57 protein-coding genes, 21 tRNA genes, 3 rRNA genes and 2 riboswitches (1 of these 83 running past the window's edge) are annotated in these 56,590 nt (G+C 42.6%); of the genes, 24 read left to right on the forward strand and 57 right to left on the reverse strand.

Going from position 1 to position 56,590, the window contains the following annotated elements; translation table 11 throughout:
- Positions 1-302: 302 nt before the first annotated feature.
- Both MHB67_RS13640 and MHB67_RS13645 read left to right on the forward strand, forming a co-directional pair.
- Positions 303-1,106 carry a PAS domain-containing protein gene (locus tag MHB67_RS13640; RefSeq protein ID WP_342492572.1) on the forward strand — a complete coding sequence of 268 codons (804 nt, stop codon included), beginning with the start codon at positions 303-305 and terminating at the stop codon, positions 1,104-1,106.
- 86 nt (positions 1,107-1,192) lie between these two features.
- On the forward strand, positions 1,193-1,891 hold the full coding sequence (locus MHB67_RS13645; RefSeq protein ID WP_024426209.1) for a hypothetical protein: 699 nt from the start codon (positions 1,193-1,195) through the stop codon (positions 1,889-1,891).
- Between the two features lie 65 nt (positions 1,892-1,956).
- Here the strand turns inward: MHB67_RS13645 and MHB67_RS13650 are convergent, their stop codons facing one another.
- The 7 genes from MHB67_RS13650 to MHB67_RS13680 form a co-directional block, all read right to left on the reverse strand.
- Positions 1,957-3,267 (reverse strand): ABC transporter permease, encoded by a 1,311-nt coding sequence (locus MHB67_RS13650; protein ID WP_024424896.1) that lies wholly within the window; start codon positions 3,265-3,267, stop codon positions 1,957-1,959.
- A complete protein-coding gene (locus MHB67_RS13655) occupies positions 3,257-3,955 on the reverse strand; it encodes an ABC transporter ATP-binding protein (protein WP_044332340.1) in 699 nt (232 codons plus the stop codon). Before MHB67_RS13655 ends, MHB67_RS13650 begins: the two co-directional genes overlap by 11 nt.
- Positions 3,956-3,976: 21 nt before the next feature.
- Complete coding sequence (locus MHB67_RS13660; protein WP_135032624.1) at positions 3,977-4,963, reverse strand: ABC transporter permease subunit; 987 nt, start codon at positions 4,961-4,963, stop codon at positions 3,977-3,979.
- Positions 4,957-5,835, reverse strand: a complete 879-nt coding sequence (locus MHB67_RS13665; RefSeq protein WP_024424899.1) for an ABC transporter ATP-binding protein — start codon at positions 5,833-5,835, stop codon at positions 4,957-4,959. The genes MHB67_RS13660 and MHB67_RS13665 overlap by 7 nt, the downstream gene beginning before the upstream one ends.
- The gene (locus MHB67_RS13670) at positions 5,828-6,220 is read right to left on the reverse strand and encodes a GntR family transcriptional regulator (RefSeq protein WP_024424900.1); all 393 of its coding nucleotides are present in this window, start codon (positions 6,218-6,220) and stop codon (positions 5,828-5,830) included. Before MHB67_RS13670 ends, MHB67_RS13665 begins: the two co-directional genes overlap by 8 nt.
- A gap of 17 nt (positions 6,221-6,237) precedes the next feature.
- Positions 6,238-6,417 (reverse strand): hypothetical protein, encoded by a 180-nt coding sequence (locus MHB67_RS13675; protein WP_024424901.1) that lies wholly within the window; start codon positions 6,415-6,417, stop codon positions 6,238-6,240.
- Between the two features lie 142 nt (positions 6,418-6,559).
- The gene (locus tag MHB67_RS13680) at positions 6,560-6,835 is read right to left on the reverse strand and encodes a YtzC family protein (protein WP_024424902.1); all 276 of its coding nucleotides are present in this window, start codon (positions 6,833-6,835) and stop codon (positions 6,560-6,562) included.
- A gap of 152 nt (positions 6,836-6,987) precedes the next feature.
- Here MHB67_RS13680 and MHB67_RS13685 point away from each other — a divergent pair, with 152 nt between their 5' ends.
- Together MHB67_RS13685 and MHB67_RS13690 are read left to right on the forward strand one after the other, a co-directional pair.
- Complete coding sequence (locus tag MHB67_RS13685; RefSeq protein ID WP_017358356.1) at positions 6,988-7,953, forward strand: TIGR01212 family radical SAM protein; 966 nt, start codon at positions 6,988-6,990, stop codon at positions 7,951-7,953.
- Entirely contained in the window at positions 7,950-8,525 is a 576-nt protein-coding gene (locus MHB67_RS13690; protein ID WP_151040454.1) for a class I SAM-dependent methyltransferase, read from the forward strand. The genes MHB67_RS13685 and MHB67_RS13690 overlap by 4 nt, the downstream gene beginning before the upstream one ends.
- 15 nt (positions 8,526-8,540) lie before the next feature.
- Here the strand turns inward: MHB67_RS13690 and MHB67_RS13695 are convergent, their stop codons facing one another.
- Entirely contained in the window at positions 8,541-9,620 is a 1,080-nt protein-coding gene (locus MHB67_RS13695; RefSeq protein WP_024424905.1) for a tetraprenyl-beta-curcumene synthase family protein, read from the reverse strand.
- Positions 9,621-9,650: 30 nt separating this feature from the next.
- Entirely contained in the window at positions 9,651-10,430 is a 780-nt protein-coding gene (locus MHB67_RS13700) for an alpha/beta hydrolase (RefSeq protein ID WP_024424906.1), read from the reverse strand.
- 45 nt (positions 10,431-10,475) lie between these two features.
- On the opposite strand from MHB67_RS13700, the gene MHB67_RS13705 reads away from it, so the two are divergent.
- A complete protein-coding gene (locus MHB67_RS13705) occupies positions 10,476-10,991 on the forward strand; it encodes a gamma carbonic anhydrase family protein (RefSeq protein ID WP_024426216.1) in 516 nt (171 codons plus the stop codon).
- Positions 10,992-11,133: 142 nt separating this feature from the next.
- Here MHB67_RS13705 and asnB read toward each other — a convergent pair whose 3' ends face one another.
- Together asnB and metK are read right to left on the reverse strand one after the other, a co-directional pair.
- Positions 11,134-13,032 carry an asparagine synthase (glutamine-hydrolyzing) gene (asnB, locus tag MHB67_RS13710; RefSeq protein ID WP_024424908.1) on the reverse strand — a complete coding sequence of 633 codons (1,899 nt, stop codon included), beginning with the start codon at positions 13,030-13,032 and terminating at the stop codon, positions 11,134-11,136.
- 138 nt (positions 13,033-13,170) lie between these two features.
- Positions 13,171-14,373 carry a methionine adenosyltransferase gene (metK, locus tag MHB67_RS13715; protein ID WP_024424909.1) on the reverse strand — a complete coding sequence of 401 codons (1,203 nt, stop codon included), beginning with the start codon at positions 14,371-14,373 and terminating at the stop codon, positions 13,171-13,173.
- A gap of 195 nt (positions 14,374-14,568) precedes the next feature.
- Positions 14,569-14,703, reverse strand: a riboswitch (SAM riboswitch).
- A gap of 226 nt (positions 14,704-14,929) precedes the next feature.
- Between metK and pckA the strand changes: the two genes are divergently transcribed.
- Positions 14,930-16,516, forward strand: a complete 1,587-nt coding sequence (pckA, locus tag MHB67_RS13720; protein ID WP_024424910.1) for a phosphoenolpyruvate carboxykinase (ATP) — start codon at positions 14,930-14,932, stop codon at positions 16,514-16,516.
- Positions 16,517-16,640: 124 nt separating this feature from the next.
- A protein-coding gene (locus MHB67_RS13725) for an IS3 family transposase (protein WP_342492573.1) occupies positions 16,641-17,791 on the forward strand; the annotation gives its coding sequence in 2 pieces (ribosomal slippage) (positions 16,641-16,914 and positions 16,914-17,791; 1,152 coding nt in all).
- A 57-nt stretch (positions 17,792-17,848) separates the two neighbouring features.
- Here MHB67_RS13725 and MHB67_RS13730 read toward each other — a convergent pair.
- From MHB67_RS13730 to MHB67_RS13755, 6 genes are read right to left on the reverse strand one after another with little or no spacing between them, the layout of a single operon-like run.
- A complete protein-coding gene (locus MHB67_RS13730) occupies positions 17,849-18,091 on the reverse strand; it encodes a DUF2584 domain-containing protein (RefSeq protein ID WP_025092385.1) in 243 nt (80 codons plus the stop codon).
- Positions 18,092-18,130: 39 nt separating this feature from the next.
- A complete protein-coding gene (locus tag MHB67_RS13735; RefSeq protein WP_044332311.1) occupies positions 18,131-18,925 on the reverse strand; it encodes a prolyl oligopeptidase family serine peptidase in 795 nt (264 codons plus the stop codon).
- 26 nt (positions 18,926-18,951) lie between these two features.
- Positions 18,952-20,433: a phytoene desaturase family protein gene (gene crtI / locus MHB67_RS13740; RefSeq protein WP_342492574.1), complete on the reverse strand. Its 1,482-nt coding sequence runs from the start codon at positions 20,431-20,433 to the stop codon at positions 18,952-18,954.
- Complete coding sequence (locus MHB67_RS13745) at positions 20,430-21,557, reverse strand: glycosyltransferase (RefSeq protein WP_151863316.1); 1,128 nt, start codon at positions 21,555-21,557, stop codon at positions 20,430-20,432. Before MHB67_RS13745 ends, crtI begins: the two co-directional genes overlap by 4 nt.
- Positions 21,542-22,288, reverse strand: a complete 747-nt coding sequence (locus MHB67_RS13750) for a lysophospholipid acyltransferase family protein (protein WP_342492575.1) — start codon at positions 22,286-22,288, stop codon at positions 21,542-21,544. Before MHB67_RS13750 ends, MHB67_RS13745 begins: the two co-directional genes overlap by 16 nt.
- Positions 22,257-22,985 carry a carotenoid biosynthesis protein gene (locus tag MHB67_RS13755; RefSeq protein WP_342492576.1) on the reverse strand — a complete coding sequence of 243 codons (729 nt, stop codon included), beginning with the start codon at positions 22,983-22,985 and terminating at the stop codon, positions 22,257-22,259. The genes MHB67_RS13750 and MHB67_RS13755 overlap by 32 nt, the downstream gene beginning before the upstream one ends.
- A 174-nt stretch (positions 22,986-23,159) precedes the next feature.
- On the opposite strand from MHB67_RS13755, the gene MHB67_RS13760 reads away from it, so the two are divergent.
- Genes MHB67_RS13760 through MHB67_RS13770 form a run of 3 tightly spaced genes read left to right on the forward strand, consistent with a single transcriptional unit; the run spans position 23,160 to position 25,728 of the window.
- Complete coding sequence (locus tag MHB67_RS13760; RefSeq protein ID WP_330545428.1) at positions 23,160-24,161, forward strand: ABC transporter substrate-binding protein; 1,002 nt, start codon at positions 23,160-23,162, stop codon at positions 24,159-24,161.
- Positions 24,162-24,176: 15 nt separating this feature from the next.
- Positions 24,177-24,947 carry an ABC transporter ATP-binding protein gene (locus MHB67_RS13765; RefSeq protein WP_342492577.1) on the forward strand — a complete coding sequence of 257 codons (771 nt, stop codon included), beginning with the start codon at positions 24,177-24,179 and terminating at the stop codon, positions 24,945-24,947.
- Positions 24,934-25,728, forward strand: a complete 795-nt coding sequence (locus MHB67_RS13770) for an ABC transporter permease (protein WP_039180873.1) — start codon at positions 24,934-24,936, stop codon at positions 25,726-25,728. Before MHB67_RS13765 ends, MHB67_RS13770 begins: the two co-directional genes overlap by 14 nt.
- A 33-nt stretch (positions 25,729-25,761) precedes the next feature.
- On the opposite strand, the gene ytkD is transcribed toward MHB67_RS13770, so the two are convergent.
- A complete protein-coding gene (gene ytkD, locus MHB67_RS13775) occupies positions 25,762-26,238 on the reverse strand; it encodes an RNA deprotection pyrophosphohydrolase (RefSeq protein ID WP_133744334.1) in 477 nt (158 codons plus the stop codon).
- A gap of 248 nt (positions 26,239-26,486) precedes the next feature.
- Between ytkD and MHB67_RS13780 the strand changes: the two genes are divergently transcribed.
- Positions 26,487-27,098 (forward strand): TerD family protein, encoded by a 612-nt coding sequence (locus tag MHB67_RS13780; protein WP_046312174.1) that lies wholly within the window; start codon positions 26,487-26,489, stop codon positions 27,096-27,098.
- Positions 27,099-27,120: 22 nt separating this feature from the next.
- Entirely contained in the window at positions 27,121-27,906 is a 786-nt protein-coding gene (locus MHB67_RS13785; protein WP_133744336.1) for an AIM24 family protein, read from the forward strand.
- A 28-nt stretch (positions 27,907-27,934) separates the two neighbouring features.
- Here the strand turns inward: MHB67_RS13785 and MHB67_RS13790 are convergent, their stop codons facing one another.
- From MHB67_RS13790 to MHB67_RS13805, 4 genes are all read right to left on the reverse strand, one after another.
- On the reverse strand, positions 27,935-28,243 hold the full coding sequence (locus MHB67_RS13790; protein ID WP_024425787.1) for a hypothetical protein: 309 nt from the start codon (positions 28,241-28,243) through the stop codon (positions 27,935-27,937).
- A 44-nt stretch (positions 28,244-28,287) separates the two neighbouring features.
- Complete coding sequence (locus MHB67_RS13795; protein ID WP_024424924.1) at positions 28,288-28,692, reverse strand: phage holin family protein; 405 nt, start codon at positions 28,690-28,692, stop codon at positions 28,288-28,290.
- Between the two features lie 153 nt (positions 28,693-28,845).
- Positions 28,846-29,037, reverse strand: coding sequence for a hypothetical protein (locus tag MHB67_RS13800; RefSeq protein WP_024424925.1), 192 nt, complete (start codon positions 29,035-29,037; stop codon positions 28,846-28,848).
- Between the two features lie 127 nt (positions 29,038-29,164).
- Entirely contained in the window at positions 29,165-29,602 is a 438-nt protein-coding gene (locus tag MHB67_RS13805; RefSeq protein ID WP_133744337.1) for a Dps family protein, read from the reverse strand.
- A 131-nt stretch (positions 29,603-29,733) separates the two neighbouring features.
- On the opposite strand from MHB67_RS13805, the gene ytzI reads away from it, so the two are divergent.
- Positions 29,734-29,880 carry a YtzI protein gene (gene ytzI / locus MHB67_RS13810; RefSeq protein ID WP_003217544.1) on the forward strand — a complete coding sequence of 49 codons (147 nt, stop codon included), beginning with the start codon at positions 29,734-29,736 and terminating at the stop codon, positions 29,878-29,880.
- Between the two features lie 8 nt (positions 29,881-29,888).
- On the opposite strand, the gene MHB67_RS13815 is transcribed toward ytzI, so the two are convergent.
- Together MHB67_RS13815 and MHB67_RS13820 are read right to left on the reverse strand one after the other, a co-directional pair.
- A complete protein-coding gene (locus tag MHB67_RS13815) occupies positions 29,889-30,326 on the reverse strand; it encodes a FixH family protein (protein WP_024425786.1) in 438 nt (145 codons plus the stop codon).
- Between the two features lie 118 nt (positions 30,327-30,444).
- A complete protein-coding gene (locus MHB67_RS13820) occupies positions 30,445-30,918 on the reverse strand; it encodes an S-ribosylhomocysteine lyase (protein WP_003217624.1) in 474 nt (157 codons plus the stop codon).
- A 126-nt stretch (positions 30,919-31,044) separates the two neighbouring features.
- Between MHB67_RS13820 and yidD the strand changes: the two genes are divergently transcribed.
- Positions 31,045-31,269 (forward strand): membrane protein insertion efficiency factor YidD, encoded by a 225-nt coding sequence (gene yidD / locus MHB67_RS13825; protein ID WP_024425785.1) that lies wholly within the window; start codon positions 31,045-31,047, stop codon positions 31,267-31,269.
- Between the two features lies 1 nt (position 31,270).
- Here the strand turns inward: yidD and MHB67_RS13830 are convergent, their stop codons facing one another.
- Positions 31,271-31,837: a carbonic anhydrase gene (locus MHB67_RS13830; protein ID WP_024424929.1), complete on the reverse strand. Its 567-nt coding sequence runs from the start codon at positions 31,835-31,837 to the stop codon at positions 31,271-31,273.
- Between the two features lie 213 nt (positions 31,838-32,050).
- On the opposite strand from MHB67_RS13830, the gene MHB67_RS13835 reads away from it, so the two are divergent.
- On the forward strand, positions 32,051-33,034 hold the full coding sequence (locus MHB67_RS13835; protein ID WP_024424930.1) for a zinc ABC transporter substrate-binding protein: 984 nt from the start codon (positions 32,051-32,053) through the stop codon (positions 33,032-33,034).
- A 77-nt stretch (positions 33,035-33,111) separates the two neighbouring features.
- Here the strand turns inward: MHB67_RS13835 and MHB67_RS13840 are convergent, their stop codons facing one another.
- Positions 33,112-33,354 carry a type B 50S ribosomal protein L31 gene (locus MHB67_RS13840; RefSeq protein ID WP_024424931.1) on the reverse strand — a complete coding sequence of 81 codons (243 nt, stop codon included), beginning with the start codon at positions 33,352-33,354 and terminating at the stop codon, positions 33,112-33,114.
- A 176-nt stretch (positions 33,355-33,530) separates the two neighbouring features.
- Here MHB67_RS13840 and MHB67_RS13845 point away from each other — a divergent pair, with 176 nt between their 5' ends.
- The 4 genes from MHB67_RS13845 to MHB67_RS13860 all read left to right on the forward strand — a co-directional run bounded on the left by MHB67_RS13845 (position 33,531) and on the right by MHB67_RS13860 (position 36,375).
- Positions 33,531-34,862 carry a cytochrome ubiquinol oxidase subunit I gene (locus tag MHB67_RS13845; protein WP_024424932.1) on the forward strand — a complete coding sequence of 444 codons (1,332 nt, stop codon included), beginning with the start codon at positions 33,531-33,533 and terminating at the stop codon, positions 34,860-34,862.
- Positions 34,863-34,884: 22 nt separating this feature from the next.
- On the forward strand, positions 34,885-35,931 hold the full coding sequence (locus tag MHB67_RS13850; RefSeq protein WP_197172732.1) for a cytochrome d ubiquinol oxidase subunit II: 1,047 nt from the start codon (positions 34,885-34,887) through the stop codon (positions 35,929-35,931).
- A gap of 68 nt (positions 35,932-35,999) precedes the next feature.
- Positions 36,000-36,158: a DUF1540 domain-containing protein gene (locus tag MHB67_RS13855; RefSeq protein ID WP_008360682.1), complete on the forward strand. Its 159-nt coding sequence runs from the start codon at positions 36,000-36,002 to the stop codon at positions 36,156-36,158.
- A 25-nt stretch (positions 36,159-36,183) separates the two neighbouring features.
- The gene (locus tag MHB67_RS13860; protein ID WP_024424934.1) at positions 36,184-36,375 is read left to right on the forward strand and encodes a hypothetical protein; all 192 of its coding nucleotides are present in this window, start codon (positions 36,184-36,186) and stop codon (positions 36,373-36,375) included.
- A 106-nt stretch (positions 36,376-36,481) separates the two neighbouring features.
- On the opposite strand, the gene menC is transcribed toward MHB67_RS13860, so the two are convergent.
- The 6 genes from menC to MHB67_RS13890 all read right to left on the reverse strand — a co-directional run bounded on the left by menC (position 36,482) and on the right by MHB67_RS13890 (position 43,923).
- Entirely contained in the window at positions 36,482-37,606 is a 1,125-nt protein-coding gene (menC, locus tag MHB67_RS13865) for an o-succinylbenzoate synthase (RefSeq protein ID WP_024424935.1), read from the reverse strand.
- Positions 37,593-39,053, reverse strand: coding sequence for an o-succinylbenzoate--CoA ligase (locus tag MHB67_RS13870; protein ID WP_342492578.1), 1,461 nt, complete (start codon positions 39,051-39,053; stop codon positions 37,593-37,595). Before MHB67_RS13870 ends, menC begins: the two co-directional genes overlap by 14 nt.
- Before the next feature lie 71 nt (positions 39,054-39,124).
- A complete protein-coding gene (gene menB / locus MHB67_RS13875) occupies positions 39,125-39,943 on the reverse strand; it encodes a 1,4-dihydroxy-2-naphthoyl-CoA synthase (RefSeq protein ID WP_024424937.1) in 819 nt (272 codons plus the stop codon).
- Between the two features lie 14 nt (positions 39,944-39,957).
- A complete protein-coding gene (gene menH, locus MHB67_RS13880) occupies positions 39,958-40,785 on the reverse strand; it encodes a 2-succinyl-6-hydroxy-2,4-cyclohexadiene-1-carboxylate synthase (RefSeq protein WP_342492579.1) in 828 nt (275 codons plus the stop codon).
- The gene (gene menD, locus MHB67_RS13885; RefSeq protein ID WP_024424939.1) at positions 40,767-42,512 is read right to left on the reverse strand and encodes a 2-succinyl-5-enolpyruvyl-6-hydroxy-3-cyclohexene-1-carboxylic-acid synthase; all 1,746 of its coding nucleotides are present in this window, start codon (positions 42,510-42,512) and stop codon (positions 40,767-40,769) included. The genes menH and menD overlap by 19 nt, the downstream gene beginning before the upstream one ends.
- The gene (locus MHB67_RS13890) at positions 42,505-43,923 is read right to left on the reverse strand and encodes an isochorismate synthase (protein WP_103132316.1); all 1,419 of its coding nucleotides are present in this window, start codon (positions 43,921-43,923) and stop codon (positions 42,505-42,507) included. The genes menD and MHB67_RS13890 overlap by 8 nt, the downstream gene beginning before the upstream one ends.
- Positions 43,924-44,301: 378 nt before the next feature.
- On the opposite strand from MHB67_RS13890, the gene MHB67_RS13895 reads away from it, so the two are divergent.
- The 3 genes from MHB67_RS13895 (at position 44,302) to MHB67_RS13905 (ending at position 46,656) form a co-directional block, all read left to right on the forward strand.
- The gene (locus MHB67_RS13895; RefSeq protein WP_025093657.1) at positions 44,302-45,240 is read left to right on the forward strand and encodes a 1,4-dihydroxy-2-naphthoate polyprenyltransferase; all 939 of its coding nucleotides are present in this window, start codon (positions 44,302-44,304) and stop codon (positions 45,238-45,240) included.
- A 118-nt stretch (positions 45,241-45,358) separates the two neighbouring features.
- The gene (locus MHB67_RS13900; protein WP_024425775.1) at positions 45,359-46,093 is read left to right on the forward strand and encodes a TraR/DksA C4-type zinc finger protein; all 735 of its coding nucleotides are present in this window, start codon (positions 45,359-45,361) and stop codon (positions 46,091-46,093) included.
- An 86-nt stretch (positions 46,094-46,179) separates the two neighbouring features.
- Positions 46,180-46,656, forward strand: a complete 477-nt coding sequence (locus MHB67_RS13905; RefSeq protein ID WP_044332218.1) for a tryptophan-rich sensory protein — start codon at positions 46,180-46,182, stop codon at positions 46,654-46,656.
- Between the two features lie 77 nt (positions 46,657-46,733).
- Here MHB67_RS13905 and MHB67_RS13910 read toward each other — a convergent pair.
- The 24 genes from MHB67_RS13910 to MHB67_RS14025 form a co-directional block, all read right to left on the reverse strand.
- Positions 46,734-46,805, reverse strand: a tRNA-Glu gene (locus tag MHB67_RS13910).
- Positions 46,806-46,812: 7 nt separating this feature from the next.
- Positions 46,813-46,903 (reverse strand) — tRNA-Ser (locus MHB67_RS13915).
- Between the two features lie 3 nt (positions 46,904-46,906).
- Positions 46,907-46,981 (reverse strand) — tRNA-Asn (locus tag MHB67_RS13920).
- A 6-nt stretch (positions 46,982-46,987) separates the two neighbouring features.
- Positions 46,988-47,064 (reverse strand) — tRNA-Ile (locus MHB67_RS13925).
- Positions 47,065-47,081: 17 nt separating this feature from the next.
- Positions 47,082-47,155, reverse strand: a tRNA-Gly gene (locus MHB67_RS13930).
- An 11-nt stretch (positions 47,156-47,166) separates the two neighbouring features.
- Positions 47,167-47,242: transfer RNA gene (locus tag MHB67_RS13935), tRNA-His, on the reverse strand.
- Positions 47,243-47,267: 25 nt separating this feature from the next.
- Positions 47,268-47,340: transfer RNA gene (locus tag MHB67_RS13940), tRNA-Phe, on the reverse strand.
- A gap of 18 nt (positions 47,341-47,358) precedes the next feature.
- Positions 47,359-47,435: transfer RNA gene (locus tag MHB67_RS13945), tRNA-Asp, on the reverse strand.
- Between the two features lie 4 nt (positions 47,436-47,439).
- Positions 47,440-47,516, reverse strand: a tRNA-Met gene (locus MHB67_RS13950).
- Between the two features lie 22 nt (positions 47,517-47,538).
- A tRNA-Ser gene (locus MHB67_RS13955) sits at positions 47,539-47,631 on the reverse strand.
- 7 nt (positions 47,632-47,638) lie between these two features.
- Positions 47,639-47,715, reverse strand: a tRNA-Ile gene (locus MHB67_RS13960).
- A 4-nt stretch (positions 47,716-47,719) separates the two neighbouring features.
- Positions 47,720-47,793: transfer RNA gene (locus MHB67_RS13965), tRNA-Met, on the reverse strand.
- 25 nt (positions 47,794-47,818) lie between these two features.
- Positions 47,819-47,891, reverse strand: a tRNA-Ala gene (locus tag MHB67_RS13970).
- Positions 47,892-47,899: 8 nt separating this feature from the next.
- Positions 47,900-47,976: transfer RNA gene (locus MHB67_RS13975), tRNA-Pro, on the reverse strand.
- 7 nt (positions 47,977-47,983) lie between these two features.
- Positions 47,984-48,060: transfer RNA gene (locus tag MHB67_RS13980), tRNA-Arg, on the reverse strand.
- 10 nt (positions 48,061-48,070) lie between these two features.
- Positions 48,071-48,156 (reverse strand) — tRNA-Leu (locus tag MHB67_RS13985).
- A gap of 12 nt (positions 48,157-48,168) precedes the next feature.
- A tRNA-Gly gene (locus tag MHB67_RS13990) sits at positions 48,169-48,240 on the reverse strand.
- 30 nt (positions 48,241-48,270) lie between these two features.
- Positions 48,271-48,353, reverse strand: a tRNA-Leu gene (locus MHB67_RS13995).
- Between the two features lie 8 nt (positions 48,354-48,361).
- Positions 48,362-48,437 (reverse strand) — tRNA-Lys (locus MHB67_RS14000).
- A gap of 37 nt (positions 48,438-48,474) precedes the next feature.
- Positions 48,475-48,550 (reverse strand) — tRNA-Thr (locus MHB67_RS14005).
- 33 nt (positions 48,551-48,583) lie between these two features.
- Positions 48,584-48,659, reverse strand: a tRNA-Val gene (locus MHB67_RS14010).
- A gap of 519 nt (positions 48,660-49,178) precedes the next feature.
- Positions 49,179-49,294, reverse strand: a 5S ribosomal RNA gene (rrf, locus tag MHB67_RS14015).
- A gap of 61 nt (positions 49,295-49,355) precedes the next feature.
- A 23S ribosomal RNA gene (locus MHB67_RS14020) occupies positions 49,356-52,286 on the reverse strand.
- Between the two features lie 182 nt (positions 52,287-52,468).
- Positions 52,469-54,017: ribosomal RNA gene (locus MHB67_RS14025) — 16S ribosomal RNA — on the reverse strand.
- The 16S, 23S and 5S rRNA genes sit together here, the layout of an rRNA operon.
- 437 nt (positions 54,018-54,454) lie before the next feature.
- Positions 54,455-54,556: riboswitch (TPP riboswitch) on the forward strand.
- 98 nt (positions 54,557-54,654) lie between these two features.
- Between MHB67_RS14025 and thiT the strand changes: the two genes are divergently transcribed.
- Positions 54,655-55,230, forward strand: a complete 576-nt coding sequence (gene thiT, locus MHB67_RS14030) for an energy-coupled thiamine transporter ThiT (RefSeq protein WP_025094237.1) — start codon at positions 54,655-54,657, stop codon at positions 55,228-55,230.
- 240 nt (positions 55,231-55,470) lie between these two features.
- On the opposite strand, the gene MHB67_RS14035 is transcribed toward thiT, so the two are convergent.
- Positions 55,471-56,025, reverse strand: coding sequence for a GNAT family N-acetyltransferase (locus tag MHB67_RS14035; protein ID WP_257802515.1), 555 nt, complete (start codon positions 56,023-56,025; stop codon positions 55,471-55,473).
- Between the two features lie 171 nt (positions 56,026-56,196).
- Between MHB67_RS14035 and MHB67_RS14040 the strand changes: the two genes are divergently transcribed.
- Positions 56,197-56,590, forward strand: partial view of a DUF1232 domain-containing protein gene (locus MHB67_RS14040; protein ID WP_257802514.1) — the 5' portion only. 245 nt of this gene lie beyond the right edge of the window; 394 of the gene's 639 nt are visible here — the first part of the coding sequence; it begins with the start codon at positions 56,197-56,199; its stop codon lies off the right edge, out of view.

Here is a 56,590-nt window from a genome sequence, read left to right on the forward strand (position 1 = left end):
AGCTTGTTTCTTCCATTATATGTGAATGACCTAAAAACAATCTTGATGCATTGGAATCATTTTCACCTAATCCATATTAACTATTTTTGTCATTTTATGAATGATGAGTAATTGATTCCTTCTTTTTCTAATGAAAAGTCTCCTTACTTACTCTATTCTAATGGAGGACAAACTATGATGACAAATTTAACAAAGCGTTTGCAATCGTTGAAACAGAACATATGTTATGTTACGTTTAAAAGGATTCATTTGGTTGAAAAGACAACCATTTGATATGTCTTATAGTAGCAAAGGAGGGTAATATGGTCAGCTCGAACATTTTCGGCTTGCAAAAACAGCTTGAACTCATCAAAAAAGCGCTGGATCATGCGCGGATCGGTGTTGTCATTACAGACCCTTCCTTAGAGGATAACCCTATCGTTTATGTGAATCACGGCTTTACACAAATGACTGGATACAAATCAGATGAGATTCTTGGTCGTAATTGTCGATTCCTTCAAGGAAAAGACACGGATCAAAAGCAGCTTGCTTTAATTCGTCATGGAATTCAAAACAAAACACCTATTACCACACAGCTAAAAAATTATAAAAAAGACGGCACTTTTTTTTGGAATGAACTCAATATAGATCCTCTATACATTGAACAAGATGACAAAACATTTTTCATTGGTTTTCAAAAGGATATTACGAAACAGAAAGAATATGAACAGCTCCTAGAAGATTCCTTACAGGAAGTCACCTCTCTTTCGACGCCAATCGTCCCAATCAAAAATGGTGTATCTGCTCTTCCGCTTATCGGAAAATTATCTGAAGAACGCTTTGATGCCATTGTCGCTAAGTTAACCTGTATATTAGATGATTCAAAGGATGATTATTTAATTGTCGACCTTTCTGGTTTAATCGAGGTCGATGATTCCGTCGCAGCACGTATTTTCAAACTGCATCATCTTCTCAATCTAACTGGAACCGAACTGATCATCACTGGGATTAAGCCGCAGCTTGCGCTGAAAATGAAAGACCTCGATACAGATTTCCAGAATACGATCACTTATTTGACAGTAAAAGAAGCCATAAAAGGATTACCATTAGCTGAAAACCCTGTGTAAACAGGGTTTTTTTAATTGAACCGCTCCCCAAAATGGAAAAATGAGGTATGATAGGTGTAAATAGCAATTTAGGGGGGCTGTTAGATATGTTTTTACTCATATTAGGTCTTTTATGTGTTTGTTTTGCCATCGGATATGCTGTCAATTTCTTCTTACTCAAACGCAAGAACGAGCTGATTTTTTCAAAGAAACTTTTTTATCCTTTTTTGATCATTGGTCTCTTCTTTTCCATTATGTCATTACCGCTTACTGCTGGAAATGCGCCGAAGGCACAAGCCGATCCATCTTCCGAACAGCTGTTAAAGGATCAAAAGGAACTCTCATCTGACATTTCGCGCTTAAAAGCTGATAAAGAGTCGCTTACCTCCTCTTTAGAAGATGCGGAGAAGGAAAAAGAAAAGCTGGAAAAAAAGCTAGAAACCATCACCTCAGAAAAAGAAACGGTCAAACAGCAAGAGAAGACCATTCAATCGCTTGAAGAGAAAATAGACAAGCTCACCTCCAGCAATGAAACACTCAAACAAGAAATCAAGAATAGCAGCAGCGATACGAAGTCTTCCACCGTCCAGCGCTCCGCACCTAAAGATGAAGGAAAAAGCACAGGCGGTCATGAATCACAAAAGGAAACAAAAAAAGAATCGGCTGCCTGTAACATTAAAGGGAGTGTCAACGGTATTTACCACACACCAAGCAGCAGATACTACTCTAGAACAAAGAATGTAACCAAAATGTTCTGCTCAGTAGAAGAAGCAGAGCGTGCCGGATACAGGGCACCTAAGCAATAGCGATGTTTAATTAAGATAAAAAAGAACCTCCTGAGCGCCCAATCGGGTTTACAGGAGGTTCTTTTTTAGATTTCTCTTCTTAAAGCTGCTAATACATTCGTTTTTGTTGCCTTACGTGCCGGGTTAAGCCCTGAAATGATCGCTACCCCTGCGCTGATCACTGTCGCTGTAATAACAAGGCTGAGTGGAATATAGGAAAAAGTAATCGAGAATTGATCGCTTGATCCTCCCTCAGACATGGACGACAATATGGCTGGGATGATTAAATTAACGGCGAAACTAATCAAATATGAGATGATAATACCGATGATTGATCCGATGACTCCAATATAAGCACTTTCCATTAGGAACATCCGCTTGATAATGGATGGATTTGCGCCAATGGCTTTCATAATCCCAATCTCTTGTGTTCGCTCTGTTACCGCCATGGTCATCGTATTGAAAATTCCGATGGCAGAAATAATGACTGCAATACATCCGACAAAAATGAGTCCAATTTTGAAGACCGTAAAGAACATATCCATTCCTTCAAGCTGGTTCGTCACAGAGATGACTTGATAGCCCTCATCTGTCAGTTTATTCGTGAGCGTACCGACATTGTCGAATTTATCTGCATAAACAGAAGTCATTTTCTCGACATTTCCTGCTTCAGGAGACAGGTCGAGTATTTGACCAAATTCTTTTTCATAAGCATTCGGAATCAGAATTTTATGATCCTCCTGCCACTCCAAATTCGGCTTTTTCAAAACACCTACTACACGGAAATCAAATGTTTTTTCTTTAACGACTTCCCCTTCTTCATTTAGTTTTGGCACTTTGATTTGAATCACTTTATTTAAAATATCCTTCGTGTAGCCTTTTGGCTCCTTCGGTGTTTCTTCCCCATTTGACGTCTGGTTTAATTCTTTTTCATAGGCTTCGCGTTCTTTTTTTGTCCACAGTTGCTGCGCCATATGATATCCAACCACAATTTCGTTCGCTGATGTTGGGACTTTTCCTCGGTCTAGTTCAAGCCCTGCTTCTTTTTCTTCTTTCATATCAGTCAAAGCAGCCTGCGTTTCACTTGAACGGTTATCGAGCTCGACGTTAACCGATGGATTGATCGCCGTTCTTGAGACGACAGATTTCACATGATCATATTTCTTTAAATCATCAATCTTAACGTCTCCTTTTTCTTTTCCTAACACTTTAATTTCTGTAATGATTTGCTGCTTCATAATTTCATCTTGAGCTGATTTTTGCAAACCAAAACCGACAGACGCTAGAACGATTAAGAAAGAGCATGCCATTGTTGTCGCAAGAATGGTCATAAACACACGCAATCTATTTTTCTTCATATTTCTTCTAATGAATTTGACCTGATCTCTAAATTTCAATGGATTGTTCCCCTTTCTTTAATACACCGTCGTGAAGCTGGAACGTTGTGTCTGCGATTGAAGCGACTTCATCGTCATGTGTAATGATGACAAATGTAATTCCTTTTTCGCGATTGAGCTGCTGGATAAAGGCTAAAATTTCTCCTTCAGTTTCTGAATCCAGACTCCCAGTTGGTTCATCCGCTAAAATAATAGATGGATTTAAAATCAAGGCTCTTGCAATACTCACACGCTGCTGCTGTCCGCCTGACAGCTCATTTGGGTAATGTCCTGCGTGATGTTCAAGTCCTACTCGTTTCAGCATTTCTTTTACTTTCACTTTTCGTTCAGACGGCTTCACCCCTTTTAAAGTGAGCGGAAGTTCAACATTCTCATACGTTGTTAAGCTCCCGATCAACTGAAAGCTTTGAAAGATAAAGCCAAAGTGATCTAAGCGAAAGTCTGCCCATTCTTTTTCATTAAAGCCGGTCACATCGGTGCCATCAATGACAATTTTTCCGCTCGTTGGCGTAATATAGCCTGATATTAAGTTTAATAAAGTCGATTTCCCCGAACCACTTCGTCCAACAATACAAGCAATATCGCCTCTTTTGATGGACAGGTCAATCCCTTTTAGTACAGGAATTTCATTTTCCCTGCCCTTTTTACCAATTTTAAATACATGATCTAATGCTTGAATCTGAATCATCTCTACTCCCCTGCTCTCTGTTTATCTTTTTCTATAGATTAAAAAATAACTCGTTAAAGCGCCTACGACTCCACCGATGAGCATACCAACGATATAACCAAATATGGAATTATCTGAAGAAAAACCAAACCATCCAAACCCTAGAACACCGAAGACAATGACCATAATCTGAATAGGTCTATCCATACTTGAGTAAAGGAAGAAGCGGCCATTTCTTTCAATTGGATGTTTTATAAAGCTAAACAAACCAATCAGGTAAAATATGACCATCATGACAAGTGGAATGATGAATGCTTCACCATTAAACCAATGCTGATATTCTTGTTGAAAAATGTCATTTGTAATATAAGTAATTGGTGAAATAGGCGATATCAAATAATTGAGGCTCGTATCTATCCACCTCTCACTTGTTCTAAAGATAAAATCTAAATGAACGATCGGAAGTCCAATTAACAAAAATGGTAGAATGGACGTACTGAATCCAACGATTGTTTGGGATATAGCACTTCCTGTTAATGTACCTGCTGCAAAAAATAAACTGTAGATCATCAAAGCTGACAACAGTGCATAAAAATAACGACTGTTGAACTCAGGTGTTTCTATTGGATGAAGGCCTAATTTGAGTAAATAAATGATAAGATATGAGACAACATGAACGCCTGCGATGATGCCAGCACCTAAGAAAAACTTGGTATGAAAGATAGCACTTCTGCTAAATGGCAAGGATAATGTAAAGTCCATCTGCCCTTTATTTCTCTCAAATCCTAGCTGAATCACAGCAAAAAATATTCCCATTAACCATGATAGTGAGAGAAATGCATCCTTCTTAAACAGATAAGTGAATGTTGTTGAATCCAGTATACAGTCTGGATTTTTCAAACAATCTTGAAAGGTTGAGTAATCCATTAAGAGGGATAATGGCGTCGCAAAGACCGCAACAAGCATCACTAAAATGAATGTCAGCTCAGATTGCTTCCACTCCTTATATAATAATTGCCGCTTTACCATCTGCGTTTCCCTCCAAACTTCGCAATGAATACTTCTTCTAAATTCACAGGCAGTTCATGCCATACTTTTGGCTTCAGTGACTTCAAGTACTCTTTAGCTTCTTCGTCGGTTTTTAGAACAAGCGCTGTATAGAAAACGCCCGCTTGATCCAAAATCGCAACGCCATTTTTTCGAATACTTAAGTTCATATCTTCTTCAAAGGCCATTTGGATTTTGACATAGTCATTCTTTAATTCATCTAAATCCATGACACTTGTGAGTTCATTTCCTTCTAAAAATCCAATTCGATTACACATACGCTCAATGTCCTCTAAGCGGTGAGATGTAATTAAAATCGTTGTTTGTCGTTCTGCCACCTCGTCAATCATCAGCTGAAGAACGTCATTTCTTGTGACGGCATCAATACCATCAGTCGGCTCATCTAATAAAATGACCGCTGGTTTGATGGCAAAGCTTAAAATTAATGACAGCTGTTTCTTTAACCCTGTCGACAATTCACGATACTTCACTTTTTCCGGAATTTCATAGCGGTTCACAAGCTCATTGGCATAGGTCACGTCAAACTTTGGATATATATGCTTTAACAGCTGGACAAGCTGTCCGTAATTGTATCTGTCAAAGTAAGGATTCACGACTGGCATGAATACAATATTTTGCTTTACTAAAGGGTGGTCTTTCACCAGTACGTCTTTAAAATAAATCTCTCCTTCATCCGGAAGAAGAATTTGCTGAATCAATCTGAGAAGTGTTGTTTTCCCAGAGCCATTCCGGCCAAGCAGACCGAAGATCTCACCTTCGCCTATTTTGAAGGAAACGTCGCTGAGTACTTCGCGTCCATTTAATTTCTTTGATACATTTCTGACCTCAATCAACTTGTTTTCCTCCTTTTAGACTTGAGCCGATCTCTTCTAGCCATTCCTTAAGCTGATGAATATCAATACCAGCATGATGAGCTTCTATGATGAGTTGTCTTAACTGTTCTTTCATCTCGAGCACCTTCCCTTCATTCAGCTTTAACTGCGCACCTTCTGTTACATACGTACCGCGGCCCCGCAGAGTTTCAATAATCCCTTCCCGCTCTAGCTCTTTATACGCTTTGCTGACGGTGTTTGGGTTGGCAATAATAATGGTGGCGAGCTCTCTGACAGAGGGCAGTTTGTCACCTGGCTTCATCACGCCTTTTAAACATAAAATTTTGAGCTGCTCAATGATTTGTTCATATATTGGCGCAGCGCTTCTTGGATCTATTTGAATCATGATGACTCCCTCTTTCCTCATTCATGCTTTTGCAGTCCTATCGCTTGATCATGTCCTTGCATTAAAGGAACTGAATTGGGTATCAAATCTTTTTGAACTTCAAAACCAATGAAAACAAGAACGAAAAAAAATGTACATGCTAACGCAACAGCCAGCACCATCCACTTCAAATTGATTGGCTTTTTTTCTTTTTTCATGGTCGAACACCTTTCTCCACTTTTTAAGTGTCTGTAGTGTATTAGTTGATGTAGTACACTTAATACAATATAGACACCCAGTATAAAAGTCAATAGCTTATTAAAAAATAAAAAACAGATCCTTAAAAGAAGGATCTGTTCATCATTCATTATCGTAAGAAATCCCTAAAATCATTTGATTTTGCAAGCTCTGAATTTGAACACGCGCCCTGTCTAACCGTTCTCTTTGCTGGTCATTGGCGACATCTTTTAATTTTTCTAATTCGTTGACCGTATTCTCAAGCATGAGCTGTGCTTTAGAAAACTCTTCCTCATTATAATGTTCCTGACGTGAGCTCAAATCAAATTGTTCATTTGCAAACTCAAGGGTTTCCGTACTTTTTTGGATAAATTCATCGATCGACTGCCTTGTTGCCATCTTACATTCCCTCCATTTCATTATCGCTCCCGCCTATTTTGCCCATGTAACGCTTTTTCACTAAAGAAAATGTTGGACAGATTCAATTGTCCTCCTTCGTGATTTTTGTTAAACTTTAAGGATGGCTATTATTATGCAAGGAGGTTACTGACTTGGATCAGCATAACCCTTTTTTATATTCAAACAGCGAAAAACGTTATCACACGTGGAACTACCATTTGCGTGAACACTTTGGTCATAAAGTATTTAAAGTAGCCTTAGACGGCGGCTTTGACTGCCCAAACCGGGATGGTACTGTAGCCCACGGCGGCTGTACATTTTGCAGTGCCGCTGGATCTGGTGATTTTGCAGGAAACAGGGCTGATGATCTCATCACTCAATTTAACGAAATCAAAGACCGGATGCATACAAAATGGAAAGACGGAAAATACATGGCGTATTTTCAGGCGTATACAAACACACACGCGCCGCTTCCTGTCCTAAAAGAAAAATATGAAACCGTCATGAATCTGGATGGTGTCGTAGGTCTATCCATTGCAACAAGACCTGACTGTCTGCCGGATGACGTAGTGGAGTATTTAGCCGAATTAAACGAACGCACTTACCTATGGGTAGAGCTTGGTCTTCAAACGGTACACGAACGGACAGCTATGCTCATCAACCGTGCTCATGATTATGAATGCTACGTTGAAGGTGTAGAAAAACTGAGAAAACACGGAATTCGTGTCTGCTCACATATCATCAATGGATTGCCTCTTGAAAATCGGGACATGATGATGGAAACAGCAAAAGCTGTTGCGGATTTAGATGTGCAGGGAATTAAAATTCATTTGCTTCACCTTTTAAAAGGGACTCCAATGGTCAAGCAATATGAAAAAGGAAAGCTTGAGTTTTTAAGCCAGGAGGAATATGTTCAGCTTGTTTGTGATCAGCTGGAGATTCTGCCGCCAGAAATGATTATTCACCGTATTACAGGCGACGGCCCAATTGAATTAATGGTTGGTCCAATGTGGAGTGTAAATAAGTGGGAAGTACTCAATGCCATTAATGCTGAGCTCGAAAGACGTAACAGCTACCAAGGGAAACGTTTCGTCAGATTGGAAGAAGCAGCCAAATGATTTTGAAACGCATGCTTCCTTTTAGTAAAGAGCTGTTAGAACGCGCTTGTCAAAAAGGCGACATCGTTATAGATGCAACAATGGGCAACGGCCACGATACACTCTATTTAGCTGACCTTGTAGGAACTGATGGACAAGTGTTTGCATTCGACGTGCAAGAGGAAGCCTTGCAGCAGACAAGCAAAAGGCTTGGCGGTCAATATCCTTACGTTCACCTCATCCATGATGGACATGAAAAACTGGCGGATCATCTTCCGAAGGATGTTTATGGACAAATAGCCGGTGCAGTGTTTAACCTTGGGTATCTGCCCGGAGGCGATAAAGCCGTCACCACTCAGGCTCATACAACCATTGAAGCCATCAAGCAGCTCCTCGAATGGCTCAAACCCGGAGGTCTGATCGTCCTTGTGATCTACCACGGACATCCCGAAGGAAAAAGAGAAAAAGAAGTGCTTCTCGACTATTGCAGATCACTGCCTCATGAAGAAGTACAAGTTTTATCATATCAATACATGAATATTCAAAACGACCCGCCTTTTGTGGTCGCTATTGAAAAAAAGCTCAAATCCTAATGGATTTGAGCTTTTTTATGATGATTTCATCCAAGGCATTTTCTGATAGGTCCGATAGGCTCTTCCGTTAATATAGAAAAAGAACGATGTTTTCCCGCTTGATTTGATCAGCCGCTTTGCCAGCTTGTTCATCTCTTTTTGGGCTGTCACTTTTTCATCAGACAAATAGACCGCCAGTAATCCTCTGTTAATCAATTTGTGAAAGTTTTCATGCGGAATACCTTTCAGCTGCTCATCCGCTTTTTCGATAAAATGCTGAAGTCTATCCATCATCTCATGATGAGAATCATAGTATGAGCAAAAGTTCAGATCTCCCCCAAGTCGGTCCTCTTCTTGGTCTATTAAATAATCGAGTAAAATGTGCAGACCTTGAATATAAGGGAAATAGCTTTCGTAAATTTGCTTCGCCTGCTTTTCTGTAAAATCAGGCTGCAGCGCATACGCCACAAGACAGAATATTCCTAACGTTGATCCCGCACAAGCTGAAAACTCATACCATTCCATCTTCGGCAAATCTTTTTCATATTGGCGGAACCATGACTCTAGCCGTGGTACACGCTCATGGGGAACGACGTGCTTATGTACTTGCAAGTCACTATAGTAATCACACAGCGTGTGTAAATATGGCTGAATGATCGGATAATGCCGAACGCGCGTAAGCACGTCTTGACATGTGCGGACAAGCGCATGTAAATATCCATGATCCTCTTGATCATCACGGAATTGATAGTATGGCTTGAGCTCAGCATGAATATCAAGCGCATCTCTCATCGCTTGATGCAGCATATGAAAATCCTTAGGATCAAGCGACGTGCTGCGGTCACATAGGTTATCTAAGTAGTCACTGATGGTTTGATACGCCACAATGAATTCAATGCACGTTTCTTTCTCTTCACCTGCTAGAAGAGATAAAATGCCTCCGCCTTCACAGTGAAACGTTTTACTCGATATGCTCGCTAGTGCCTGCGTTCTCAGTTCTTCATTTTCAATCATTTCGGCATGAGCCCGCCACTTTTTCAGCTCCTGATGAACAAGCGGAAAAATATCTTTATACACCTTTGTCATCAGTGCAAAAGGACGCTCTGGTACTGACAAATCACTCCACCCCCAACTTAAAGCTCACAATCAAATATATTGATCTGTAAAGGCTCTTGCCGCCTTAAACACATCTTCTCTTTCTGGTTCATTAAAAATTTCGTGATACAGCTCTTCCCATTCACGGTATGATTTATTGGTTGATTCTATGCCATTGAACCATTTAATCACCCTCGTTTTATCGACGATCTTATCATCTCCCGCCTGCATTAAAAGGAGCGGGATCGATTTAAAGACATTCGTCGGCTGCATCGCCGCATCGATATTTTTGATTAGCTCTCTATACCAGCGAACCGACACCTTTGTCACGTATAGAGAGTCATTTGAGTCTGCCTCAATGACCGCCTGATTTCGTGTCGCTAGTTCAATCGACAGACCTGACTCCACTTTAAAAGACGGTGCCAGCACATTTAGACCTTTTGACGCAAAATCCATCAGCTTCTTCGGTTTAAATTGCAGACCTAAACAAGGTGATGATAAAATAAGGCCATTCAACTTCGTATGGGTATACTGCTTCATCCACTCAATTGAAATGAGTCCACCCATACTGTGTCCAAGTAAAAAAGTAGGAAGTCTGAATGATTTCGCATGTTCGATCCATTCATCGACTGTATCAATGTATTCTTGAAACGAACGAATGTGGCCTCGCGCACGTGTCGATGTGCCTTGTCCAGGCAAGTCACCCATGACGACGTGATAGCCTGCATTCCGCCACATTTCAATCAGCCATTTATATCGGCCGTGATATTCACTCGCACCATGTACAATGACAATTGTACCAACTGGTCTTTCAGCATGCCAAGTCCACAAAGTAAACACCTCACAAATGTTGTATTAAGAAAGGAAGTCGAAAAAGTGATTTATCCATATCATCAGTTTACACCTGAGATTCATGAATCGGTCTTTGTCGCAGATAACGCCACCATTACCGGTGATGTCACAATTGGAGAATATTCGAGCGTGTGGTTTCAAACCGTCATCAGAGGCGATGTTGCACCTGTGAGAATTGGAAAGAACGTCAATATTCAAGATTTATCGTGCCTGCATCAAAGTCCTGGAAAAACACTTCTTATTGAAGATGGTGCTACCATTGGACACCAAGTCACATTACATAGCTCAATCATTCGAAAAAATGCCCTCATTGGCATGGGGTCTATCATTCTCGATGGTGCGGAGATTGGCGAAGGCGCCTTTATCGGTGCAGGAAGTCTTGTCCCTCAAGGAAAGGTCATCCCAAAAGGATCACTCGCTTTTGGCCGTCCAGCCAAAGTCGTTCGGCTGTTAACAGATGAAGATATCCAAGACATGGACCGAATCCGCAGAGAATATGTAGAAAAAGGACAATACTATCGTTCCCTTTTATCTCGTTAACATCATACGTGTATCTTCACTTTATCATGTTTTTTTCAGGATATTAAGCAATAACTATGAACCGCTAGTTATTTTACCCTTTTCCACCCCTTTCTATCATGACAAAAAAGGTTTTCAGCACAAAGCTGAAAACCTTTTTTCATTAACTGAAGATGACTTCTTTCGGTTGATGATTCAATTGCTCTGGATCAATACTGCGCTCGACATAAATGCTGTGCCAAATCATAAAGATCAGGACAGTCCAAATCTTACGGCTATGATCTGCTTTACCAGCACAATGTTCATTTAATAAATCAAGCACATACGCTTTATTAATATATTCGTCAGTTTGACTGTTTTTAATGATGTCTTTCGCCCAAGCGTTCATCTCATTTTTCAGCCAATGACGAATTGGAACAGGGAAGCCCAGCTTCTTGCGGTTTAACACATGGTCAGGCACAATGCCTTCTGCTGCTTTACGCAATAAATATTTCGTTGTGCCATCTTTTGTTTTCAGCTCTTCTGGAATTTTAGAAGCCGCTTCAAATACGACCTTATCAAGGAAAGGAACACGAAGCTCAAGAGAATTCGCCATTGTCATCTTATCTGCTTTTAGTAAGATGTCCCCGCGCATCCACGTATGAATATCAACATATTGCATTTTGTTAATATCACTGTAGCCTGCACTTTCCTCGAAGTATGTCTTCGTCACATCACGATACGTAATGTTCGGATCATACTGCTTTAAGAGGTTTTTCTTTACTGGCTCTTCAAAGATTTTCGCATTACCGATATAACGTTCCTCTAATGGTGTACAGCCGCGGACGATAAAGCTTTTTCCTTTCATTCCTTCTGGCATTAAGCGCGCCAGACGAAGAAGAAGCTTTTTCAGCATAGATGGTACAGATTCAAATGGTTTAAGAGAAAGCGGCTCACGGTAAATATTATATCCACCGAACAGCTCGTCTGCTCCCTCACCAGAAAGAACAACCGTCACTTGTTTCTTCGCTTCCTTTGCCACGAAGTACAATGGAATCGCCGCCGGATCAGCTAAAGGATCATCTAAATGCCAAACAATTTTCGGAAGCTCATTCATATATTCCTCAGGAGAAATCACCGCGCTGAAGTTTTGTAAGCCAAGCTTATCAGCCGTTTCCTTCGCTACATCAACTTCACTAAAGCCATCCTGCTGGAAGCCAACAGAAAACGTCTTCAGCTCAGGATGAAATTCCTTTGCGACAGATACGATGAAAGAAGAATCGATACCACCTGATAGGAAGGAACCAACAGGTACATCACTTCTCATATGAATTTTCACAGAATCATAGATTGCATCGCGGACTTCTTCAATCAGCTTTTGTTCTTGTGTTTGCTCAGGCTTGAATTGAACCTTCCAGTAAGTCTTAAATTCAATCTCCTGTCCTGGGCGTAAAGTAAACTGATGACCTGGCTCTACTTTGTGCACCTTTTGATCAAGTGTATTTGGCTCAGGTACGAACTGGAATGACATATATTGCTGTAAGGATGTCTCATCAAATAAAATGTTCTCGCTTACTGCCATCAAGCTTTTGCGTTCAGATGCAAAGTACACTTGCTCATCCATTTGTGTAAAATAAAGCGGTTTGATGCCAAAAGGATCTCTTGCGCCATATAATAATTGCGCTTCTTTATCCCAAATTAAAAATGCAAACATGCCGCGAAGCTTTGAAGCCGCTTCTTCTTTATAATGACGGTATGTGGCAAGAAGTACTTCCGTATCAGAATCTGTGCTGAACGTATAGCCTTTTTTCACAAGCTCTTCCTTCAGCTCCACATAGTTATAAATTTCTCCGTTGAAAATAATCCAATACTTTTCATCTTCATAAGAAAGCGGCTGCTTTCCGTGCTCAACATCTATAATACTTAAACGTCTAAATCCAAATCCTACATGCTCATCATGAAAGTAACCCTCATCATCCGGACCACGATGAACGATGAGACGATTCATTTGTTTAATTAGCTCTTCCTGTTCAGTAGTTTCGGACAATGGACGGTGATTAAATACACCAACAAACCCACACATATTATTGCCTCCACGTTATGTTATTTCTTAAAAGTAGACCTATAATTAGACAGTATTTTGTCCGATTTTGTTTCACATTTTGCAGATTTTTTTTTAATCAAAAGGAAAACCGCTTAAAATAAGCGGTTTTTTATGTTGTTATTGTCCCAATGCTTCTTTGCGGAGTGTATCGGCTTTATCCGTTTTTTCCCACGGAAGATCTAAGTCGTGACGGCCGAAATGCCCGTATGCAGCTGTTTGTTTGTAGATCGGACGGCGCAGGTCAAGCATTTTAATAATGCCAGCTGGACGAAGATCAAAGTTTGCACGCACCACTTCAATTAATTTTTCTTCAGAAGCTTTTCCTGTTCCGAATGTATCAATTGAAATCGATACAGGCTGTGCAACACCAATTGCATAAGCAAGCTGTACTTCACAAGAATCTGCAAGGCCGGCAGCTACGATGTTTTTCGCTACGTAACGTGCAGCGTATGCCGCAGAACGGTCAACCTTCGTTGCATCCTTACCTGAGAAAGCACCGCCGCCATGACGAGCGTATCCGCCATACGTATCAACGATGATTTTACGTCCAGTTAAACCAGCATCCCCTTGAGGTCCACCGATCACGAAACGGCCAGTTGGGTTAATAAAGTATTTTGTCTGTTCATCAATCAGTTCACTTGGAACGACAGGACTGATGACATGCTCTTTTAAGTCACTTTGAATTTGTTCAAGCGTCACTTCTGGTGCATGCTGCGTAGAAATAACCACTGTATCAATACGAACTGGTTTGTTTTGCTCATCATATTCAACTGTGACTTGTGTTTTTCCGTCTGGACGAAGGTATGCAAGTGTTTCATTCTTGCGTACTTCTGTTAAACGGCGAGATAATTTATGTGCTAGTGAAATTGGCAGCGGCATGAGCTCTTCGGTTTCATTATTGGCAAAACCAAACATCAATCCTTGGTCACCTGCACCAATCGCATCAATTTCTTCTTCAGTCATTGTTCCTTCACGTGCTTCAAGCGCTTTGTCTACACCTTGCGCAATATCAGCAGACTGTTCATCAATTGATGTAAGTACCGCACATGTTTCCGCATCAAAACCATATTTCGCACGTGTGTAGCCAATTTCCTTAATTGTGTCACGCACCGTCTTTGGAATATCGACATAAGTAGACGTTGTAATTTCACCGCTTACTAATACGAGACCGGTTGTAACAGAAGTTTCACAGGCAACACGTGCATTTGGATCTTTCTTTAAAATTTCATCCAAAATGCTGTCTGAAATTTGGTCACAGATTTTATCTGGATGTCCTTCTGTCACTGATTCTGAAGTAAATAAACGACGATTTTGACTCATAATGGCTATTTCCTCCTGTACAAGACCACATCATCCCAAGATGAGGCCTCCAATATGATACGGAACTCGTTCCCTCTTATATTTGAAAACGTTTATATTAGAGATGTTATTGGCAATTTGTTCATATGATATCCCAAAAATAAAAAAACCATTTCCTTCATTGCGAGGAAAGGGTCTGAGATCGCATGCCTTTCACTCTTATCGCTCAAGGTGTTCTTGTACCTTGCATCAGGTTAGCACCTTGGTTTCTCAGCATTTTCATGCCTTTTTCATAAGAAACCGGTTGCTGGGCTTCATCGGGCCTGTCCCTCCACCAACTCGGGATAAGAGTATCCGTTCAATAAGATATCTTATCTTAAACCCTTGCGTCATGTCAATGCTTCATAAGAATTATCTCCCTCTTTTTTCTCCTCACCATTAGCATCACCAAAAAGCATATTTTCATAGCAGAAATGAAAAAACACACACAAAAATTTTTAAATAGTATAGACTATTATTATTAATGTGTTATACTAATCGAAACAAACAAATTCAACGGTAAAGGAAGGGTTTTTTTATGAACTCAGTGGATTTAAAAGAAGATTTGCAGTCATTGCTCTCATTAGAAAATACGCACCAAAATTTATCTGTTCCGAAACTTGTTGAAAAGATTTTGGCACGTAATGAAGGCGTTTTAACATCAACAGGAGCTGTCCGCGCCACAACTGGAGCCTATACAGGACGTTCGCCTAAAGATAAATTTATTGTCAAAGAAGAAAGCTCTGAACATAAAATCGATTGGGGTCAAGTCAACCAGCCGATCTCCAAAGAAGCATTTGACCGTTTATATACAAAGGTTGTGTCATACTTAAAAGAACGTGATGAACTATTCGTCTTTGAAGGGTTTGCAGGCGCTGATGAAAGATATCGTATGCCGATTACAGTTGTAAACGAATTCGCATGGCACAATCTTTTTGCCAAGCAGCTATTTATCAGACCTGACGGGTCCACACCTTCTTCAAACGAAAAACCTTTCACCATCTTATCTGCACCGCACTTTAAAGCAGATCCTGCAACAGATGGCACAAACTCTGAAACGTTTATCATCGTTTCTTTTGAAAAACGCACGATTCTTATCGGTGGAACAGAATATGCAGGAGAAATGAAAAAGTCCATTTTCTCTGTGATGAACTACCTGCTTCCTGAGCAAGATATTTTATCCATGCACTGTTCAGCAAACGTAGGTCAAGAAGGCGATGTAGCCTTATTCTTCGGACTTTCAGGCACTGGGAAAACGACGCTTTCTGCAAGCGCAAGCCGCAAGCTGATCGGAGACGATGAACACGGCTGGTCTGGCACAGGGGTCTTCAATATCGAGGGCGGATGCTATGCGAAATGTGTGAACTTAAGTGAAGAAAAAGAACCGCAGATCTACAAAGCGATCAGCTTCGGATCAGTTCTTGAGAACGTTGTGCTTGATGAAGAAACACGTGAAGCGGATTATGATGATACCTTCTTTACTGAAAATACACGCGCAGCTTACCCAATCGAAATGATTGATAACATCGTGAAACCAAGTATCGCAGGACACCCATCTGCCATTGTCTTCTTAACAGCTGATGCGTTTGGCGTCTTACCTCCAATCAGCCGTTTAACAAAAGAGCAGGCAATGTACCATTTCTTGAGCGGGTACACAAGTAAATTAGCTGGAACTGAGCGCGGTGTCACATCACCAGAAACGACATTCTCTACTTGCTTCGGTTCACCATTCCTTCCACTTCCAGCTCACGTCTATGCTGAAATGCTTGGCAAAAAGATTGATGAGCACGGTGCAAAAGTATTCCTTGTGAATACAGGCTGGACTGGCGGAGGCTACGGTACAGGCAAACGAATGAATCTCGCTCATACAAGAGCAATGGTGCAGGCAGCAATCGAAGGTGACCTTGACAATGCCGAGATGATTACTGATGACATCTTTGGCTTACACATCCCGCTTCATATTCCTGGTGTACCAGATGAAGTGCTTCAACCTGCTAAAACATGGGATGACCAAGAGGCTTATCAAGAAAAAGCACACTTCCTTGCCAATGAATTTAAAAAGAACTTCCAAAAATTCAGCCACGCGGCAAGTGATATTGAAGCCAAAGGCGGACCACTCGTCTAACCAAATGAAAAAAGCTGAGGAGATTCAATGGGACTGACCCCATAAGATGAGACAAATAAAAAACACCTTCAAGTTTGAAAACGGATCGTTGTGATCCGAAATAAAACATGGAGGTGTTTTTTCTATGGGGACAAGAGTGAGTTATCCGGTTGAAGTCAAACAGAAGGCTGTAGAAATGAGATTGGCAGGCGTATCAATGAAAGAGATCTCGCGGGAATTGAATATCAAAAATAAAACGCAGGTTCAGACATGGGTGAGGTGGCATAAGGCTGGGGATACACACCGGTTCGAACAGCCTGTTGGAAAACAATATACCCATAGAAAGGGTCCCGAGTACTCTTCCGAATTAGAGAGACTGCAGGCAGAAAATCGCTATCTGAGTCAACAGAATGAAGTTTTAAAAAAGTACAACGAATTGGAAAGGAAGTTGATAAGGAAACGTCAATCAAACTGGTAGAAGAATTGTGCAAAACAATGACAGTACAGGACATCTGTGTCCATTTAGGCGTCTCACGCGCTTCGTATTATAGATGGAAAAAGAATCTGAATCAGAATCATTCTAAAAGACAACTAGAGAAACAAATCGGCACGTTGTGCCGAGAGCACAAGTATCGATATGGATACCGAAAAATCACAGCCTTACTAAAAGTGAGAATGCGTATTAATCATAAAACTGTTCAACGTATCATGCAGAAAAACCAGTGGCAGTGCCGGGTTAAAATGAAAAAGCGTAAGAAGAATGGGCAGCCCTATGCCGTGGCCGGTAATATACTGGATCGGAACTTTCAGTCTGATCGCCCTCTTGAAAAACTAGTAACGGACATCACGTATTTGCCTTATGGACAGAAACAATTGTACCTTTCCAGTATATTGGATTTATATAATGGAGAAGTGATTGCGTTTACGATTGGTGATAAGCAGGACACAGACTTTATTTTAAACACACTTGATCAGCTCCCAGCACTGCCTGAAAACTGTGTGTTACATAGCGACCAAGGTTCTGTGTATACATCTTACGAGTATCAGAAAGCTGTTCATATAAAAGGCATTACCATGAGCATGTCCCGTAAAGGGACGCCCGCTGATAATGCCTCCATCGAATCGTTTCATTCCTCGCTAAAGTCTGAAACGTTCTATCTTAACAGCATTGATCGAACTACGACCACCATCGTAGAACGCACTGTCAAAGAATACATTTATTATTATAACAACATTCGTATTCAAACAAAACTAAACAACCAATCACCGATCAACTATCGGCAATTGGCTGTATAAAGGTGTTTTGATCCCTGTCTCAAAAACGGGGGTCAGTCCCAATCCCTCAGCTTTTTTTTAGTTTGTTGAATGTAATGATACAAGACGGTACGTCACCTTCGTGACATTGTCTGTCAGCTCCAGCTTTTCAACATGTGCTGTCCCTGTTTTTTCTCCGTCTTTCGTTTTACGCACCTCAAGTGGAATATTTAGTGGATAAATGCGGTATCCATCCTTCATGAGTTCAAATACATTTTCTTCAATTCTTGTCTCTTTTCCCTTTGTGACAATCATTGTATTAAATTCAACAGGCATTCCCATAATGAAAATCCCCCTACTTTCTATATTTCGTTATACTGCTTATTTTACCACATTTCCGCTTTTTCGGCTGTGCATCCATGTGGTCAGCCTTCTCACAATTTCTCGATTATGCTGCGGCGGGAAATAGTGGTTGTATCCGTGGAAATACCATGTTTCCACAGATTTCCCGTGCTGGCGCAGCGCATCTTCTAACAAATACGCATGCTCAATCGATACATTTTGATCTTCTTCTCCGTGGATGATAAGGACAGGTGCTTCAATTTTGTCCACATCATTTAAAGGGGTTCTGTTCTCATATGCCTCTGGCACCTTATGCGGCGGTCCGCCAATCACACGCTTCATCATCCGTCTCATATCCACACGCTCTTCATAAGTCAGTTTCATGTCACTGACGCCTCCCCATGTGACAAAGGAAGCCGCCTCCTGTTTCATTTCAACAGCGGTCCAAATGCCCATAATACCGCCTCGCGAAAAACCAAAGATATGAATGCGGTCCTTCTTCACTTTTTTGTGCTGTTTTAACAGCTGAAAGGCAGCAAACGCATCTTTTCGATCTTCTCCGGCAAAATCTTCGTTCCCTTCGCCTCCTTGGTTTCCTCGGTAAAATGGAGCAAAGACGACAAAACCCTGCGCGGCAAATTGCACAATCCGGCCTGGTCTGACCATCCCCACATTTTTAATGCCGCCTCGTAAATACAAAAAGCCGTCGTAGAGACCTTCTCCGGCCGGCTCAGCGAGCAGCCCTTTCATCCGAAGTCCATCTGCCTCATAGGTCACTGTATATAAGTGAATATGCGGATGGGGCGACGGAAACCTTCTTTTTTCCACAATCACTCGATTTCTCTCCTTTTCATCTTTGATTACGTCCATTGCTTCAGCATCGCTGCTGCGACAAGCTGGCCTGATTTTGTCACTATCGGCGTGCCGCCGCCTGGATGACTTGTTCCTCCAACAAACCAAAGTCCTTCAATATCCTTTGACTGATTATTGATGCGAAAGAACGCCTGTTTGAACGAGTTTGAAGACATGCCATAAATGGCTCCGCGATATGCCCCCGTTTTCTGCTGCAGATCGAGCGGGGTTTGAACCGCTTCATATTCAATAAGCTCATCCATATCAAAAAGACCTTTTTCCATTAATTTGTTTTTTACATGCTGACGATATGTCTCCTTTAGCATGTCCCAATCTTGCTCTTTTGTCACATAAGGTGCATTGGCCAGTACAAACAGGTTGCTTCTTCCCGGTCCTCCGCTTAAAGCTGGTTCTGAATGGCCTGAATAGCATATGTAAAGTGTCGGGTCTTGAGGCAGTTGTTTTTTCTGAAAAATATCCTTGAATTCTTGCTCATAATCCTCAGGGAAAAACACATTGTGATGAGCCAGCTGTTTATAGACTTTAGGTACTCCTAATAAGAGAACAAAGCCCGACAACGACGGTTCAATGCCAGACAATTTTTGATTTAAAAAACGAGGACGGTCTTTTTCATCTAGGAGATGACGGTATACAGTCAGCGCATCTGCTCCTGCAATGACTTGATCTGCCTCATACATCTGCTGATCCGTCTCCACTCCTTTGATCCGCCGATCCTTCACATGAATCTTGTTCACTTGTTCATTGAGGTAAATCTGAACGCCTAACTCTTTTGCCAGTGTCTCAAATGCCTCAACTAGACGATATGTACCTCCCTGTATTCCATAAATCCCTTTCTCTCCTTCTAAATATGCCATCATATTAAAAATAGCCGGCGCCTCGTAGGGAGAAGAGCCAATATAAGTGGCATACCGTCCAAACATCGCCAATGTATGGGGATGACGGAAATATTGACGCAGCAGGCGCTGAACCGATGTGAATGGTTTGACAGCAAGAAATGCTTTCATCAGCTTTACATCCGCCTTATCCTTCCAGCTCAATAACAAACGATTTAAAAACTGCTCCTCTGCCTTTTGAAAAAGCACCTTTGATTCCTGCAAAAATGCACGGTATTGCTTCGCATCTTCAGGACTGAATGCAGCAATTTGTGATTCCATTTGCTCAATATATGGCGTAAACTCGACCGTATGTCCATCTGGAAAAATATTTTTGGTAAGCGGTGAAATCGGATAAAAAGTCACATAATCCTCCATCCGTCTATGACAGGATGTAAACACTTCTTCAAAATAGGCCTTCATTGTAATGGTGCTCGGTCCTAAATCAAAAGAGTAGCCTGCCTCGTGATGGCGCTGCAATTTCCCCCCTAAAGCCGCTTCTTTTTCTAAAATGGTGACCTGAACCCCGCGTGACTGTAGACGAATCGCGGCTGATAATCCGCCAAGTCCGCCGCCGATGATGATCACTTTTTTCATTCGTACCTTCTCCCTTTCCATTCATACCCTTCTTTTTTCAGACCGATTTTCATAGAAGCAAAACCGATAGCAATCAGGCTTAAAATACTGACCGGCAATAAAAAAGCCATCGCAGATGTCCGCCCATTTTCAGTATCTATTGCCGCTTTAATCGACACACCCAGCCCATAGCAAAGAATGGCTAAGCATATGCTCAAAACATCCAGCTGAAACAATGCGATCATGAAACAAATGACAGGAACCAAATAAAGGAGGGTGTATAAACAAAAGACACTGCTTAATAAAGCAATGCTTCGATTCACACCTGGGAATAAATTTTTCCGGAAACCTTCCCAAACCTCTTGTCCACTTTCATACATTCTCATATACACAAATGGATGAATGCTTGCAAGTGTGAACGGAAAGCCTTTTTCCTTCACCCGTCTAGCCAAGGCCATATCATCAACGAGTGAATCCTTGATCGCTTCATGCCCGCCAATGTCGTGATAACAATTCTTTTCAATGGCCATAAAACCACCATGTGCTGCGGCAAAAGCGGGGTTCTTAGATTTTCTTACCCATTTCACTGGCAGATGACAGCCAATGGTAAACATCATCATAGGAACGACAAGATGCTCAAAAAATGTACCTGTTTTTTGTTCTGGAAAACCTGACAGCATGCCCGTTTTTTGCAAACATAACTGCTTGTATACTGATTCAACTGCCCCTTTTTTTAACCGGACATCCGCATCTAAAAATAGCAGCCAGTCAGAAGCTGCTGCCTCTGCGAGCTGAGAGCAGGCATATGATTTACCAAGCCAGCCCCGCTTTAATGGCTGACCTGACTGGACTCGGATCCACGGATATGTTTCTGCAAACCGCTCCACCATCGCTCTTGTCTGATCTGTCGAATGGTCATCAAGGACGATAAGCTCTTTCGGATAAAAGCGTTGATCAACGATCGACTGAAGACAGGCTTCTATTCGGTTTTCCTCATTTCTCGCTGGAATCAGAATTGATAATGAAATAGGTTCACCCGGCGGAAAGGATGCTGGCTTTAAAACAGGAAGCTGCCTCATATTCCATATGGTGAAAATAAACTGACAGAGCAAGAGTACACTGATTACGGTTAAGAAGACCGCCATGTTTTCACCCACTTTTTAAAGGAATCAAACGCATCACTTGTTGACTGACTTGTCCTTGTCATCTGTCTAAATTCTTGATTGTTTGAAAAATCAGGATCTGCGATGACCTGTGCTTGATGTGCGTTTAACTGCGTGTCAAGCAGATCTCTGAGCAGATGCGTCACGTCCTTGCTTCGAAGCTCTCCGCCAGATACTAAGGTATCTTCACCAAACACAGCAGATACTGTCGGTTTTTGAAATTGATTAAATGTATAATGCAAGGTCACAGGCTTCACCACAACTTGCTCAAATTGTCTCACTAAAAATGAAGCCCCGCCCTCCAATTCAAGTGGTCGCATATCCTGATGCATGATTTTCCCCTGTGGAAAAAGCCATACAGCCCCGCCAGCCTGCATGTTCTCTTTTGCCGTCATTAATGCTTGCTTCACACTTTTCAGATTCTTTTTCTGAACCGGAAAGGCACCAAGCTTTCGGAAAAAGGCATATTGCTTCAGCTGTTTCTCCTCCATCATCATATAATGATCGAGTTCGGACGCTTTTTCTGTTAAAAGAAAGATGATCAGTCCATCCCACCATGAGCTATGATTGGCGATATAAAGAACAGGCAGCTTCTCGTTTGGGTCCACAGTGCCTTTCATCATCACACAGCGGAAATGTTTATGAAGTAAATACCGCTCAAGATAAAGAGAAAATATACGTCTAAACAATCGGCTTTTGTCGCTTTCTTTCAAATTGAACCCTTCCTTCACACAAAATAACAATGATCAGTACTAAATAAAAAATGACATCGAGCCCGCCCTTTAATGCCAGCACACCAAAAAAGAACACCATTGCCTGATAAATACGGCTCGTCCAGCTCAGAGCCTTTTGATCAATCTGAACAAGCGGGAAGAGAAAGGAAAGTCCTGCTCCAATCATACCCCAGCTCACAAAATTCTCAAAAGGAATACCATAAAAATCACCGCCGTCATACCACACCCAAAATTTCCGTTCAGCCGCTACTGGGTCTAATATGAGGTCAAGCAAGACAATCCATATCCCCGTTTCGACAGCTCGTTTCCATTTCGACTGCTGATTGGCTAAAAAAAGGCTGTTTAAAAACACACCAACCCATGCAAAAGCAATGGTTAAAGGCACCCCTGCCAATAGAAAACCTAACGTCGGATAATAGTCATAGGCCCCGAAAGGAAAACCGGTTGTGATCCCTATCCATTCAACCGTAAATGTCAGCACCCCGACAATAGCAGCCCTTTTGATCACAAACCCCCATGATCCATAAATATTTCGCCCAATCTCTATCACACAGCAGGCATACAGCACAAGGAAAATGCCATTTGCAAATTGAAGCCATACTGGCACCTCAAAAAAGACCATTAATATGAGCCCTATCAAATACCACCCAAGAAATACCCAACTCACTCTATACACGAAATCGCCCCTTTATTTCTTCCAAATTCAAGAAAGTATTCATGCTTCTAGTATAGAAAAAAAGACACGTTCTATAAATAAACAATGCGCTTCTTATTTTCATCTAGGCACTCACCAAAAATCCCTTTTGACATACTTTAATTAGTGATCTAGAACAAAGGAGGCGAATTACTCTTGAATCGTTCCATCAAAGTCAGACTGGCATTCATCGTCGTTGTCCTGCTCTTTATTCCATTTGTCGCCTGTAAAAAAGAACAAGAGCAGACCGTACAAGTAGCCGAGGTGACCCATTCGGTTTTTTATGCTCCGCTATATGTTGCCTTATCTGAGGACTTCTTCAAAGAAGAAGGGCTAGAGGTTGAATTAAAAACGACTTGGGGCGGCGATAAAACGATGACAGCTCTCTTATCCGGTGGTGCAGATATTGCCCTTACCGGATCTGAATCCTCTATCTATGTAGAGGCTCAAGACACAAAAGACTCTGTCGTCAACTTTGCACAGCTGACACAAACAGACGGTACATTTCTTGTTTCAAGGGAGAAAGTGAGCGAATTCTCTTGGGATCAATTAAAAGGAAAAGACTTTCTTGGACAGCGGAAAGGCGGCATGCCGCAAATGGTCGGTGAATATGTCCTGAAAAAGGAAGGCATTGATGTAAAAAAGGATCTCCGTATGATTCAAAATATTGATTTTGCCAACATTTCAGGTGCTTTCTCCTCTGGAACTGGCGATTTTGTGCAGTTATTCGAACCGACAGCATCCTTAATTGAAAAAGAAGGCAAAGGGTACATTACCGCCTCCTTTGGAGAGGCTTCCGGAAAGGTGCCTTATACCACCTTCATGGCAAAGAAAAGTTACTTAGAGGAAAACAAAGAGACAGCTGAAGCCTTCACTCGTGCCATTTACAAAGCGCAGAAATGGGTGGAAGCCAAGCAGCCGGAGGAGATTGCCAAAACCATTCAATCTCATTTTCCTGACACAGCACTTGATGTCTTATCAACAGCCATTAAACGCTACAAACAGCAGGAATCCTATGCAACAGACCCCCTTCTGAATGAAGAGGAATGGAACAAATTGCAGGAAATTATGAAGGAGAGCGATGAATTGCCGAAATTTATCCCGTACAAACAACTTGTCGATTCATCCATTGCAAAGAAGGTCACAGAACATAAATAGAATAGGAGGTAGCACATGTCTTTCCTTCAAATTGACCATGTGACCCACACGTACTTCTCTTTAAAAGAAAAAACAACGGCCATACAGCACATCAATATGGAGATAGACCAAGGAGAATTTATTTCATTTATTGGTCCCAGCGGGTGCGGAAAAACCACCTTGCTGTCTATCATTGCAGGAATAACGCCGCCCTCTGAAGGCCGAATTTTAATCGAAGGAAAAGAACCGAATCAAAAGGAGCATCAAATCGGCTACATGCTCCAGCAGGATTATTTGTTCCCTTGGAAAACCATCAAGGAAAATATCATTCTCGGGTTGAAAATTACCAAACAAGATTCACATGAAGCCACCTCCGCCGCTCTTGGCTTACTGCCTAAGCTTGGCCTTCATGATGTAGAGGAAAAATACCCGAAAGAGCTGTCAGGCGGTATGAGGCAGCGTGCGGCTCTCGCCCGAACGCTTGCAGTGAATCCCGGTCTGCTTTTACTAGACGAACCCTTTTCAGCTCTAGACTACCAAACCAAACTAACATTAGAGGATCTCGTCTTTCATACACTCAAAAACTATCAAAAAACAGCGGTCCTTGTGACACATGACATTGGCGAAGCCATTGCGATGAGTGACCGCATTTTCTTATTCTCTAAGCATCCCGGCTCGATTCAGCGGATTTTTACCGTTTCAGATGATCTGAGGACTCTTTCTCCTTTCGAAGCAAGACAGACCCAGAGTTTCCAAGAGCTCTTTCAAACGATTTGGAAGGAGCTGAAAACCGTTGAAACACAGTGATCTTTTACATGAAGCCTATCGCAAAAAATACCGAATGGAAAAACGCATGACCCGAATCTATCAGTTCATTATTTTCGCCAGCTTCTTTTCGCTTTGGGAGCTTGCCAGTCATTTTCGTCTCATCGATCCACTGATATTTAGTTCACCATCTGCGGTCTGCCAATTGTTTGTACAAAAAATATCCGATGGGTCTTTAGTGAATCATATGAGTATTACATTATTTGAAACGGTGCTCGGATTTCTACTTGGTACCTTTTGCGGTATTTTGCTTGCTGCCGCCTTATGGTGGTCCACGCGCCTGGCAAACGTTCTTGATCCTTATTTAGTCATTTTAAATGCCATGCCAAAAGTTGCCCTCGCCCCGATTTTAATTGTTGCCCTTGGGCCTGGCATGATCAGCATCGTTGCCATGGGCGCAATCATTAGTGTGATCATTACGACGATCGTCATTTATACAGCCTTTCAAGAGGTCGATGAGAATTATTTAAAGGTGATGAAAACCTTTGGTGCGAAAAAAAGCGTCGTCTTTCGCGAGGTCATTTTGCCAGCTAGTATTCCAACGATGATTTCTGCCATCAAGGTCAATGTCGGCCTTTCTTGGGTTGGGGTTATTGTAGGGGAATTTCTTGTTTCCTCAAAAGGGCTCGGCTACATGATCATTTACGGCTTTCAAGTCTTCAACTTTACACTCGTGTTCTTAAGTCTTTTCATTATTGCCGTGTTTGCGACCATCATGTACCAGCTTGTGGAATGGCTCGAACGCCGTTTTCTTCAAAAATAAAAAAGCACAGGGATTGTCACCCCTGCGCTTTTTTTAACGAATCAAACCGTTCTTTTCTAAATAAGCAAGACTTTGTCTTAACACATCATCTTTCATAATAAAACTGAAATTCTTATTTTTGGCGATGGATTTTGGCAAGTCTGCGAAAAGAACGGGTCCTTTCGTTTCAAAATACGTGTCTTGCTTCACTAGCTTTTCAATATCAGCGAAATAAATATTCTTGACAATGACCTTTTCTCTGCCCAGCACCTGATATTGACCAATATACGTTAATTCACGAACAACAGCACCCGTCTCTTCTTGAATCTCCCGTATAGCGGCTTGGTCTGCTTCTTCATCCGGCTCAACTTTCCCTCCTGGAAACTCATAGCCCCGATCCTCATGTTCAGTAAGCAGCCATTTCCCTTGGTAGCGGCAGATGGCCCAAACATGCTTAGGATGACTTGAAAAAGGCTTCTCCTCAAAAGAGAGCTTGACCGTATTATGATAATAGTCTTTAAATACATGCATGTGAAATCCCTCATATCCTGTCCTTGCTTCTTGTAAAACATCATACCACAGATCCCATTTATCTGAAGAATTTTTATCAAAAGTGAAACAAACGAGTGGTTCCAACTCGTCTGTATCTAAAATGAGGTATTGTTGCTAAAACCTTTTTATCATCTCCAACTTCACCCAATTTTAATCATGAAACCTTTTATCCCTATATAACGTAAATGAATCAGTGTTTGTCCTATGACAACGAGGAGGAAATCAGCATGAGTATAAAAAATGGGTCAAAACAAAACGCACCCCATGAGGTGATCAAGAAACACCTCGTGAAAGGGCAAAAGTTAGATTTAACAAAAGACAATCCAGCGGTCGACCAAATTCATATCGGGCTTGGCTGGGACCTGGCTGGTCAGCCAATTGATTTAGATACGCAAGTGTTTCTTTTAAATGAAGAGGACAAGCTGTTGTCTCCTAAGCATCTGATCTATTATCACCAGCAGCAAAGCTTAGATGGAGCTGTTCGTCATCTTGGTGATCATCAATTTGGCGGAGGGTATCGAGACAATGAAATGATTATTATGCAATTAAGCAGAGTCTCACCTGATATTCATAAAATTGTCGTCACAGCCACGATACATGATGCACACGAACGCCAGCATCATTTTGGACAAGTCACCAATGCCTACGTGCGACTTACGGATCAAATCTCGCAGCAAGAGATTTGTACCTTTCAGTTAACAGAGGATTATTCGTATTGTACATCCATTATATGCGCTGAACTCACGAGAGATCAGGAGGAATGGAAAATCACGGCGACCGGGCAAGGGACTACTCTAGATTTAAATGATTTATGCCGCATCTACGGATTTACATCTTGACGCAGGAAAGGAGCCGGCACCTATGGGATTTCATTTCAACACGATAGAAGAACTTACCTTACAAGCAGAAGGCAGCGGAATCTTTTTTGCCAAAAAAGGCGCCATGATTGCTGATCAAGGAAGTTTCCAATACCGCAAGCGATTACTTGGAACGAATAAAGGAAATATGGTCAGCCAAGTATTTAACCATATCAGCAGAAAATTCACAGGTGAAAACCTTGAGATGATGGAAGTGAGTGGACAAGGTACTTGCTACTTGGCGGATGCAAGCGAGCATGTAACAGTGATTAATCTTGAGCCAAGCGGTCCTTGGCAGCATGTAAGTGTAGAAAGTGAAGATTTACTTGCCTTTACTGAGGAATGCCATTACGGCGTCACACCAGTAGGCGTTGGTATTTTATCACAGAAAGGACTGTTTACATCAAAACTCTCTTATCAAGGGCACGGAGCGCAAGTCGCCATTAAAACGAATGGAAATCCGCTCATTTTAAAAGCCCCCTGCCGTGTAGACCCTGACGCAATTGTTGCTTGGACAGGCAAAGCACCGAAGGTCAAACTAGATGTGAACTGGAAAACTTTCATTGGACAAACTTCTGGCGAATCCTACTTATTTGAGTTTCAGGAACAAGATCAAATTGTCATTATCCAGCCATCTGAGCGCACATCTGGCTTACGGGTGGGCTTAGATGATAATCGCTACAAACCTCAGAGCCAGAGCTCCACTCATGAATTCACCAATTCACAGCAAGAAAATAGAGGCGGCGGGATCAGTGATTTGATCGGAGGCATTTTACAACCGCGAAAATAAAGCATGTAGAGATTCTCTACATGCTTTTTCAATTCATCAAACCGTTTGTCTCAATAAAGCTCCTTGTTTCTTCATTGCCGAGCTCATAAATCATTGTGTAAATCTCTTTTCTTTTTCTATCCATTTCATCATTTGGACTATCATAATGATATTCAAGAAACGGAACATGCGCCCGAAAGAAGCCTTTCCAATCTGTCATATACTGTTCATCGAAGTAGTCTCTCAGCTGCAAAATTTGATCATCATCTGCTTCTATTTGAAATTGCCAAGCCGCTGCATCTCTATGCTGCGATATCGATCCATCTTGTACGGATACATAGTATGTGTGTCTCGCCATCCGAATCATCCTTTTTGCCTTTAGTATGACCAGATATGAGGAAATTACGGCTTTTTGCGCAATTTATTTTTCAACATGTCCAATACATCAATAAACAACTGTGGAATGGGAACTCCAAGGGCTCTGGCTGTCGAGACGATTTGGTAAGATTCATAAATAATATAAAAGATGATCGCTAAATCCTTAATCGTCCCATTTGTCTTCAGCATGACATCGAAGAAATGTGCCATAGATATTAAGGAGACGGTCACGACCTTTCGAACAAGCCGCGTTAAAAACCGCTTCATTGTGAGCTGCCCAGTCAAAGATTCTCTTAGGCTTGAACAAATTAATTCAATAGCCATCAACGTCACTAAAATCATCAGTAAATATCCTGCTCCACCAAACAGAAAGCCCATCGCCGACAAACTCACTGTAACCAACGAAAAGATGCCTAAATCCTTGCTCACTTGGCATCAACATCCTTTCAAAGTGGAACTCCTTACCTCAATAGTATATGCCGAATTCTCGCAATAGCTTGGACGACAAAAAATAAAGGCGCTGTTATGTATTCAGGGAGACGAATGAGACCAAAAAAGCCGCCCATGAGGCGACTTCTCTTTTTAGACTCTGACATCAATAAATGAAGCATCTGAATCCTTTGGCTGAACAGCTTGAGGCTGCTGCTGCACTTGATCCAGCATCACCATAGCTTGTGCTGTATTCGTAGCAAGCTGTGAATTCAACAAACTAATATTGAGTGTCTTTTGAATGCTCGCTACTTGCTGACTCATCATTCCTGCAATAGAAGACATCTTCTTCCCTCCCTTCTCTTTTCTCTTCGGCTGAAAGCCCTATGATTTCAATGGGCTGTCTGTCCCTATTCCAATAAAAAAAGAATGTCGGTCTATTGATGACCGACATTCTTTTCACATACGTGTATTATCCTAAATATGCTTTAAGCATCCAGTTGTGTTTTTCAATGGATTGATGAATCGCAAGCAGCATATCACCTGTAGTTTCATCGCCAACCTCTGCAGCCAGCTCCATTCCTTTCTTTAATTCCTCAGCGATATTGGAGAAATCATTATATAGATTTTTCACCATTTGCTCCGCTGATTCTTTGCCTTCTGCTTCTTGAATGCTGGAAATTTCTAAGCACTCTTTCATTGTCGCAACAGGCTGTCCATTTAAAGCAAGCATACGCTCAGCCAAATCATCAATATATGTAGCTGTTTCTGTATATAGTTCCTCAAATTTCTCATGGAGTGTAAAGAAATCTTTTCCCTTTACATACCAATGATAGTTATGTAATTTCACGTAAAGCACAGTCCAATCAGCTACTTGTTTATTAACGACGTTTAATAATTGTTCAGACATATTTATTCCTCCTTATGTAATTGCGTTTAGTATGAGAATACCCTTTTCTTATTATACTGAAACCTGCCGTGTATTTCTTCTATTTTGACTGCATGAAATATATGTTAATATGGAAATAAGGAGGGAGTTAGATGCTGTTACTTGGGATTATCAGCTTTATCATTATCTCAATCGTTGTCTTTTTATCATTGTGGACGACATCGAAGGCTTATGAATATAAGCATAAAGTCGATTCACCACAGGATGCAGAACCAAATCAACGTCCTAATCCAAAATAAATCCGCTTTTAATGATGTGAGGTTTCTTCTTCTGCAGTAGTTGAACTCTCTTTTTTCACCTCACCTACGTGGATGTTCGTTTTCGGCATATTATGCTGCTGTTTAGCTGTCACATGGACTTGTATGATATAAAGGCCATCTTTTTTGAAGGCTGTGTGCAATTCGTATACACCTTTGTTTTCTTTCTTTGGCTGAATCATCTTGCTGTTATCCTTGTCGCCATCTTTCCACACTTCAAATTGAACATCATCTGCATCATCAACAGGCGTATCACCGTATGTGACAGCTGCTTTTACTATAACGCTTTCATTTTTCTCCACTTGCTCAGGTCCTGTGAGCTTTACTTCTAATAGCTCAGGCACTTCCCCTTTGCCGCTATTTGCTGCAGAGTTTCCACATGCACTCAATAACGTGAGTATCAGAATCATTCCCAACATTTTTCGCATCCTGCGTTTCCCCCTTCTTTTACTGACATGTCCATTTTAACAAATATCCCCTATTTTGACATCTCTGTTTGAATTCAAATAAAAAACCGGACATCTCAATGTCCGGTTCATCATTCTATTAACCAAATACTTTTAAAAGCTCTTCTTGATCCTGAGAAAGCCAGAAACGCATTAAACGTTTTGCCCCTTCAAGATCATGAAGCTTCGCTTGGCCGCATTGCTCTTCGTTTGCAGCAGGAATTTCTGTTACTTCAACCGCATCCTTGAATGTTGCATCAAGAAGTTCAACGATCTCTTTTGGAGTTGGTGCACCACTGACAACTAAATAGTAGCCTGTCTGGCAGCCCATTGGAGAAATATCAATGATATCAAAATGATCATATTTCTCTGAGTGTGTTCTAATATTAAACGCAAGCAAATGCTCTAATGTATGAATCGTATCAGGTTTCATCGCCTGCTTGTTGGGCTGACAAAAACGAATATCGAATTTATTTACTTCCCCATCTGATCCCACTTTATGAACGCCGCAGTGACGAACATATGGCGCTTTTACAGCATTATGATCAAGTTCAAAGCTTTCGACTGAAGGCATAATCACCACTCCTATAATTGCAATTTCCTATATTATAACATATTTCTCCGACCAGTTTAGTTTATAAAACTTTCCTTCCTTGTTCTTTTTTCTTATACTGTGGAAGACAGACAAGGAGGAACCTCTATGAAACAAATTTTTATCGGCATAATACGCTTTTATCAAAAATGTATTTCCCCTCTGACACCGCCAAGCTGCCGGTTTTATCCAACATGCTCAAACTATGGACTAGAGGCAATCAAAACGCATGGCGCGGTCAAGGGCGGCTGGCTCACCATAAAACGGATTTTGAAATGTCATCCGCTTCATCCTGGCGGCATCGATCCTGTCCCGCCTAAAAAGGAAAAGTAACTTACTTTTCTTCATATCCGTTGACAACTAAGTCAAGCTTCCCTGTTCCAGGGTCAATGACAAGACCATGTACAGGTACATCTGATGGAAGAAGCGGGTGATTTTTTACTACAGACACACTGTCCTTCACGCTCTCTTCGACTGAACTAAAGCTTTTGAGCCACTGTTTAAAATCAATTCCTGAGTATTCCAGTACTTCAATACGTTTTTCTGGAATACCGCGCTCAACGGCTTTATTTAAAAGTGTTTGGCTGTCTATTTTACTCATCCCGCAATCATGGTGCCCAATGACATATACCTCGTCAGCATTTAATTCATAAACAGCAACTAAAATGCTTCGCATAATACTTCCAAATGGATGCGAAACAAGCGCTCCAGCACTTTTGACAATCTTAATATCACCATTTTTCATGTTCATGGCACGCGGAAGCAGTTCAACAAGTCTTGTATCCATACACGATAGAATGACAGCTTTTTTCTGTGGAAACTTTGTTGTTGTAAATTCTTCGTATTTCTTTTCTTCAATAAATTGTTGATTATATTCGATGATTTCATCTAAAAGTTTCATACGTTTGTCCATTCCTTTATCTTTTTTAAAAATAAATATAGCACAATGTAAGAAATTTCGTCACGTTTTGCAGCTTATTTTTTTAGAGGAAACATCTGCTGATGAAAATTTTTTATTTTCCTCTTTTCAAATCGTAATTATTACGATACAATAACTCAGGACATTAAATCGTAATCATTTCTATCTATTAGATTGAGAGGAGACATTTTCTACATGAAAAAAATCTTTTTTATTTTAACAGCTGCTTTATTCGCGATCGGTCTTGCCGCTTGCTCAAGCAGCGCGGGCACTAATGCTTCAAAAGGAAAAGCAGACGGGAAACTAATCATTTACACCACGATCTTCCCAATTCAAGATTTCACTGAAAAAATTGGCGGCTCTCACGTTCATGCTCAAAGCGTGTATCCTGCAAATGCAGATGCACACAGCTTTGAACCAAGTTCAAAAACAATGGTTGAAATGGCTGAAGGTGATGCCTTTATCTACAGCGGCACAGGGGCTGAAGCATTCGCAGACAAAACTGCTGCCACTTTAAAAGACCAAGGTGTGAAAACAGTCAAAGCAGCCGAAGGCATCAAATTGTTATCGACAAATGAAGAACATGCACATGAAGAAGGCGAAGATCATGACCATGAAGGTGAAGACCATGATCATGACGGGCACGATCACGGAGATAAAGACCCTCATGCATGGTTAGACCCGGTTTATGCACAGCAAATGGCGAAAAACATTAAAGACACACTCGTCTCTTTAGATCCAGATCATAAAGACGAATACACAAAAAACTATGAACATCTAAAAAAAGATTTGCAATCGTTAGATCAAGAATTTAAAACAACGTTATCTAAAGCTAAACATAAAGAAATTCTTGTTTCTCACGCAGCTTATGGTTATTGGGAAAAGCGCTATGGCATTGAGCAAATCAGTGTTTTAGGGTTATCCGCTTCTGAGGAGCCATCACAAAAACAGCTCGAAAACATTGTACAAAAAGCGGAAAAGCATCACATTCAATACGTTATTTTTGAAAACAACGTCAGCAGCAAAGTATCAGATACAATCCGCAGTGAAATTGGGGCAAAAAGCTTGACCCTTAAAAATCTAGAATCCATTACTGAGGATGATGTCAAAAATGGCGAAAGCTACGTCAGCTTAATGAAACAAAACTTAAAGACCTTAAAAACTGCATTAAATGATTAATGCTTTGAACCCCGGGTGATCAACCGGGGTTTTTTGCTGTAAAAAAAAGCACACCGTTATCAGGCGTGCTTTTTTGATTACATTTGATATTTTTTCTTAAACTGCTCAGCTCTTCCGCCTTTTTCTCCGAATTTTTGACGTCCTGTATAAAAAGGATGCGTATCAGAGCTTGTTTCTACTTTAATGACAGGATACGTTTTCCCATCTTCCCACTCTACTGTCTCGTTTGATGTCTTTGTTGATCTACTCAAGAAGCGGTAACCGCTGTTTACGTCCATAAATACAACTTCATGTGAGGTTGGATGAATATCTCTTTTCAATGTCAAAACTCCTTTCGTTAATAAAACGTAATGGTTACGTTTTATATTTATATTCTACTCCCTCTTTTACAACTTGTCAAAAAACAAGCTTTCTTAGTCAGGAAGAATAATCTAAAAATGGTGGAGAATAATAAGCATCATGAAAAAGAGAAGCGATAAGAAAGGCGGAGAAAAAATTGACTGATCTCGTTTTAGCTAGAAGCCTGTTCGGCACAACCATGGGCTTTCATATTATTTATGCCTCGCTTGGCGTTGGCATCCCGCTAATGATTTTGTTAGCTGAACTCATCTTTCAAAAAACGAAGGACCCGCATTATGCCATCATGGCCAAGCGGTGGACAAAAGCACAGGCTGTTCTGTTAGGGGTCGCCATTCCAACAGGTACTATTGCTGGTACGCAGCTTGCCCTTTTATGGCCAGGTTTTATGGAGGTCATCGGAAAGGTCATGTCACTGCCATTCCAGATTGAAATCTATGCGTTCTTTATAGAAGCATTATTTATGTCTATTTATGTGTACGCAGCGGATCGCCTATCAAATGCAATGCGCATCATTACGGTTATTTTTATCGTCATTGGTGCAGCTGCATCAGCGATTCTAATTACAAACGTACATGCTTTTGAAGGGACACCTGCCGGCTTTCAGATGGTGAATGGAGAAATCACAAATATCGAGCCTTGGAAGGCCTTTTTCAATCCAAGCTTTGCTGTAACTGCTACACATGTTGTGCTGTCTGCTTTTACAACAGGTGCTTTTGTGATTGCTTCAGTTGCAGCTTTTAAAATGCTCAAAACGAGAAAAAATGAGAAGCTCTATACATTTCATCGAAAAGCCCTTTTTCTTGGACTCATTGTAGGAGGACTTTTCTCTTTTCTAACAGCCTTAAATGGCCACGAATCCGCTCAGCTTCTGTATGAATATCAGCCTGAAAAGCTGGCTGGAGCTGAAGGTTTATTTGAAACGCAATCACATGCGCCTCTTGCAATAGGTGGTTTTACGGATGCTGATTCGCAGGAAATTAAAGGTGCGATCGAAATTCCTTGGGCGCTCAGTTTTCTGGCAGGAAATAGCTTCGATACAGTGGTCAAAGGCTTAAATGATTTTCCTCGTGACGAGTGGCCGCCTTTATTTATACACACATTATTTAACGGCATGGTCATTATTGGATCGGTGCTCATTCTATTTGCGGTATTAGCGCTGCTTTACCGTAAAATTTTAAAACGGGACAAATTTCCGAAGTGGCTTCTTTTTCTTTACTTATTCGGCGGGCCTCTTAGTCTTTTGGCTATTGAATTTGGCTGGATTTTTGCTTGTACAGGCCGCCAGCCATGGGTTATTTATCGAATGCTCAAAACCTCAGAGGTTGTCACATCATCAGGCTCGATCGGGACACTTTTTATCCTTTTTGCCATTGTCTATCTCATCTTAGGCATAGCAACCGTCATAGTGCTGACTTACTACTTTAGGAAACATACGATTGAAGAAGACCTACGGTTAACAGAATCTTAAAAAGGGAGCGATCTTGATGCAAATGGATGTTACAACTGATGCGCTGATTGCAATCACCATCTTATGGGGATTCGTTTTTATCTATGCAGTGATGGCATCAATGGATTTCGGCGCAGGATTTTGGTCGATGATTTATATGAATAGAGAACAAACAAAGGCAGCTAATATCGCGAATAAGTATCTTTCTCCAACATGGGAAGTGACAAACGTCTTTATTGTCGCCATCGTTGTCGCATTGTTCAGCCTGTTTCCAGGTGCGACCTTTGTACTTGGTACCGTTTTATTAATACCCGGCAGCATTATTTTATTGCTTCTTGCACTGCGAAGCGGGTTTCTCGTGTTTTCTCATTCACTGCCTAAGAAATACCGAAAAGCGGTGACGTATATTTCAGGGATCAGCGGCTTTATCATTCCGTCCATCCTGATCATGGTTCTCCCAATCACCCATGGTGGCTTTATCTTTCAGGAGAACAACGTCTACTCATTAGATCTTGGACTAGTCTTTACAAGTGCAAATGTCTATTCTTTTATCGGCTTTGCCATTTTCAGCACCCTTTTTCTTTCGTCCTTGCTTTTAGCTGATTTCTCTAATGTTGCTGATGAAGATGAAGCTTACAGCATTTATAGAAGAGGGGCGCTCATTACGGGTCCACTTTCACTCATGATGGCCTTTTTTATCATGCTGACATTACGAAGCGAGGCCAATTGGCTGTTCACAAAAATGATGCAGAACATTCCTATTCTTCTTGTATCTCTCTTAATGTTTTTGCTCGCAGGACTGGCTCTATTTTTACCAAACAGCCGGTTTAAGCATCGGAAAGGGAGACCACGCCTTGCCGTCATTGCGATTACCATTCAATATTTCTTAGCAAGCTATGTGTATGGGCGTGCCCATTTGCCTTACATGGCTTATCCAGATATTACAATCATGTCTGGATTTACAGACCCTGTCACATTTAGGGCATTATTTATCACCTATATTGTAGGGTTTATCATCTTGTTTCCCGGATTTTATTTCTTCTGGAAATTATTTATGAAAGATAAGCGCTATATTCGTCAGGAAGATTAACATGAATGGACGAGCTTCATTTCGGTTACATTATAGATGAAAGACATACTCAAAAGGAGGTCATCTGTATGAGTCAAAAAATCCTTTGTGAAGTCAATAACTGTTCCTATTGGAATGCTGGAAACCGCTGTGGTGCAGATGCAATCTATGTCGTCAGCCACACAGGAAATACGGCTGAGAAAAGTGAAGAAACGGATTGTAAAACGTTTAAACCACAAGACCTTTAAGTCTCATTGAAGGAGGCGCTTCAATTTGAAACACGATCGGTTGCTTCAAACGTTTTTTGACGAAATTCATGACGCGGATGAAGCCGCATTCCACCAAGCCGCTCACTCCTTTTTAAATCTTTGGGATTATGAATATGGACATGCATCAAACATGCCAAGTGAAATTCATCAGTATATCGGACAGCTTGCTTATGACAGCGAGCTGGTTGAAGAGTAAGAAAGAGCGGATCACCGCTCTTTCTTTTTTGTTCAGACAGGAAGGAAAAACTTTCTCTCACTATATCTAGATTCTATTTGGGATGCAAAAGGTGATTCCTTCGTTTTTATCTCACAAAATCATGTTTTGTAAACACGTCGATTTTATCAGAAAACGAACGGAGCGCTTGGTAATCAACTTCCACGCCCATTCCTGGTGAACGAGGCACCTCAATAAACCCATTTTCAACCTTAATTTCAGGAAAAATGATATCCTGCTCCCAAAATTTTGACGAAGCTGAAATATCACCGGGAATCGTAAATTGAGGAAGCGAAGCAAGTGCTACGTTCTGCGCTCGGGAAATACCTGTTTCAATCATCCCTCCGCACCATAACGGAATTTGATGCTCCTTACTGAACGTATGAATTTTAAGAGCCTCTGTCAATCCGCCAACTCGTGAAGGCTTCACATTAATAATTTGACAGCTGCCAAGCTCTACAGCTTTTCTAGCATCATCTAAAGAACAAATACTTTCATCTAAACAAATCGGCGTTTTTAAATGCTTTTGCAAATGGCGGTGGTCCACAATATCATCTGCAGCTAAAGGCTGTTCAATCATTAATAAACGAATATCGTCGAGCTGCTTAAGCTTGCTAATATCTTTTAATTCATAAGCAGAGTTTGCATCTGCCATTAATGGCAGATCAGGAAAAGACTCTCTGATCTTTTGAAGAAGTCCAATATCTTGCCCCGGTTTAATTTTCACCTTCACCCGCTGATAACCTTGGTCAACAAATTGCTGAATTTGCTCAAGCATATCGTCAATAGGGCCTAACCCCGCCACAACACCAGATGGTATTCTATCTTTTGTACCGCCTAATACATCGCGTAAAGACTTATTCTCACGCTTCGCATAAATATCCCAAACAGCCGCTTCAATGCCTGCTTTCGCCATCCTATTGCCTTTAAAATGATATAGACTGTCAGGGATTTCTGAAGGATGTGTAAAGGTGCGCGTCAGCACGTTCGGTATAAAGAAAGCCCTCAGCATATGATAGCAAGTCTCAATTGTTTCTTCTGTATACCACGGAGAAGAAAAAGCAGAGACTTCTCCCCATCCAGTCAATCCTGTCTGATCTTTGACTTCAACAATAATAAACTCACGCTCTGAAATGGTTCCAAGACTTGTTGTAAATGGCTGTTTAAGCTTCATCGTGACATGATATAAAATTACTCGTTCAATTTGAATCATTTGAAAACCCCTTTGATCTGAGTCTGTGCCTTTGCAATTTATTCGACGCATTTCTTGGCAGCTCGTCCACAAAGTGAAAAACGGCGGGCCATTTATATTTGGCTAAATGCGACCCACATAAAGCATAGAGCTCATTCTCCGGTATCTTATCATCTGTTACAAGGAAAGCAGCAGGTACCTCTCCCCATCTATCATCATACATACCCGTTACTCCGGCTTCCTTGACATGCGGATGTGTTAGCAGAACCGCTTCAATTTCCGCAGGATAAATATTTTCTCCGCCAGAAATAATTAAATCTGAACGGCGGTCAAGCACAAATAAGAACCCTTCCTCATCCACATAGCCAATATCGCCCGTTTTCAGCCAGCCCTCATCAAAAGCAGCCGCGGTCGCCTCTTCACGGTAAAGGTATCCTTTCATCACATTTGCACCTTTCACCATGATTTCACCATGCTCAAAAGGACGGCAAATGCGATCACCATCTTGAATTTTCAGCTCACACCCAAAAAGAGGTTTTCCCGCTGACCCAAGCTTCTCTACACTAAATTCGGGCGCAAGGGTCACAATTTGTGAACAGGTTTCCGTCATCCCGTACGATTGAAAGACAGGAAAGCCCTTCTCTTTGCTTTCTTGAAGCATCGCATAAGGCGCAGGTCCTCCGCCTAATAAAAGACAGCGCAAAGAAGACGGACATTCTGCCAATCTGCTTAACAAACGAGATAACATCGTCTGCACAACAGAAATCATCGTTACACGATGCCGTTCAATAGAATCCTTTACTTCATCGACGTCAAACTTCTGATGAAGCACGACTGTCATGCCATATATCACAGACTTAAATAAAGCAGATAAGCCGCTAATATGAAAAAGAGGCAGGGCAATGAGCCAGCGGTCATCCTCTCTGAGACCCAGATTCAGTGCAGAGGAAACAGCACTATGAAAATGATTGCCAAACGTTTGCTCAACCCCTTTTGGACGTCCTGTTGTACCAGATGTATACATGATGGTCGCTGTTTCATTCAAATCAAATTCACTCTCGATCTTGTTGACATGGCCTTGCCCTGGTTTAGGTAAAGTTTCCATTGTATAAACGGGTAAATCACCCTCATGGTCGCTTGCATAACTAGATTCTGTTAATAACGCCGCGGCTTTTGCATCTTCTAGCTGATAGCGCCTTTCAGCTTTTGTCAGCTTATTATTCAATAGCACAATTTTTAACCCTAATAAAAAACAGGCATGTACAAGCATCACCATATGAGGATGATTGTTCATCAAAAGCGCAACCGTTTCCCCTTTTTTCAATGATGTCTGAGCAAGTCTATTTGAAAGCTCTTCCGCTTCTTGAGCTAATTCGTGAAATGTCCACTCTTTCTCTTGATAAATGAGTGCGACTCGATCTGGCGTTAAATAGGCACGGTGCAGCAGCCAATTAGGTTGCTTCATCATGACACCTCCTTTTCGTAAAAGAAAACAGCTTAGTCTGATGCACTAAGCTGTTGTTCATTGATATCATTGAATCAAGGGAAACGCGGGAACTGGCCGAAGTCCGGCTTGCGTTTTTCCTTAAAGGAATCGCGTCCTTCTTTTGCTTCATCTGTTGTGTAATAAAGAAGTGTCGCATCTCCTGCAAATTGCTGAATTCCAGCTAATCCATCCGTATCTGCGTTAAATGCAGCCTTCAAGAATCGTAAAGCAGTCGGGCTCTTTTCTAGCATCTCCTCACACCACTTCACCGTTTCCTCTTCAAGCTGATCTAATGGGACAACTGTGTTAACAAGTCCCATATCAAGCGCTTCTTGTGCATTGTATTGACGGCATAAGTACCAGATTTCTCTTGCTTTCTTATGACCAACAATACGTGCAAGGTAGCCTGAACCATAACCAGCATCAAAGCTGCCTACTTTTGGACCTGTTTGTCCAAAAATTGCATTATCTGCTGCAATCGTCAGGTCACACACAACGTGAAGAACGTGGCCTCCGCCAATCGCGTAACCTGCTACCATTGCGATAACTGGTTTTGGAATGACACGAATCAAACGCTGCAAGTCTAATACATTTAGACGTGGAATTTGATCGTCTCCTACATAACCGCCATGGCCGCGAACTTTTTGGTCTCCACCAGAACAGAATGCTTTTCCGCCAGCACCTGCAAGTACGATCACACCAACTTCTGAATTATCACGAGCCCGTGAAAATGCATCAATTAATTCACTAACAGTCTTTGGGGTAAACGCGTTATGTACGTGCGGACGATTAATCGTAATCTTTGCGATCCCATTGTATGTTTCATATAAAATTTCGTCATACTGACGCTCAGTTTGCCATTCAATAGCCATCAATATTTCCTCCTCTAATCTTGCGCTAAAATAAACTCACTTACTATTTTACCAAAAAAATGTGGTTGTTCCACATGAACTGTATGCCCAGCATGCTCAGCCACTATAAATTGACTTCCTTTCAGCTCCTGCTGCATACGTTTGCCGATATGGCAGAACTTTTCATCAAGCGTTCCGCAAATGAACAAAGCAGGCAAATGAATATGCTTTAACGCCTTCCAAACAGACGGCTGTGAACCTGTTCCAATTCCCTCTAAGCTGCGAGCCAGTCCAAGAGGATTGGCTTTTAGTCTTCCCTCTCTCAGCTCAGTCTGCCTTTCCGCTGATAAAGTTTTCTGCGACGCAAACAAAGGAATGCTTTCCCAAAAATCCACAAACTTCACTAAGCCTTCATGTCTAATCTTTTGAGCAAGCTGATGATCATGCTTTAGTCTTGCCATCCGCTCTTTAAAAGTGCGAAGCCCAGGAGATGTACTCTCAAGAATCAATTTATTGACACGATCTGGATAACGAGCGGCAAATGATAAAGCAATACGTCCTCCCATAGAATATCCGAGAATATTCACTTTGTGAAGCTTTAATTGGTTTAAAATCTCTACAAGATCTGCCAGCTGCTGAGACATGGCATATCTTCTCACACTTTCTGGCGAGTCCGTACGCCCATGTCCAAGCAAGCTGATCTGAATCAGTCTTGTATTCTCCAAATAAGCATTCAAGAACGTCCAAGACGCTGCACTTCCAGTGAAGCCGTGTAAGCATAATGTGGCATTTGCTGCCGAAGGGTCCTGGTCCACCACTTCGTACGCTACCCCATCACGCATTCTTATGATGAGAGAAGGCATTCTTTTTTCACTTCTTCCAATATGTCATCCATCATTTGACGATGCTTGTCTACACGGGAATGACGATCTGTTTCAATTTCAATTAAATGAAGCCCTGGTTCATCTATATGCGCCATGTACACATCATGTAACTCTTGTTTCGTTGACGGTTTCGAATAGGTTCCCCCATATAACTTCGATGCATACTCAAAATTCAGTCCTGTCGGCGTACCGAAGAGCTTTTCATAATAAGGTTTATCAGACGCCTGCGGAAGGAAAGAAAAGATACCTCCCCCATCATTGTTTATCAAAACAACTGTCAGCGGAATGTCCATCAGCTTAGCTGCAAGCAGACCGTTCATATCATGGTAAAATGATAAATCTCCAATGACTAAAGTGACTGGCTGCTTCAAGGCTGCATACGTGCCAAGTGCTGTGGACACAACGCCGTCAATGCCATTTGCTCCGCGATTCGCCATCATTCGAAAAGGCTTGGACTGAGTCTCAAAAAATGTATCTACATCACGAATCGGCATACTATTACCGATAAAAAGGACACTCTCCTTTGGCAAGAGGTGCTGAAGCTGACGGTACACATTCCCTTCAAAGGACAAATCCTCATCTGAATAGCGGGCTGCATGCGTTCTGAATGAAGAATTAGCATTCTGCCAGCAGTTTAAGAAACTTGTCTCTTTACGTTGTACTGCTTGATTTAATGCTGCTTCTCCAAAAGCAGAGACAGTACTTTCAATGACGTATGAAGCACTTAACCCAGGATCACGGAAGCCTCCGGCAGCATCAACAACAATCTGCTTTACTTCCGCATGTTTTTCCAGCCACTTGAATAAGGGCTTAGATACAGGCATCGGTCCAAAGCGAATGACCATATCCGGCAATAGGTGCTGCTGTAATGCTTCATCTTTTAATAAAGAATCATACGCATCGATGATCAGATCTTCATTTTCATGTCCGTTGCGTAAAAGAGACAGCGGGTCAGCTAAAATAGGTAAATGCAGAGCTTTCGAAAGGCGTAAAACCGCCTCTTTTTCTTCCTGTGTATGAAGTTCACCAGCCACAATCAGTCCCTTTTTGGATTGGTTCATGACGGTTACGATTTCAGACATCACTCGATCATTTGGGAAAGCCTGACCTGATGCTAATACCTTTTTCGTGTCTGATTCTTCTCGCGCGAAAGGGTCAATAGACAGATCAGGAAGCAATGGTTCTCTCAGAGGTACATTGATCTGAACAGGCCCCTTTGGCTCCTGCATCGACATGTGATTTGCTCTCGCAGCTGCTGTCTGAACATAACGCAGCATCGTTTGACTTTCCTCTGGCAATGCTAAGTCTGTGAACCATTTAACAAACTTACCGAATAAGAATTGCTGATCAATCGCTTGAGGTGCCCCAACTTCCCTCAATTCGTGCGGCCGATCAGCAGTTAACACAATAAGAGGTACACGAGAATAATGCGCCTCTACAATGGCTGGATAAAAGTTAGCAGCTGCTGTACCTGATGTACAAATGAGCAGCACTGGTGATTGACTTGCTTTTGCAAGACCAAGCGCATAAAAAGCAGCAGACCGTTCGTCCACTAAAACATGGACATGGATGTCTTGATGAGCAAGGGCCAGCATCGCAAGCGGAGTTGAACGAGAACCAGGACAGACAACTGCCTCTTTCACACCACCTTGGACGAATTCATCCATCAATCTGCCTATATATGTTGTCATGATGTGATTATTCAATAGGATGACCTCCAAGAGCAGACAGCATTGGTCTTAACTTCACTTGTGTTTCCTCATACTCCTGCTTTGCAAGGGAATCCTCTACAATTCCACAGCCGGCGAACAAACGAACACGATCTTCCTCAATAAGACCTGACCGAATGGCTACAGCAAATTCTCCATTATCCTGAGAATCAATCCAGCCTACCGGCGCTGCATACCAGCCGCGCTTAAGCGGTTCGATTTCACGAATCACTTCAACCGCCTTTTCCTTAGGATATCCGCCTAATGCCGGCGTCGGATGAAGCTGCTCAATTAATGAAAAGAGGGAACAGCTGCTTTTGATTTCTCCCACAATCGGTGTAAACAAATGCTGAATGTTTTTTGTTTTATAAAGACTTGGTTGATTTGGTTTATGCACATGAAGGCAATTCGCTTTAAATGCTTGCTCAATCATATTGACGACAATTTGATGTTCAATCAAATTCTTCTCATCATGCAGCAGTTCCTCGCCTAATGCGTAATCCTCCGCTTCATCTTTTCCGCGAACAATGGAACCTGCTAAACAGGATGAAAAGACCTCTCCGCCGCTTTTTTTCACTAAGCGTTCCGGCGTGGCTCCGACAAATGCTTGTCTTCCCTGTTCAACCGCAAATACATAACTCGTTGTTTGGTGCTTTAATAATTCTGCTAATAGTGGAGCAAGTTCAATTTGATTTTTATAGTGAAGCAAGACTTCTCTTGCTAAAACAACCTTTTCATATTCGTTTGCACGAATGTGGTCTGTCGCTTCTTGGATCGCCTTCATCCATTCGTTCACATCCAGCTCTTCCATATGAACAAGTTCAGCTTGTCCACCAGTCCGTACTGGCAATGTCTCGAAACGAGAGGCTTTTTGTTCTAATTCTTGAATAAGCTGATGAACATTCCCGTCCACCTGCTTCCACTCATTGATCGTAAGAAAACTGCCTTCTTTTGAGACAGTCAGCATGATCGATGGCACAAAAAAATGAGCCTCGCCAAATGCTTCCCAATGACGCGCCTTCTCTTCCTGCGGATCAAACGAGAATCCTCCAAATAAAAGCGGACCAACAGCCGCTTGCTTTAACTCCTTCTCATCATGAAAATGGAACATGTGCTGTTTTAGCTGTTCCCATTCTTGATGGACTATATCGAATCGTTCCTTGCCTTGCTCAGATGATTTAATGACGGCCGCTCTGCCAAGTCCAGAAAATATCATTTGGCTTTCTGGATCAGACCAAAAAAACCGCTCGCCTAAAAAATCCGCTTCGCCGCTTTGGAAAAAGGCAAGAGGATCCAGATCGTCAACTCTTCTGGAGTAGCTTATCAAAACAGCATGGTTGACGTTATTCGCTTCTTCTAATGTCGCGAGCGCTTCCTGCCGGAAAGTACTTTGCACTGTTGTCACCATGATACATTCCTCCAAAATCCATGAAATAACATAAAAAATAAAACCATAACAAAAATACATGAACATTCGAATATGTCGAATGACCTGCTTTTCTATTATAAACCTTAACAGATGAACTTAGTAAAGAAAACAGCTTTTAAAACCTCGAATCCTTATTATATCACGCTTTCAAGATTTTTTCGCTCCTGCTTATTGAAACGAGAGCATCAAAGGTAAAATGGCAGGTCCTGTTCTAAAATCAAGCTTTCCTTCGATATGGCAACGATTAGCAAACATCTTTTTCCCGATTCATCGCATCAATATATTGACACCTTTTTGAACTTTGCTAAACTGGAATTTGGACGTGTACGTATTTTTTTATTTAAAGGAGTATATTTTATGCAGCATCAATCGATATCAGATCAGCTTTCACCAATAAAGCCTGATAAAAACTGGCGAATTTGGTGGAATTTACTACGACCGCATACACTAACAGCGGCATTTATTCCCGTTACTTTAGGAACTGTTTTAGCACTTCCAAGTGGTCAAATACATGTTGGGCTGTTTTTAGCCATGCTGTTTGCATCTATGTTTATCCAAATCGCAACAAACATGTTTAATGAGTACTTTGATTATGTTCGCGGGCTTGACAACGAGAAATCTGTCGGCATCGGCGGAGCCATTGTAAGAAACGGTGTGAAGCCAAAGACAGTCCTCAGCCTCGCTTATGCACTATTTGCGCTTTCTTTATTACTTGGGGTATATATTTGCATGATGTCTAGCTGGTGGATTGCACTAATAGGACTTATTTGTATGGCAGCAGGCTATTTCTATACTGGCGGCCCTGTACCAATTGCATATACACCGTTTGGAGAACTTGTTTCAGGTGCTTTTATGGGATTAGGAATCATCTTGATTAGTTTCTATATCCAAACAGGCACACTGACATCTAAAGCGGTTCTCATCTCACTACCAATTTCTATTTTAGTTGGTGCCATCTTACTATCGAACAATATCCGTGATTTAGACGGGGATAAGGAAAATGGACGAAGAACACTTGCCATTCTTGCTGGACGCAAAGCTGCAGTGAACATTTTACTTTCCATGTTTTTGGTATCATATGTACTCATTTTTGTTTATATCTTCACAGATATCGTCGGTCTTTGGAGTCTTCTTGTTTTACTGAGTGTGCCAAAAGCCTATACAGCCATTAAAGAGTTTAAACAAAAAGAAAAGCCGATTGAATTAATGAATGCCATGAAATCTACAGCTCAAACCAATACATTTTTTGGTTTTCTGCTGACGATCGCTTTAATCATACAATACTATATCGCGTAACAAAAAACGCCTGCAGCCGCAGGCGTTTTTTTAATAAGGAATTGCTTCAAATTGGAACTAGTCTTACATACAAAATTGCTCATACTAACAATATGTTTGATATGAAAGGATGATCGCTTTGTTGTCTAAAGACGAATTACATCATTTGAAGCAGCGCCTTCTCGATGAAAAGAAAGAACTTGAAGCCAAAAGCCATGACGATGAACAGAAAGTATCCTTTCCTTACGATTCAATCGGTGAATTGTCTGCCTATGATAACCACCCTGGTGATCAAGGGACAGAGCTGTTCGAACGTGGGAAAGATATTGCTTTAAACAGCTTGGAACATGAACATATGTTAGACATCAATGAAGCACTCCAAGCCATTGCAGACGGCTCTTATGGTCTGTGCAAGGTCTGTAAAGCCCCTATTCCAAAGGAACGCTTAGAAGCCTTGCCTACTGCCGTCACATGCACAGAGCATTCAAAAGAACAGACCGTTTCACAAAACCGTCCGATTGAAGAGGATTTATTAAGTCCTCCCGCGGGACAATTCGAAAATGAAGAAAGTGCTGCGTACGATGGAGAGGATGCCTACCAAGACGTAGAACGCTACGGAAACTCTGAGACCCCGTCTGATATGGAATTCCCTCCTCTAACATACGATGATGTATATACACAATCAGAAGATGAAGATTATGTGGAGGACTACGAAGGATTCGCAGCTGCTGATATTGAAGGAAAAGCAAGCAAGGTGTATCCGACCAAAGCACACGAGGCCTATGAAGAAGCACTAGACGAAGAAGGTGTCATGACAGTATTTGGTGACTTGAAACCGTACGAGGAAGAACCTTATACAGAAGAAAATCATTAGTCCCCTCATATTGGGGGCTTTATGTTTATATCATGTAATTATTGGGAAATCATTTTAAGAGTGAATTTGATTGGAGGAGATTCTTGATGGCTAGAAAAAGTATCATTTGGGCGATTGTCGTCTTCTTTATTACATACGCACTATTCTCTATTGCCGGATTCTTGTTCCCCGTCGACAGAGAATGGTATGACGCATTGAATAAACCAGAATGGACGCCTGGTGGCGGTGTGATCGGTGCTGTGTGGGCTGTCTTATTTGCACTCATCTCATTGTCCGCAGCGATCATTTATGGAAAATATGGATTCCAAAAAATCACTTTACCATTTTGGATTCTTTTCCTTTTAAATTATGTTTTCAATCAAGCCTTTAGCTTTTTTCAATTTACACAAAAGGATTTGTTTGTAGCTACAATCGACTGCCTTCTCGTCGCACTGACAGCACTTGCACTTGTCATCGTCTCACGTAAACTAAGCAAAGTCGTTCCAATTTTACTGATTCCTTATGTCTTATGGGGTTTCTTTGCCACATACTTGTCTTATACGATCTATTCCATGAATATGTAAAAAAAAGACCGCCATGATGCGGTCTTTCGTTTTGGAGAAAATAAAAAAGAGATCTTTGACAAGATCTCTTTTAAAAATGACCCGTACGGGATTCGAACCCGTGTTACCGCCGTGAAAGGGCGGTGTCTTAACCGCTTGACCAACGGGCCAGATCAATGGCGGAGAAGGAGGGATTTGAACCCTCGCGCCGCTTACGCGACCTACACCCTTAGCAGGGGCGCCTCTTCAGCCACTTGAGTACTTCTCCATTTGGCTCCGCAGGTAGGATTCGAACCTACGACCGATCGGTTAACAGCCGATAGCTCTACCACTGAGCTACTGCGGAAGATCATGGTGGGCCTGAGTGGACTCGAACCACCGACCTCACGCTTATCAGGCGTGCGCTCTAACCAGCTGAGCTACAGGCCCATGAACAGATATACAAATGGAGCGGGTGATGGGAATCGAACCCACGACATCAGCTTGGAAGGCTGAGGTTTTACCACTAAACTACACCCGCAAAAATATGTATGGGGCGATTGATGGGAATCGAACCCACGAGTGCCAGAGCCACAATCTGGTGCGTTAACCACTTCGCCACAACCGCCATACTATGAATATTTTTATAAAAGTGGCTCGGGACGGAATCGAACCGCCGACACACGGATTTTCAGTCCGTTGCTCTACCAACTGAGCTACCGAGCCAAGTATTCTTTTGAAAAATGGCGGTCCGGACGGGACTCGAACCCGCGACCTCCTGCGTGACAGGCAGGCATTCTAACCAACTGAACTACCGGACCATTTTGGTTGCGGGGGCAGGATTTGAACCTGCGACCTTCGGGTTATGAGCCCGACGAGCTACCGAACTGCTCCACCCCGCGATGATATGGCTTTTAAAAAATATGGCGGAGGAAGAGGGATTCGAACCCCCGCGGGCTTTGACACCCCTGTCGGTTTTCAAGACCGATCCCTTCAGCCGGACTTGGGTATTCCTCCGTATAGATGGTGGACCTTGTAGGACTCGAACCTACGACCGGACGGTTATGAGCCGTCTGCTCTAACCAACTGAGCTAAAGGTCCTTTATAGCGGCGGAGGGGATCGAACCCCCGACCTCACGGGTATGAACCGTACGCTCTAGCCAGCTGAGCTACACCGCCATGATCAAAATAATCTTTTAAAAAGTGGAGCCTAGCGGGATCGAACCGCTGACCTCCTGCGTGCAAGGCAGGCGCTCTCCCAGCTGAGCTAAGGCCCCATAAAAGATGGTCGGGAAGACAGGATTCGAACCTGCGACCCCTTGGTCCCAAACCAAGTGCTCTACCAAGCTGAGCTACTTCCCGATCTTAATGGCGCGCCCGAGAGGAGTCGAACCCCTAACCTTTTGATCCGTAGTCAAACGCTCTATCCAATTGAGCTACGGGCGCTTATTTATAATGCCGAGGGCCGGACTTGAACCGGCACGGTAGTCACCTACCGCAGGATTTTAAGTCCTGTGTGTCTGCCAATTCCACCACCCCGGCGTGGATGGTATAAGCGGAAGACGGGATTCGAACCCGCGACCCCCACCTTGGCAAGGTGGTGTTCTACCACTGAACTACTTCCGCATTACAGGATTTCTTTATTTTATTTGGCAATGCGGGTGAAGGGACTTGAACCCCCACGTCATAAAGACACTAGATCCTAAGTCTAGCGCGTCTGCCAATTCCGCCACACCCGCATGAAACATGGTGAGCCATGAAGGACTCGAACCTTCGACCCTCTGATTAAAAGTCAGATGCTCTACCAACTGAGCTAATGGCTCGCTTTAAAAGCGACTTGTCTATCTTACCATATGAAAGTGGTGCCGGCAAGAGGACTTGAACCCCCAACCTACTGATTACAAGTCAGTTGCTCTACCAGTTGAGCTACACCGGCTTTATCTATCCTAACATTATGTAAGAATAAATATGGTGGAGGATGACGGGCTCGAACCGCCGACCCTCTGCTTGTAAGGCAGATGCTCTCCCAGCTGAGCTAATCCTCCACTATGTAGGAATCTCTCGATCCGACAAAGATTATTATATACAGGTTTTAATCATTTGTAAAGGCTATATTAAAAAAATTTTATTTCAATTTTCATTGCGTATTTCTTTTAACAAATGATCGTCATTTCACCTATTCAAACAGCTGCTGTTCCACGTTCAGCAGCTGAACTTCTCTCTTCTATATTCTCTTTTAAAACGTTCGATTCCTTCAGAAATATTAGCAGTCCCTCATTTTTATACTTTAATGATATATGTAATCTCTTTAGCCGTAAGCATTTATAAAAATCATATAAGCTTACACATCTTTAATTTCCCTATATAAGCTGATACTCTATCTCTCTATTGTTTTTTATAGATATGTTTTATGCGATAGGCTCATTTTCTCTTTATATCCAAGTATTTTACACGCTGCTTGTGGACATAAAATGAAGCCACGATCTTTTATCAAACAAGTGAATGTATGTACCCTCAACTTGCACAAAAAAGACCAGTTCCGACTGGAACTGATCCTTATAGAAGCTTGGCGGCGTCCTACTCTCACAGGGGGAAACCCCCAACTACCATCGGCGCTGAAGAGCTTAACTTCCGTGTTCGGTATGGGAACGGGTGTGACCTCTTCGCTATCGCCACCAAACCTGATGGAGAGAATGTTCTCTCAAAACTAGATAACAATGTTCATGCTTCACAATAGAATATAGGTTAAGTCCTCGATCTATTAGTATCTGTCAGCTCCACGTGTCACCACGCTTCCACCTCAGACCTATCAACCTGATCATCTTTCAGGGATCTTACTTCCTTGCGGAATGGGAAATCTCATCTTGAGGGGGGCTTCATGCTTAGATGCTTTCAGCACTTATCCCGTCCGCACATAGCTACCCAGCGATGCCCTTGGCAGAACAACTGGTACACCAGCGGTGCGTCCATCCCGGTCCTCTCGTACTAAGGACAGCTCCTCTCAAATTTCCTGCGCCCGCGACGGATAGGGACCGAACTGTCTCACGACGTTCTGAACCCAGCTCGCGTACCGCTTTAATGGGCGAACAGCCCAACCCTTGGGACCGACTACAGCCCCAGGATGCGATGAGCCGACATCGAGGTGCCAAACCTCCCCGTCGATGTGGACTCTTGGGGGAGATAAGCCTGTTATCCCCGGGGTAGCTTTTATCCGTTGAGCGATGGCCCTTCCATGCGGAACCACCGGATCACTAAGCCCGACTTTCGTCCCTGCTCGACTTGTAGGTCTCGCAGTCAAGCTCCCTTGTGCCTTTACACTCTGCGAATGATTTCCAACCATTCTGAGGGAACCTTTGGGCGCCTCCGTTACATTTTAGGAGGCGACCGCCCCAGTCAAACTGCCCACCTGACACTGTCTCCCTGCCCGATAAGGGCAGCGGGTTAGAAGGTCAATACAGCCAGGGTAGTATCCCACCGATGCCTCCACCGAAGCTAGCGCTCCGGTTTCCAAGGCTCCTACCTATCCTGTACAAGCTGTACCAACATTCAATATCAGGCTGCAGTAAAGCTCCACGGGGTCTTTCCGTCCTGTCGCGGGTAACCTGCATCTTCACAGGTACTATAATTTCACCGAGTCTCTCGTTGAGACAGTGCCCAGATCGTTGCGCCTTTCGTGCGGGTCGGAACTTACCCGACAAGGAATTTCGCTACCTTAGGACCGTTATAGTTACGGCCGCCGTTTACTGGGGCTTCAATTCGCACCTTCGCTTACGCTAAGCGCTCCTCTTAACCTTCCAGCACCGGGCAGGCGTCAGCCCCTATACTTCGCCTTACGGCTTCGCAGAGACCTGTGTTTTTGCTAAACAGTCGCCTGGGCCTATTCACTGCGGCTTCTCGGGGCTTTAACACCCTAAGAAGCACCCCTTCTCCCGAAGTTACGGGGTCATTTTGCCGAGTTCCTTAACGAGAGTTCTCTCGATCACCTTAGGATTCTCTCCTCGCCTACCTGTGTCGGTTTGCGGTACGGGCACCTCTCACCTCGCTAGAGGCTTTTCTTGGCAGTGTGGAATCAGGAACTTCGCTACTAAATTTCGCTCGCCATCACAGCTCAGCCTTCACGGGAAACGGATTTGCCTATTTCCCAGCCTAACTGCTTGGACGCGGATATCCAATACCGCGCTTACCCTATCCTCCTGCGTCCCCCCATTGCTCAAATGGTGAGGAGGTGGTACAGGAATATCAACCTGTTGTCCATCGCCTACGCCTTTCGGCCTCGGCTTAGGTCCCGACTAACCCTGAGCGGACGAGCCTTCCTCAGGAAACCTTAGGCATTCGGTGGACGGGATTCTCACCCGTCTTTCGCTACTCATACCGGCATTCTCACTTCTAAGCGCTCCACCAGTCCTTCCGGTCTGGCTTCACAGCCCTTAGAACGCTCTCCTACCACTGTTCGTAAGAACAGTCCGCAGCTTCGGTGATACGTTTAGCCCCGGTACATTTTCGGCGCAGAGTCACTCGACCAGTGAGCTATTACGCACTCTTTAAATGGTGGCTGCTTCTAAGCCAACATCCTGGTTGTCTAAGCAACTCCACATCCTTTTCCACTTAACGTATACTTTGGGACCTTAGCTGGCGGTCTGGGCTGTTTCCCTTTCGACTACGGATCTTATCACTCGCAGTCTGACTCCCAAGGATAAGTCATCGGCATTCGGAGTTTGACTGAATTCGGTAACCCGGTAGGGGCCCCTAGTCCAATCAGTGCTCTACCTCCGAGACTCTTACCTTGAGGCTAGCCCTAAAGCTATTTCGGAGAGAACCAGCTATCTCCAGGTTCGATTGGCATTTCACCCCTACCCACACCTCATCCCCGCACTTTTCAACGTGCGTGGGTTCGGGCCTCCATTCAGTGTTACCTGAACTTCACCCTGGACATGGGTAGATCACCTGGTTTCGGGTCTACGACCACGTACTCATGCGCCCTATTCAGACTCGCTTTCGCTGCGGCTCCGCATCTTCTGCTTAACCTTGCACGGGATCGTAACTCGCCGGTTCATTCTACAAAAGGCACGCCATCACCCGTTAACGGGCTCTGACTACTTGTAGGCACACGGTTTCAGGATCTATTTCACTCCCCTTCCGGGGTGCTTTTCACCTTTCCCTCACGGTACTGGTTCACTATCGGTCACTAGGGAGTATTTAGCCTTGGGAGATGGTCCTCCCGGATTCCGACGGAATTTCACGTGTTCCGCCGTACTCAGGATCCACTCTGGAGAGAATGACATTTCAGTTACAGGGCTGTTACCTTCTTTGGCGGGCCTTTCCAGACCTCTTCGCTTATATCATTCCTTTGTAACTCCGTATAGAGTGTCCTACAACCCCAAGAGGCAAGCCTCTTGGTTTGGGCTGTTCCCGTTTCGCTCGCCGCTACTCAGGGAATCGCATTTGCTTTCTCTTCCTCCGGGTACTTAGATGTTTCAGTTCCCCGGGTATGCCTTCTCATACTCTATGTATTCAAGTATGGATACTACTCCATTACGAGCAGTGGGTTTCCCCATTCGGAAATCTCCGGATCAAAGCTTGCTTACAGCTCCCCGAAGCATATCGGTGTTCGTCCCGTCCTTCATCGGCTCCTAGTGCCAAGGCATCCACCGTGCGCCCTTTCTAACTTAACCATTTCTTACTTTAGAAAGAATCACTATGTGTGATGAACTTTGCATTGCATTCAATGTGAATGTATTACTTATTGTTATCTAGTTTTCAAAGAACAATCCTGTCTCGCTAGAGACATGTTTTGAAGGAATGATCCTTCAAAACTAAACAAGACGAAAACGTACGCTGCTCCATATATCCTTAGAAAGGAGGTGATCCAGCCGCACCTTCCGATACGGCTACCTTGTTACGACTTCACCCCAATCATCTGCCCCACCTTCGGCGGCTGGCTCCATAAAGGTTACCTCACCGACTTCGGGTGTTGCAAACTCTCGTGGTGTGACGGGCGGTGTGTACAAGGCCCGGGAACGTATTCACCGCGGCATGCTGATCCGCGATTACTAGCGATTCCAGCTTCACGCAGTCGAGTTGCAGACTGCGATCCGAACTGAGAACAGATTTATGGGATTGGCTAAACCTTGCGGTCTTGCAGCCCTTTGTTCTGTCCATTGTAGCACGTGTGTAGCCCAGGTCATAAGGGGCATGATGATTTGACGTCATCCCCACCTTCCTCCGGTTTGTCACCGGCAGTCACCTTAGAGTGCCCAACTGAATGCTGGCAACTAAGATCAAGGGTTGCGCTCGTTGCGGGACTTAACCCAACATCTCACGACACGAGCTGACGACAACCATGCACCACCTGTCACTCTGTCCCCGAAGGGAAAGCCCTATCTCTAGGGTTATCAGAGGATGTCAAGACCTGGTAAGGTTCTTCGCGTTGCTTCGAATTAAACCACATGCTCCACCGCTTGTGCGGGCCCCCGTCAATTCCTTTGAGTTTCAGTCTTGCGACCGTACTCCCCAGGCGGAGTGCTTAATGCGTTAGCTGCAGCACTAAGGGGCGGAAACCCCCTAACACTTAGCACTCATCGTTTACGGCGTGGACTACCAGGGTATCTAATCCTGTTCGCTCCCCACGCTTTCGCTCCTCAGCGTCAGTTACAGACCAGAGAGTCGCCTTCGCCACTGGTGTTCCTCCACATCTCTACGCATTTCACCGCTACACGTGGAATTCCACTCTCCTCTTCTGCACTCAAGTTTCCCAGTTTCCAATGACCCTCCCCGGTTGAGCCGGGGGCTTTCACATCAGACTTAAGAAACCGCCTGCGAGCCCTTTACGCCCAATAATTCCGGACAACGCTTGCCACCTACGTATTACCGCGGCTGCTGGCACGTAGTTAGCCGTGGCTTTCTGGTTAGGTACCGTCAAGGTGCGAGCAGTTACTCTCGCACTTGTTCTTCCCTAACAACAGAGCTTTACGATCCGAAAACCTTCATCACTCACGCGGCGTTGCTCCGTCAGACTTTCGTCCATTGCGGAAGATTCCCTACTGCTGCCTCCCGTAGGAGTCTGGGCCGTGTCTCAGTCCCAGTGTGGCCGATCACCCTCTCAGGTCGGCTACGCATCGTCGCCTTGGTGAGCCATTACCCCACCAACTAGCTAATGCGCCGCGGGTCCATCTGTAAGTGACAGCCGAAACCGTCTTTCATCCTTGAACCATGCGGTTCAAGGAACTATCCGGTATTAGCTCCGGTTTCCCGGAGTTATCCCAGTCTTACAGGCAGGTTACCCACGTGTTACTCACCCGTCCGCCGCTAACATCCGGGAGCAAGCTCCCTTCTGTCCGCTCGACTTGCATGTATTAGGCACGCCGCCAGCGTTCGTCCTGAGCCAGGATCAAACTCTCCGAGGTATGCAGGATGCATATCACACATGCGTTGCTACACGATGTAGCGAACTTAGCATGTGATCACTTCCTGCCTCGTCAGCGTTTGACTGACTACCTATGAAGTTTCATAGGATTTTTTTATAAAAACTCGAATTAACAGGTACGTTTTGTCTTGTTTAGTTTTCAAAGATCATCTTCGTCGTCTCTCAGAGGCGACTTTATTAATATAACATTCTATCAAGATAAAGTCAACAACTTTTTTCTTAATGTTATTTATCAACCGCGCTGTTTCAGCGGCGAATACAAATATAACACCTTTTGAAAGAAGAAACAAGTATTTTTTCTAAATAATTTATTTTTCCTTATCTCTTCCTATATATTGATACAAATGCTGCTTATCTCGGGAATTATCTATTGTTGATCCTGCAGGTCTTTAGTATATTTATAATAGATTGAAACTAAATAACCGCAGGGGGAGCTTTGTGCTGAGAGTGAACATTCGTTGTTCTGACCCTTTGAACCTGTCAGTTAATACTGAAGTAGGAATGTGGAATCACTTGAATACATACGGTGTATTCAAATCGATATGTTTTTCTATGAATAACATACTCATCCTTACACGGTCTCTCCTTGCTCAATTCATGAAAAAGGAGATTTTTTTATGCAGCAATCAAATCAATTGGTACGACTGATGGAAATCGCGATTATGACTTCACTTGCACTTGTATTAGATTACTTATCAGGTCTCTTTTTAAGAATGCCCAATGGCGGTTCTCTTGCGCTGATTATGATTCCCGTCATTCTCATGTCTATTAGATGGGGAATATCTACCGGATTTATCATCGGTGTGTTAATCGCAGGTCTTCAGCTGATGAATAGCCCGATTATCGCTACACCTGTTCAAGGATTCCTCGATTACTTCGTTGCATCTGTTGTCATTTCTTTAAGCGGCCTGTTTTCTGGACTGATTAAAAAAGCCATTCAGGATCAAAAGCGAAAACAGCAATTCTTCTATATTACCCTAGCTGTTTTTATTGCTAGTTTCTTCAGGCTGCTGACGTTCTTTATTTCTGGCGTCGTTTTCTTTTCTCAATATGCACCGAAAGGAACACCAGGATGGGTCTACTCTTTAATTTATAACAGCACATATATGGTTCCTTCATTTATTATTTGCAGTATCGTTCTTTGTATACTTATCCCAAGTGCATCCCGTTTGGTTTTTCCTCGTCAAAAATAACCGGCTGATTTCAGCTGGTTATTTTTTTATGCATAATTTGCTGCTCTATGGAATCTATTAATAGTAGAAGATTTCATGCTGGAGGTACGACAATGAGCCCTTACTCCATTATGCTGTGCTGTTATATTCTCAGTCTTGCTTATTTTTTGGCAGGCTTCTATGAAGCTTTAAAAATAGCAGGCGTGAAAGGAAAAGTAGAAGCTTCACCGTTTATTTCTTACATGTTGCTTGCTGTGCTCTTCACTTTTTTCTCTCATTATTACTGGAAGCTGACGATTTAATTCGCTGTACATGGTTATTCAATATAGACAGCTCCCATCCATACCCTATTTCATTATGGTTCTCGCCAGCCAGCTCGAACTGGCTGGTAACGACAAAACTAGGTTGAAGTTTTTGATAAAATTGTTTTGCCGAATTTTGTTCAAACACCCATAGCAGCATATTCTGATAACCTTTTTCTATTAAATATCCCACTCCTTTTGCTATTAGAGCAATACCCGCACCTGATTTCTGTTTCTGTTGTAATAAATAGATGGCATATAGCTCTCCATCATATGTAGAATAACGTTCGTCACGTTGTTTTCCGAAAGAAGCAAAACCAAATACGCCATCCGCATCTTCTGCGACAAACGTCCCTTCAAGTGACCTTCTTCTCCAGCTCTCTTTCCGATCTTCAATGTTTAAACCATCTAAATACTCCTGCGAAATAATCCCCTGATAAGTCGTCTGCCAGCTTTTCACATGAATCTCAGCGATTTTTGGAATATCTTGATGTACCGCATGTCTCACCTTCATCCGCGCCACTCCTACTCACTGTTTTTATCCTATTTATATTATGATAAATTCTTATTTTTTAAAATTCAATCAATAAAGGATAGCCGTTGACATTTTGTCAACACACCTTTATATTGGGTACGACTTCTTCTATAGAAGAGTTGATACATAATGAAAAGGATGGCGTAGAAAATGGATATTAAGACAACAGAGCTTGGGCAAATTTTAAAGGAAAAATTGCAGCAACGCTCTTTATCTTTAAGAGAGCTCAGCACATACACAGGAATCGATAAAGCGACACTGTCCAGAATCATGAATGGAAAAAGAAAACCCACTTTGAATCATCTGCAGCGGCTTTCAGAATCTCTGAACATATCATTAGATCAACTATTGACTGCTTCAGGGTATCCAATTAAAAACGAAAAGGCGCACGGTGATACGTTCATTCAAGCGGTAGAAGAGATTGAAAAAACCCTAAAAGATCAAGAGGTCTACGACGGTACGTTTAGTCAGACCAAATTGGAACAAAAGTTAAACGAATACGAAGCCTACAGCCAAACAGCTAAAGGAAAAGAAACGATTACGG

It is taken from the genome of Bacillus sp. FSL H8-0516, assembly GCF_038635285.1.
Taxonomy (GTDB): Bacteria; Bacillota; Bacilli; order Bacillales; family Bacillaceae; genus Bacillus; species Bacillus safensis.

What these genes read in the sequence shown, in the direction of transcription:
- menC (WP_024424935.1), bottom strand. Translation starts at nt 37,606, where the DNA reads ATGATTCAAATTGAACGAGTAATTTTATATCATGTCACGATGAAGCTT.
- pckA (WP_024424910.1), top strand. Translation starts at nt 14,930, where the DNA reads ATGAACTCAGTGGATTTAAAAGAAGATTTGCAGTCATTGCTCTCATTA.
- MHB67_RS13850 (WP_197172732.1), top strand. Translation starts at nt 34,885, where the DNA reads ATGGATGTTACAACTGATGCGCTGATTGCAATCACCATCTTATGGGGA.
- MHB67_RS13785 (WP_133744336.1), top strand. Translation starts at nt 27,121, where the DNA reads ATGGGATTTCATTTCAACACGATAGAAGAACTTACCTTACAAGCAGAA.
- metK (WP_024424909.1), bottom strand. Translation starts at nt 14,373, where the DNA reads ATGAGTCAAAATCGTCGTTTATTTACTTCAGAATCAGTGACAGAAGGA.
- asnB (WP_024424908.1), bottom strand. Translation starts at nt 13,032, where the DNA reads ATGTGTGGGTTTGTTGGTGTATTTAATCACCGTCCATTGTCCGAAACT.
- MHB67_RS13645 (WP_024426209.1), top strand. Translation starts at nt 1,193, where the DNA reads ATGTTTTTACTCATATTAGGTCTTTTATGTGTTTGTTTTGCCATCGGA.
- MHB67_RS13655 (WP_044332340.1), bottom strand. Translation starts at nt 3,955, where the DNA reads ATGATTCAGATTCAAGCATTAGATCATGTATTTAAAATTGGTAAAAAG.
- MHB67_RS13730 (WP_025092385.1), bottom strand. Translation starts at nt 18,091, where the DNA reads ATGGGAATGCCTGTTGAATTTAATACAATGATTGTCACAAAGGGAAAA.
- MHB67_RS13805 (WP_133744337.1), bottom strand. Translation starts at nt 29,602, where the DNA reads ATGTCTGAACAATTATTAAACGTCGTTAATAAACAAGTAGCTGATTGG.
- MHB67_RS13835 (WP_024424930.1), top strand. Translation starts at nt 32,051, where the DNA reads ATGAAAAAAATCTTTTTTATTTTAACAGCTGCTTTATTCGCGATCGGT.
- MHB67_RS13660 (WP_135032624.1), bottom strand. Translation starts at nt 4,963, where the DNA reads ATGGTAAAGCGGCAATTATTATATAAGGAGTGGAAGCAATCTGAGCTG.
- MHB67_RS13690 (WP_151040454.1), top strand. Translation starts at nt 7,950, where the DNA reads ATGATTTTGAAACGCATGCTTCCTTTTAGTAAAGAGCTGTTAGAACGC.
- menH (WP_342492579.1), bottom strand. Translation starts at nt 40,785, where the DNA reads ATGCCTTCTCTCATCATAAGAATGCGTGATGGGGTAGCGTACGAAGTG.
- MHB67_RS13675 (WP_024424901.1), bottom strand. Translation starts at nt 6,417, where the DNA reads ATGAAAAAAGAAAAAAAGCCAATCAATTTGAAGTGGATGGTGCTGGCT.
- yidD (WP_024425785.1), top strand. Translation starts at nt 31,045, where the DNA reads ATGAAACAAATTTTTATCGGCATAATACGCTTTTATCAAAAATGTATT.
- MHB67_RS13680 (WP_024424902.1), bottom strand. Translation starts at nt 6,835, where the DNA reads ATGGCAACAAGGCAGTCGATCGATGAATTTATCCAAAAAAGTACGGAA.
- crtI (WP_342492574.1), bottom strand. Translation starts at nt 20,433, where the DNA reads ATGAAAAAAGTGATCATCATCGGCGGCGGACTTGGCGGATTATCAGCC.
- MHB67_RS13670 (WP_024424900.1), bottom strand. Translation starts at nt 6,220, where the DNA reads ATGATTCAAATAGATCCAAGAAGCGCTGCGCCAATATATGAACAAATC.
- ytzI (WP_003217544.1), top strand. Translation starts at nt 29,734, where the DNA reads ATGCTGTTACTTGGGATTATCAGCTTTATCATTATCTCAATCGTTGTC.
- thiT (WP_025094237.1), top strand. Translation starts at nt 54,655, where the DNA reads ATGCAGCAATCAAATCAATTGGTACGACTGATGGAAATCGCGATTATG.
- MHB67_RS13815 (WP_024425786.1), bottom strand. Translation starts at nt 30,326, where the DNA reads ATGCGAAAAATGTTGGGAATGATTCTGATACTCACGTTATTGAGTGCA.
- MHB67_RS13745 (WP_151863316.1), bottom strand. Translation starts at nt 21,557, where the DNA reads ATGGCGGTCTTCTTAACCGTAATCAGTGTACTCTTGCTCTGTCAGTTT.
- MHB67_RS13890 (WP_103132316.1), bottom strand. Translation starts at nt 43,923, where the DNA reads ATGGTGACAACAGTGCAAAGTACTTTCCGGCAGGAAGCGCTCGCGACA.
- MHB67_RS13790 (WP_024425787.1), bottom strand. Translation starts at nt 28,243, where the DNA reads ATGGCGAGACACACATACTATGTATCCGTACAAGATGGATCGATATCG.
- MHB67_RS13905 (WP_044332218.1), top strand. Translation starts at nt 46,180, where the DNA reads ATGGCTAGAAAAAGTATCATTTGGGCGATTGTCGTCTTCTTTATTACA.
- MHB67_RS13895 (WP_025093657.1), top strand. Translation starts at nt 44,302, where the DNA reads ATGCAGCATCAATCGATATCAGATCAGCTTTCACCAATAAAGCCTGAT.
- MHB67_RS13780 (WP_046312174.1), top strand. Translation starts at nt 26,487, where the DNA reads ATGAGTATAAAAAATGGGTCAAAACAAAACGCACCCCATGAGGTGATC.
- MHB67_RS14035 (WP_257802515.1), bottom strand. Translation starts at nt 56,025, where the DNA reads ATGAAGGTGAGACATGCGGTACATCAAGATATTCCAAAAATCGCTGAG.
- MHB67_RS13765 (WP_342492577.1), top strand. Translation starts at nt 24,177, where the DNA reads ATGTCTTTCCTTCAAATTGACCATGTGACCCACACGTACTTCTCTTTA.
- MHB67_RS13800 (WP_024424925.1), bottom strand. Translation starts at nt 29,037, where the DNA reads ATGTCTTCTATTGCAGGAATGATGAGTCAGCAAGTAGCGAGCATTCAA.
- menB (WP_024424937.1), bottom strand. Translation starts at nt 39,943, where the DNA reads ATGGCTATTGAATGGCAAACTGAGCGTCAGTATGACGAAATTTTATAT.
- MHB67_RS13830 (WP_024424929.1), bottom strand. Translation starts at nt 31,837, where the DNA reads ATGAAACTTTTAGATGAAATCATCGAATATAATCAACAATTTATTGAA.
- MHB67_RS13820 (WP_003217624.1), bottom strand. Translation starts at nt 30,918, where the DNA reads ATGCCTTCAGTCGAAAGCTTTGAACTTGATCATAATGCTGTAAAAGCG.
- MHB67_RS13640 (WP_342492572.1), top strand. Translation starts at nt 303, where the DNA reads ATGGTCAGCTCGAACATTTTCGGCTTGCAAAAACAGCTTGAACTCATC.
- MHB67_RS13855 (WP_008360682.1), top strand. Translation starts at nt 36,000, where the DNA reads ATGAGTCAAAAAATCCTTTGTGAAGTCAATAACTGTTCCTATTGGAAT.
- MHB67_RS13870 (WP_342492578.1), bottom strand. Translation starts at nt 39,053, where the DNA reads ATGATGAAGCAACCTAATTGGCTGCTGCACCGTGCCTATTTAACGCCA.
- ytkD (WP_133744334.1), bottom strand. Translation starts at nt 26,238, where the DNA reads ATGCATGTATTTAAAGACTATTATCATAATACGGTCAAGCTCTCTTTT.